The sequence below is a fragment of the Trinickia dabaoshanensis genome, assembly GCF_002879885.1.
GTDB lineage: Bacteria > Pseudomonadota > Gammaproteobacteria > Burkholderiales > Burkholderiaceae > Trinickia > Trinickia dabaoshanensis.
Window position 1 is genome coordinate 1 of the sequence record NZ_PNYA01000017.1, and the last position, 54,530, is coordinate 54,530.

A 54,530-nucleotide genomic window follows, 5' to 3' on the forward strand; every position below is an offset into this window, starting at 1 on the left:
GCCCAGTGCCCCGCCCACCACGCTCACGCCGAACAATACGGAAAACGGTAGCCGATTGGCTCCGCTAACCAGTCGCCGCCCGGCAATGCCCGACATGACCTGCCCGGGAAACAGCGCAACGGTCGAAGTGATATTGGCGGCCAGCGGCGTCATACCCGAAACGATCAACGCGGGCAGCGTGACGAACGAACCGCCGCCGGCGAGCGCGTTTTGCAGGCCCGCCCAGACGCCGGCCACGAGAACGAGGGTTAGCAGCATGAATCGAGCGAAAAAAGGGTAAAGGTGACCAAACGCTCGATACTACCTTGGTTCGCGAGCGTACAAAACCGGCGAGAGGGAGCGGCGAGCATTGACGAGCGTCAATGCGACGGCCACGGTCGAGCGTACCTTCGATGCGATGCATGATGCCCGGTCGCTGGGCAGGGAAACGCCGGGTGGATGGGAAAGGGGTAAATGATGAACGGAACGCTTCGAGGTGCCGCTGGATTGGTCACGCTGATGTCGGCCTTCTTGCTCGGGGGATGCGTTCTCGGGACACGAAACCCGACGCTGACCTATCCGCCATCGGCCGATTCATCCGCGGTATCGACCGCTCACGCCGCCGAGAAACCGCCGGCGAAAAACATTCAAATCGTCCTCGAACCGTTCGACGACGAGCGTTCCGACCAAAAGACCGTGGGCACCACGCGCAACGCCTTCGGCATGCGGATGGCCGACGTCGTACCCCGCAACAACGTGGCGGATTGGGTCACACGCGCCATGAAGACCGAGCTTGAAAACAACGGCTACACCGTGATCGATGGGAAGCCCGGAGCGAGCGCGTCGGGTGCGGGCATCGTCGTCTCGGGTTCGGTGTTGAATGTCTTTTGCGACATGTATATCAGCTACACGGGACAAGTCTCGCTGTTGGTACGCCTAAGCAAAGACGGCCAATCGCTGCTCGATCGCCACTATTCGGGCGAAGGTTCGGCGGGCCTTGCGATTGCGGCTACGAGCGAATCTTATTCGCGCTCGCTGGCCTTGGCCTTGTCGGCGGCGCTTCGAAGATTCGTATCGGATTTGAACAAAACCGTCGCGGCCGGGCAGTAGACCGGCGAATCGTTGCCACGGTTATCGCGGTTCGATCTTGCGCCGGGCGACCATGGCCGCGCTCAGTTTTTCGAGCTGCGACGCGTCGAGCCAGGCTTGGGCGGCCGGAAACACTTCCTGTTCCTCGAAGGCGATGTGTTCGCGATAGGCCTTGGCGAATGCTTCCACGAGCGCGGATTCGAGCGGCGTGGCCGTGCCCTCGGCGATGTCCGCCAAGACCGCGCGCAAACGTGCCCAGAGCGCATCGAGCGTTCGATGTTGCTCGGGCAGCGACGCGATGTGCTGCGCGAGCGGCGAGCCACGGTGCAGGCTGGCTTGGGCGAGCAGCGGCAAGAGATCTTGCTCCTCGTCGGCATGATGATGCGGCCCGGCAGTATCGAAGTAGCGCATGATGTTGCGCGCGGCCTGCTGCGCCTGCTCGTCGATACCGTTCGCGCGTAGATGGGCTTCGAGTTTTTCGAGCGTGGTGCACTGCGCTGCGATGCGTTCGTGACAGGCCTTCAGCATTTCGAGGGGCTCGTCGAACGAAGGCGCTGGCTTGGTCATGGGGTTGATGGGTTTCATACGGGGCTCATGGGGTGACGTTGAATTACATCGAGCAGGTTGAGCTGAACGCGCTGAAACGCGCGGTCGGCACGTTCGGCGCATTTGGCACGCTACGCGCTGCGCCGATTCATCTGCAACACGACTAGCGCGCCGGCACAAGCCAGGCACGCGGCGAGCGTTGCAAGCGAGCGCCCGGGGGCGATCGCGAATTGTCTCGTCATCACGCCGCGCATCAAGTCGATACCATACGCCGCCGGATCGTAAGCGGCGGCAAATCGGATCCAATCAGGCGCGAGATCGAGCGAATACAGTGCGCCCGATAAAAAGAACATGGGCAAGAGCAACGCGTTCGAGACCACCGGAAAGACGATCACGGATCGAAACGGTAGGGCGAGCGTCAGCCCAAGCGCGGAAAACGCGAGCGCGGCGAATGCCATGGCAGCGAGTAGCTCGGCCAGGTTCGCCGCGGTCAGCCCGATACCGATCGCGGGCGCAAACGGCAGCAGTAGCAGGCTCTGCACCCACGCCACCGCCGCACCGCCGACGATCTTGGCGCACGCGATCTCGAAGCGCGATACGGGCGAGACGAGCAAAGCCGCCAGCATGCCGGTTTGCCGGTCGTGCACGATGCCGACCGCTGCCGAAATGGCTGTAAACATCAACGACAGTCCGATCACGCCCGGAAAAATGTACGCCTGATAGCCGCCGATTTCCGCATACGTTCCGCCTCTAAGCGCCGCGCCGAGAACGAGCAGATAGAGCAACGGCTGCGCCATGCCGAAAACGAGCCGAAGCGGCGACGACCAAAATCGTTTGAAGTCGAACCGGACGATGGCGAGTACGTTGATCATGCCGCAACCCTTTCCGTTTTGCCGACTGCGCCTTTTCGGCGGCTATCGATCCAATTCGCGAGCGTCGCGCGCAGATCGGGCATCGCCACTTGCGCGACTTGCACCGCGTACGGTATTCGTTGCAAGAGCGCGGGCAGCATGGCCTGCGGATCGGTGCCGATGACGGAAACTACATCGCCGCACGCCTGCGCGCGATAGCCGTGCTCGAGCAACCATCGATGCGTCTCATCGATATACCGCGTATGCAGACGCACCGAGCCGGGCGTCGAGGCGCTGAGTGCTTGCCAGGGGCCACGCGCCAGCAGTTCGCCCTGGTCGAGGATGACGACGCTGTCGGCATCGCGTGCCTCATCGGTGTCATGGGTCGAACACAAGACGGTATGTCCCGCACCGGCCAGCGTTTTGATTTCGCTCCAAAACGCCTGGCGTGCGGCAGCATCGAGGCCGAGCGTGGGTTCGTCGAGCAAGAGTACCGGCGGCTTCGCCACTAATGCGCGGGCGAGTTCCACGCGCCGCCGCTGGCCGCCGGAGAGCGATCCCACGCGCGTTTGCGCGAGGGCGTCGAGACCGAGCGCTTCGAGTAACGCGTCCACTCGAAGGCCCGCCGCACGGCCGTTGAGTCCTTGGCATCGCGCAATGAACGATAGGTTCTCGTGCGTGCTCAGCCGCGGCTCCAACGCCGACTCTTGAAAAACCACGCCGATCGATGCGCGTACTTTGGCGGCGTCCCTTGCGGTGTCGATACCGTTCACGACCACGCGGCCCCGGCTCGGCACCGCGAGCGTCGACAAGAGCGAGATCAGTGTGGTTTTACCCGCGCCGTTGAGCCCGACCAGTGCTGTAAGTTCGCCGCGTCCGATCGTGAGGCTGACGTCGCGCAGCACGTCGCGGCCGTCCCGCATGAAGCCGACGTGTTGAAGTTCGATGCTGCATCGCCCGCGCATGGCCTTCATAGCGCAATCCCCTCATTCGAGCCGCGCCGGGCGCAACGCCGGATCGGTAAAGCGCACGCGCTCGGCCATCGGCGCGGAATCCCATACGCGCCCTTGCGCATCCACGAGCAGTAAGGAGTCGACGCCGATCCCGCTCGCCAACGACATCGCGAGCGCAGGGCCCGCGACGAACGGTGCCTTGCTCGCGCCGTCGGACAGCGCCCCCGCGTGCGGACCGGGCCTCACCAACACGGTGACCGATTCGCTTTGCGTAGCGGGAAACCCGCTGCGCGGATCGATGATGTGACAGTAGCGGACGCCGCCGGATCGATAAAAGCGCTCATAGTCGCCGCTGGTGCCGATCGCTTCGCCGTCGCGCAATTCGAGCGTCGCAAGCGTGCCCGCCTTGCGGGGATCTTGAATGCCGACCCGCCACGGTATTGCCCCCTTGGAGCCCAAAGCGAGCAGGTTGCCCCCCACATCCACCAACGCGTTTCTAACGCCGCGCTGCCGTAGGATCGCGGCCGCTTCATCGAGCGACCACCCCTTGGCATAGCCGCCGAGATCGAGTGCCACGGCGCGGTTCTCGCTCGTCACGACGCCCGAATCGGAGATCGTCAGGTCGGCGATGCTCGCATGCAGCGATTGCTCGCGCAGCACGCTATCGCGCGAGGGCGGCTTGGCATCGAACTGGTCCGCTTGGAAACCCCAAAGCCGAATGAGGCGGCCGATGCCGGGGTCGAACAGCCCTTGCGTTTGCAACGACAGCGCACGCGCCGCACGGATGATCGCCGCCAATTCCGGAGAAGCCTGAAAGGGCTCCCCCGCCGCGATGTGTTGGTTCAGCCGCGTGACCTCGGACGGTTGCCACGCGTGCAGTTCCCGGTGCATCGACCGGAAGTGGGCGAAGACGGCATCGGCATCTTGCTGCGCTCGCTCGAGCGGCACGCCATAGATCGCCAGTTGCACGCGTGTGCCGAAGACGTACGTCCCTTGAACGTACACCTCGGGCGTTCTCAGCGTCAGCCAGAGCGCCGCGGCCGCGACGATCGTGAGCAGCGCGGCAATAGGGATGAATTTGCGTGAGATCACCGATTCCCCGGCGCGTCGAAAGGTTTTACACGATGCGGACAAGCGATCGATGCGGGCATCGATTTTCCGGCGATTATGGTTTCGCGGGCCGCCGGCGCGATTGATCGATATCAAGCGCCGCGCCGCGCGATCCCGGCGCACCGGCCGGTTGCGCGGCATCTCGCCGCAAGGCCGCTTAAAAGATGTATTCAGTGTACTTCATTTGCGTTCGATCAAACATGACCGGCTTGCATGCAAGAGAAACTAGCGGGGCGATGCGGCTTCTCAGTTCCGTCATCGACACACCATCACCGCTACGTGGCGAAACCGAATTCAATAGTGAGAACGTGATGACTTTTACGAAGGGAAAATCCGAAGAGACTGTGGTCCAGCCCGACACGGGGCGTCGCAGATTCCTCACTTCCTCGGCCGTCGCTGGGCTGGCGGGGGCGAGCTTGTCGCTGGGCTTGGCCGCCTGCAACAAGAACGAGAGCGCGGCCTCGTCGGCCGCGGCGAGCGGTGCCGGCGGTGCGAGCGGTGGCGACGCCTCGGCCGCGATCAACTGGGACAAGTACGAGGTCCATCCGGGCAAGCTCGACACGTACTACGCGTTCTCGAGCGGCGGCCACTCGGGCGACCTACGGATTCATGGCTTGCCGTCCGGACGAGAGATTCGACGGGTCCCCGTATTCAATATCGACTGCATGTCCGGCTGGGGCATCACGAACGAATCGCGCAAGATCATCGGCACGCGGCCGAACGGGCAACTCAATTACATCAACGGCGACACGCACCACGTGCACATGTCGTACACCGACGGCGTCTACGACGGCAAGTACATCTTCGTGAACGACAAGATCAATGCGCGCGTGGCGCGCGTTCGCCTCGATACGATGGAGTGCGACGCAATCACGCAATTGCCGAACGTACAGGGCTTTCACGGGATCTTTCCGGACAAGCGCGATCCGCTCGACGAAAAAATCAATTACACGACCCGCGTGTTTTGCGGGGGAGAGTTTCATATTCCGCAGCCCAACGACGGGCGTGATTTGAACGATCCGAAAAAATACTTTTGTCTCTTCACGTGCGTCGATGCAAAGACGATGCAGCCACGCTGGCAGGTCAAGATCGACGGCAACTTGGACTTGGTCGCATCGTCGTACGACGGCAAGCTTGCGTGCTCGAATCAGTACAACACCGAGAACGGCGTCCACTATGAAGAGATGATGGCGGCGGAGCGCGATGCTTGCGTGTTTTTCAACGTCGCTCGCATCGAAGCGGCCGTGAAGAACGGCAAGTTCTTCCATATTGGCAATTCGACGGTGCCGGTCGTGGACGGCACGCACGAAGCCAACGCCGATCCGAAGACGGCGCTGACCTGTTACGTGCCGGTGCCCAAGAATCCGCACGGCGTGAACATTTCGCCCGACGGCAAGCACTACGCGTGCTCCGGCAAGCTGTCGCCGACCGCCACCGTGATCTCGCACGAGTTGGTGCTCAAGTGGTTCGACGGCGGACTCAAAGAGCCGAGGGACACCGTGGTCGCGGAACCCGAGATCGGCCTGGGACCGCTGCATACGGGCTTCGACGGCCGCGGCTTCGTCTATACGACGCTCTTTCTCGACAGCCAAATCGTGAAGTGGGATCTGGCGGCGGCGATCAAGGCCTACCAGGGCGACAAGAACGCGAAAGTCGTCGTCGATCGTATCGACGTGCACTATCAACCGGGCCACGGCTTTACCTCGATGGGGGAAACGCGGCAACCGGACGGTCAGTACTTCATCTCCGACAACAAGTTTTCGAAAGACCGCTATTTGCCCGTCGGACCGTTGCATCCGGACAGCTCGCAATTGATCGACATCAGCGGCGAAAAGATGGTGCTCGTGGGCGACCATCCGCTCTATCCGGAGCCGCATGACTCGATCATGGTTCGGCGCGACATCATCAAGACGCGGCAAATCTATGACCTCAACGAGTTTCCGCTCGCCGTGAAGACGCCGAAAGAGAACCGCGTCGAGCGTCAAGGCAAGAAAGTCACGGTCTTCCTGACGTCGCAAGCGCCGACCTTCGGGTTGCGCGAGTGGACCGTGAAGAAGGGCGACGAAGTGACGATCATTTTGACCAACCTCGACAAGGTTGAAGACTTGACGCACGGATTCGCCATTCCGTTTTACAACATCAGCTTCGTCGTGCATCCGCAGCAAACTCAATCGGTCACGTTTATCGCCGATAAGCCCGGTGTGTTCTGGTGCTACTGCACGAACTTCTGTCATGCGCTGCACCTCGAAATGCGCTCGCGCATGATCGTGCAGGCGTAGCGTAGGCGAATCGCTCACCATGCCCAAGTCTCTCTTTTGCGCGATGTCCGTGTTGGCGGCGGCGCTCATGCAGGCCGCCGCCGCGGGCGCGACGCTCGACGTGTACCCCGGCCAGCGTGTGGGCGCCGCGATCGATGCGGCGCGTGCGGGCGACACCGTGCTCATTCACGGCGGGCGCTACGTGGAGAACTTGAAGATCGCGAAGCCGTTGACGTTGCGCGGCGTGGGCCATCCGATGATCGACGGCGGCAATGCGGGGGATGTCATCCGCGTCGCCGCCCCCGACGTAACGATCAGCCGTGTCGCCGTGGTCAATAGCGGCGCCGATCTTACCGCTCAAAACGCCGGCATCTACATTCATCCCGGCGCCGACCGAGCCCGCGTGGACCATTGCGAACTCGTCTACAACCTGTTCGGATTGTGGATCGAGCATGCCTCCGATGTGCGCGTCACCGGCAACGTGATCGTCGGCAAGCGCGACTTCCTTTCGCCGCGGCGCGGCAACGGCATCCAGCTTTACAACACAACGGGCGCGCAGATCGCCGGCAATACGATCAGCTATACCCGAGACGGGATCTACGTGGACGTATCGCATCACGCGCTGTTCCGGAACAACGTGATTCATGACGTCCGCTACGGCACGCATTACATGAACTCCTACTACAACGTTTGGGACGGCAATCGCGTTTATCACAACCGCGGTGGGCTGGCGATCATGGAAGCGCGCAACCAGATCGTGAAGAACAACCGAGTCTGGGGAAACACCGATCAAGGAATCATGTTGCGCACGGTGCAAGACTCCGTCGTCGAAAACAACGTCGTGGCCGGGAATCAGCGCGGGTTCTTCATTTACGACGCCGAGTACAACACGATTCGCGGCAACGTCGTCGCCGACAACCTCGTCGGCGTGCATTTGTGGGGCGGATCGGTGCACAACGATGTGACCCGCAACGATTTCGTCGGAAACCGCGAACAGATTCGTTACGTCGCCGCGAGCGACGTCGCTTGGACCGGCAATTACTGGAGCAACTATTTCGGTTGGGACAAGCGCGCTCGCGGGATTGGCGATATCCCCTACACGGCGAACGATCTCGTCGATCGGCTCACCTGGCGCGTCCCCATGCTCGGCGTGTTGATGAACAGCCCGGCGCTGCAATCGCTTCGCCTTATCGCGCAGCAATTTCCGTTGATGGCGGTGCCGAGCGTCGTCGATCGGGCGCCGCTCATGCGGCCGCTGCATGCGTCTTGGGCGCGCCGGATGGAGCAATGAAATGATCGAACTGACGGGGGTGGGCAAGGCCTTCGGGAAAGTGCGTGCGATCGACGGCGTCGATTTGCGGATACGCGATGGCGAACTCTTTGGGCTTATCGGCCGAAACGGGGCCGGCAAGAGTACGTTGTTTCAGCTCATGCTCGGGCTCCTCTCGACCGATGCGGGCGAGGTCCGCATCCGCGGCGAAGCCGCGCGTTCGCGCGCGTTCTTATCGGTCAAGCGTAGCTTGGGTTATCTGCCGGAAAACGTCGTGCTTTACGACAACCTGACCGGTGCGGAGACCCTGCGCTTTTTCGCGAAGCTCAAGGGCGTTCCGCTCGATCGATGCGCGCCGCTTCTCGATGAAGTGGGCTTGGGCGGCGCGGCCTCGCGCAAAGTGCGTGAATACTCGAAAGGGATGAAGCAGCGCCTCGGGTTTGCGCAGGCGCTGCTTGGCGAGCCGCAGTTGCTCTTTCTCGATGAACCGACCAACGGCCTCGATCCGAAGGGCATTCGCGAGTTCTATCAAACGCTGAAAAGGCGGCAAGAAGCGGGCGCAACGATCGTCGTCACCTCGCACATTCTCGCGGAAATGCAACAACGCGTGGACCGTCTGGCAATTTTGCACGGTGGCCGTATTCAAGCGGTGGGCAGCGTTCAGGTACTGCGCGGCCAGACGACGCTTCCGCTCTCCATCGAGGTGCTCGCGCACAACGAGGATACCGGCACGCTCGAAGCGGCATTGCGCCGCGCGCCGTTTTTCAATTTGACGATGCGCGGACGGCACATCGGCTTCCAATGCCCTCGCGACGCGAAGATGGCGGCGATCGCGGCGCTCTCGTCGCTCGCCGATCGCATTGCCGACCTGCAGATCCACGAGCCCTCGCTCGAGGATGTCTTTCTCGGCTGCACGGAGACGAACGCATGAGCGCGACGCATTGTACGTATCGAACGCAAGTCGCCGTGATCGCCGGCAAGGAGTTTCACGATCGGTTGCGCAGTCGTTGGGTGCTCGCCGTGTCGCTCGTTTTCGCGGCGTTTGCAGTCGTGACGTCGTACTTCGGCGCGGCCGTCCAAGGCGTGGTGGGCTTTCAAGGCATCGAGCCGCTGATCGCCAGCCTCGTTAGCCTCACGATTTACCTGCTGCCGCTCATTGCACTGATTCTCGGTTTCGATGCGCTCGTTGGCGAGCGCGAACGCGGCACGCTCAATCTGATGCTGTCCTACCCGATCAGCCGCGTTCAATTGGTCGTCGGAAAGTACCTCGGTTTAGCCGCCGCGCTGACGTGCGCGACGCTCGCCGGTTTCGGTCTCGCGGGGGTCGTCATTGCGCTGCGGGCGCCGTCGGCCGATTGGTATCAGTACGCCGGTTTTGTCGTCAGCGCCGTGCTGCTCGGATGGGTGTTCTTAAGTCTTGCCGTCTCGGCTTCGGCCTTCTGCCATAGCCGCACCTCGGCGAGCGGGGTGGCCGTGGCGCTCTGGTTCTTCTTCGTGCTCGTCTACGACTTGCTCTTGCTGGGCGCGCTCGTTCTCTCGGGCGGCGCGGTCGTCGGCCCCCTGTTTCCCGCGCTGTTGATGCTCAATCCGGCGGACATTTTCCGCATCTTGAACATCTTCGGTCCCGGCGATTTACACACTATGTATGGACTCGTGAGCGTATTTCCCGCCGCGCTCGCGCAGCCCCTCGTGCTCGGCGTCGCGATGTTGGCGTGGATTGCCGCGCCACTGGGCGTTGCCGCTTGGAGATTCAATCGATGAATAAATCGCTATCCCTCCGCGCGATCGTCGCGTTCGCCGCCGCGCTGGTTCTCGCGCTTGCCGCCGGTTGCGGAACCGATGCGGGCACACCGCCGGCGCCGCACCAAATCACCGATACGACGGTCAGCGTGCTCGATGCAATGAGTTTGAACGACTACCCGGGGCCGAAGGCGCAGATCGTCTATGCGGATGGCCATGCGGACTTCTTCTGCGACACGCTTGGGCTGTTTTCCGTGTATTTGCGGCCCGAGCACGACCGCAAGATCGGCGCGCTGTACGTCCAAGACATGGGCAGCACCGATTGGCAACGTCCTGTCGAGCATTGGATCGATGCCAAGCGGGCGTTTTACGTCGTCGGTTCGAAGAAACTCGGGGCGATGGGGCAGACCTTCGCGTCGTTTTCGAAGGAAGACGATGCCCGGCGGTTCATGCGCGCAGAGGGCGGAAAACTCTATCGATTCGATGGTATTTCGATCGATATGGCTACGACCGATGGCGGGGTCGTTAAAGATCAAAACATGTAGGGGATGAGATGACCGATTTCTTTCAGCACGTGCCGTCGGAAGCGGCGCAACAGATCGATGCGCTGAGTCGCTTGCTGTACGACTTGCGCGAGGATCGCAAGCAAATTTTGGCCGCGTACGGCGTGGAGCAAGAGCAAGCGCTGATGGCGCGGATCGCCTCGGGCGAGATCGAGGCGCATCCGGCCTACGAACGGTATCTCGCCGCCAAGACCCTCGCGCAAACACGCGAGGCACTGCGCGCGCAGTTGCGCGAATTGCTGGCCACCGGAGTATGACGATGCTGCACCTGGAACTGAAGGAAAACATCGAGGCGACGTTCGGTGCCGCGCACGACGTATCGGTCACGTTGTGCCGCGATGCGATCGAGGTGAGTCTCCCGAATGGCGTCGCGTTACTCGTTCGGATCGCCGAGCGCGATGAATATGCCATGCATTGGCGTTGGGGAGAAGCCGAGATGAGCATCGATACCGCCCCCCTGCATCGAGGGCTCGGCACCTACCCGAATCACCTGCATACGCCCGATGGCCGGGTTCTCGCCGATCCGATCACCGAGATCGGCGCGCAGCCTTGGCAGAACGTCCGAACCTTGATCGAACGGTTGCTGACGCAACCGCTACTTGGATACGAATCCCGGTTTGTGTACGGGACGCTGGAAGCATCCCAACCCCAAACCTCCGCTTGTGCAAACGCTTGATAAGGAAAGACCATGAAAGGCCGCAACCTATTGATCGCAGCAGTTGGATTTTCACTCGTGTTCGGTTTGTCCGCTTGCGACAAGGGCGGCGCGGGCCCGCAAACGGCGGCGGCCGCCACCAAACCGATCGCACCGGTAGCATCCGTCTCCACGGCCGCCCCGGCCCAGCCGGCGCCGGAAACGGCGGCGGCTGCCGCGCCCAATCCGGCCGGCGAAAAAGTATTCAAGAGCGTGTGCTTCATGTGCCATCAAACGGGCGCGGCGGGAGCGCCGGTATTCGGCAATAAAGCCGACTGGGCGCCACGCATCGCCAAGGGCAAGCCTACGCTCTACAAGCACGCGCTCGAGGGCTTCACGGGCAACAACGGTACGATGCCGCCGCGCGGGGCCAACCCCGGGCTGAAGGACGACGAGGTCAAGGCGGCCGTCGATTACATGGTTGCGAAAGCGTCGTGATGTCCTCGTCCATGAAGCTGCCGTCTTGGCTTTTCGCGCTGCTGTTGCTGCTGGCGGCAGCGTGTCCGGCATCCGCTTCGATCTACGAGCAAGAGTTGCCCGATGCGCTGTTCAGCCAACCGGATATGTGTAAGTGGACGGATTGCGCGGGCGTGCTGCCGGGGGCGAACGCGTTCTCGGCGCGGGAAGGTAATCCGCCGTACGTGAAGGCCTATGCCGACGACGGGCATGCGCGCACGCTCAAAGGCTATGTGTTTTTGTCGACTGACATCGTCGATATACAAGGGTACTCCGGCAAGCCCATCGTGACGCTGATCGGTATGGATACGAAAGGCGTCGTCACGGGCGTTAAAGTACTGAAGCACAGCGAGCCGATCTTACTGGTCGGCATTCCCGAGTCCAAGCTTGTGACCTTCTTACGGCAATACGTCGGGAAGTTCGCCGGTGCGCGCTTCGAGATCGGGCGAGGGGAATCGGGCAGCGCGGGCTTGGATGCGATTTCGGGCGCGACCGTGACGGCGATAGCGGAGAACCAATTGATCTCGCGCTGCGCGATTGCGATCGCGAGCCAGGTTGGGGTCGTGAAGGAAGCGAGCCTGCCGCAGGCGAAGTTGTTGCCCGCCGATGCGCGCTATGGGTGGCAGGCGCTCGTCGACATGGGCGCGGTTCAGCATCTGAAGATCGAGGCCGCCGATGTAGGTGCGGCTAATACCTGGTCACCTTATCTCGATCTTTATTACGGGTATCTGAACGCGCCCGCGATCGGCAAGAGCATTCTCGGCGATTACGACTACGAGCAACTGATGGGGCGCTTGAAGGCGGGCGAGCATGCGATCGTCGTCGTCGCGAACGGCAGCGAGTCGTTCAAAGGCTCCGGCTTCGTGCGTGGCGGCATCTTCGACCGTATTCAGGTTAGGCAGGGGATCAATGCGTTCACCTTCAAAGATTCGGATTACCTGAACCTGTATTCGTTGCAGGCCGCCGGCGCGCCGGCGTTCAACGAGACGGGCATTTTCATTGTGCGAAGCCCGAAGTTCAGCGCGGCTTATCCTTGGAAGTTCGTCTTTCTCGGTCACAAGATCGATAAAGAGACCGGCGCGAAAAGCTTCTCCGCATTCGATTCGCCGTATTGGCTGCCGGGGCGTTTTCTCGTCGGCGGCCGCCCCGCTGTCGAGGAAAGCACTGCTCCCTGGCGTAGTGCCTGGCACGGCAAAGCGCTCGAAATCGGGCTCTTCGCGGCTTGGGCGGTTGCCGTCGTGTTTTTCTTCGTCACGCGCGATCGCTGGGTTCGCGTGGCCAAGCGCGGCGACAAGCGCTGGGTCTCCTGGCCGAAAACCGTCAGTTGGATGATCGCGGTGGGCTTCGCCGGAGGGTACGAGCTGGCTCAGCCTTCGGTCACGCAGGTGCTGACGCTCGTGCACGCGCTGTTCGGCGGCTGGAACCTCGGATTGTTTCTCTCCGATCCGTTCATTTTCTTGTTTTGGATCGTTATCGCCGTGACCGCGATTGTTTGGGGGCGAGGTCTTTTTTGCGGTTGGATGTGCCCGTTCGGGTCGATGTCGGAGATGCTTTACAAGATCGCGCGCGCCACGGGGCTCAAGAAACTTCAGCGCAAGGTGCCGATGCTCTGGCATAACCGGCTGCGCAAGCTGAAGTATGTCGTCTTCGCGATATTGCTCGCCGTGTCGTTCTTTTCGATGCCTTGGGCCGAAAAGCTCGCCGAAGTCGAACCGTTCAAGACGACCTTTCTCGTCGGCGTCTTGCATCGCTCCTGGCCGTTCGTGCTGTTTTGGACGCTCGTGGTCGGTGCTTCGATTTTCGTGGAGCGCCCGTTTTGCAAGTATCTATGCCCGCTCGGCGCCAGCCTCGCTTTGCCGGGGCGCTTTCGGCTGCTCAGGCTGCGTCGCAAGCCCGAATGCACGAGTTGCCATGCTTGCGCAGTCGGTTGCGGATCGCAAGCCATCGACGACGCGGGACGGATCGATCAGATGGAATGCATGCTCTGCCTCGATTGCATGGTGATGTATTACGACGAGCATGCTTGCCCGCCGTTGTCGAAAGAAAGGAAGCGGCGCGAGCGGGAAGGGCTGCCGCTCACGCCAGTCGACAAGGGCGGGCATTACATTCCGATCAAGAAGATTTAAGGCGCGAAAGCGCCTAGGCCAGCAAGCGCATGGCCTGCTCGAGCGAGAGTACGGTCGTGCGCGAGTCGAATGCGGTTGCGAACAAGTGTTCATGCACGACTTGATCGGGGTCGTAGCAACAGTCCTTGACCGTGTATAAGCGAAAGTCCGCATCGCTCGCATGCGCGACCGACGATAGGACAACGCCCGTCGAAGCAATGCCCACCATGATCAGCGTATCCACGCCTCGCGCGGAAAGCTGAACCGCGAGATCCGTCCCGAAGAAGACGCTGGCGCGGTGCGCTAGGACGAGCGGTTCATCGGCACGCCGGTCCAACTCGGGCGCGAGGTGGTCGTCGGTAAACAGGCCGAGGCCTTTGATGCCTTGGCCGTTTTTATTCAACGGACTCACTTCCGGATAGCCGGGGCTGAAGCGCAGGTTGGCGAAATAGACCCCGACGCCTTTGGCGCGCGCCGCCTCGCACAGCGTGCGCGTATTGGCGAGCAGCGTCGGCGCGACCAATGGAAAGAGTTCGAGAATGTCGGTTTGATAATGCATGACGACGAGCGCGGTGCGCGCGGGTGCGATCGCGGCAATTTGCGCAGGGTCGTGGTATGGAGCTGGGCTAACGCTCGCGTCGCGTGTGTTTTCATCCGGTTTCATTACGTCCGCCATCGTGCCTCCAGATCGAAAAGGGTGCGGTTGGAAGGTATGACGAAGTATGGCCCTTTACGCGGCTTGTTGCCGCGAGCGCACGCACCCATTACACTTTGCGGCGTTCACCTCGCAAACCGGCGCCGGCCTCCCGCTAGCGGACACCGCAACGCTGTCATTGGCGGGACTTGCGCGCAAATCCGCCGACTCTAGAAGGAAATCATGAGACGACTGTTCCTGGGTGCGCTCGCGGCGACCTGTTTCGCGGCGGGCGCTCATGCGCAAAGCGATGCGGCCGGACCGTTCGTCACCCCCGCGGGAAGCGTGCAATTCGAGCGCGCCGGCGGCGACTATGTCGCATCGCTCGACGGCAAGGCGTTCGACCGCTTCGGCGCGCACGCCCTGACGCATTTCGACGAGACAAACGAAGGCACCGAAGCCGTCGCCCGTTCGCTCGTCATGACCGATTCGGGCCCCGTCCTATACGACTTCCGCCGTCGTCCTCCGCTCGTGCAGCCCGCGGGCAAGCGCTTGAGCGTGCGACGTGTATTCTGGCAAGGCGAGGACGTCGTCATGCAAAGCCCGCAAGGGTGGTTCCGTTTGAAAGGTGGCGTCTTGACGAAGCTTCAATCCACCAAGGCGACGTACCGCTGATTGCATACCGCGCGCGGCTCACGGCTGTGCTCGGCTCGTTTATTTGAAGTAACGCTACGACATGACAAACAAACCGACGGCCATGCCGTTCAGCGAGCTTGCCCTCGCGCCAGCCACGCTCGCCAACCTCGATCGACTCGGCTACGCCGTAATGACGCCGATCCAAGCCGCCAGTCTGCCGATCGCGCTGGCGGGGCACGACCTGATCGCTCAGGCGAAGACCGGCAGCGGCAAGACGGCGGCGTTTTCGCTCGCGCTGCTCGCACGGCTCGACGCGCGCCGGTTCGACGTGCAAGCGATGGTGCTGTGCCCGACGCGAGAACTCGCCGACCAGGTCACGCAAGAGATCCGCCGCCTGGCGCGGGCCGAGGAAAACGTGAAGGTGTTGACGCTATGCGGCGGAACCCCGATGGCGCCGCAGACGGCGAGCCTCGGGCATGGCGCGCATATCGTCGTCGGCACGCCGGGGCGCATCATGGATCATTTGACGCGCGGCAGTCTCACGTTGAGCGCGCTGAATACGCTCGTGCTCGACGAAGCGGATCGAATGCTCGACATGGGTTTTTACGACGACATCGCAACGGTCGCGAGCCAATGTCCGAAGGAACGTCAAACGTTGCTGTTTTCCGCGACGTATCCGGAGGGAATCGCCAAACTGAGCCAACGGTTCTTGCGAAGCCCGAAAGAGGTGAGGCTCGAGGAGCGCCACGACGACAGCAAGATTCGCCAGCGTTTTTATGAGGTGACCGAGGACGAACGGCTGCATGCGGTCGGCATGTTGCTCAACCATTACCGTCCCGTGAGCACGATCGCGTTTTGCAACACCAAGCAGCAATGCCGCGACTTGCTCGACGTGCTGCGCGCGCAGGGGTTTCATGCGTTGGCGTTGCATGGCGAACTCGATCAACGCGACCGCGATCAAGTGTTGATTCAATTCGCGAATCGTAGTTGCTCGGTGCTGGTGGCTACCGACGTTGCCGCGCGCGGGCTCGACTTCACGCAACTCGAAGCCGTCATCAACGTCGATGTCACGCCCGATCCCGAAGTGCACGTGCATCGCATCGGCCGCACGGGCCGAGCGGATCAGGACGGTTGGGCACTGAGTCTCGCGAGCATGAACGAGATGGGGAGAGTGGGTGCGATCGAGCACGCGCAAAAACGCGAGGTCGAATGGCATCCGCTCGCCGAATTGACCGTGGCGGATAACAAGCCGCTCTTGCCGCCGATGGAAACGCTGCAAATTCTCGGCGGGCGCAAAGAAAAGATCCGCCCCGGCGACGTATTGGGTGCGTTGACGGGCGAAGCGGGTTTCAGCGGCGCACAGATCGGCAAGATCAACGTGACCGAGTATTCGACGTACGTCGCGGTGGAGCGCGGCATCGCGCGCGACGCGCTGCGCAAGCTCAGCGCAGGCAAGGTCAAAGGCAAGAAGGTCAAAGTTCGTTTGATGGACGAGTGACGCGGTACGGGGGGCGCTCGCTGTCGTAACGGGTTGGGCGGGCGCACGTTTCTCTCTTCGTTTTATTCGGATTCGCTTCAATGTCCCATTCCGATCGAGAAATCGACACAGAACGCCTCATGCTGCGGCTACCGAGCCGCGAGCACTTCGAACGCAGCGTCGCGATGTGGTCCGATGCCGAGGTGACGCGTTTTATCGGCGGCCGTTCGTTCACGCGCGAGGAAACGTGGGCACGGCTGCTGCGCTACGTCGGGCACTGGCAGATGCTCGATTACGGCTATTGGGTGGTACTCGAGCGCGAGACCGGCTCTTACATCGGCGAAGTGGGTTTCGCCGACTATCACCGCGATCTAGGTCCGACGTCCAGCGGCGCACCGGAGGCGGGCTGGGCGCTCGTGCCGCGCGTGCACGGCAAGGGGTATGCGACCGAAGCGGTGCGCGCCGCGACACGCTGGGCCGACCGCCGCTGGCCGAACGGCCGGACCATTTGCATGATCGATCCGCAGAACGCGCTATCGCTGCGTGTGGCCGAGAAGTGCGGTTATGCACCCGTGCGGCGCGCGACGTATCGCGGCGTTGAATCGACGATTTGCGAGCGGGTGGGTGGGGCGGTTTTGCGGTGAGGTAAAGGCGAAATCAATTGTCGTTTCTCGGCTCACTTACGACCCGTGAAACCGCGCGGCACTCAGAGTGCGAGATTCGGCAGCCGCCGGCCGGATAAAAGCGCAATGGCCGCAATATCGTCAAACGTGACCGCCACGCCGGCAATCGTGCCGGCCGCGTCGAGGTAGGGGTAGATCTTGCGCAAAAAGCACCGGTCGTGCTTGTCGTGAATGACTGCTTCTCGTGGCGCGCCGTCGTGAAGCACGCATTGGATGTGTTCGTAAAAGTCCCGGTCCCGGAATTTTGGAACGAGTTCGGCGATCTTTCGGCCGACGTCGGCGGGTATCAGAGGAAAGACGTCCTGCATCGACGGCGTGAACCATCGGAGCTTCAAATCGAGATCGAGAAAGACGGCCATCACCACGCCGCAGAGCAAGACGCGATTTTGCATCGCGAGCTGCGCGATGTTCTGCTGCAACTCGGCGTTCGCCCGGTTTAGGTCTTCGTTGCTGTCGTTGAGTTGCTCGTTGGACGCTTTCAGTTCTTCGTTGAGTGCTTGCAGTTCTTCGGGCGACGCATCGAGTTCCTCGCGCGACATCCTGGCTTCACCCTCCCAGTCGATGCCCGTGGCGAGGCCCAGATCGTCGTGAAGGAGAGAGGAGCCGTCCGGACCGAGCGCATCGGGCGCATCCATTTCCCGGATGAACGAAACCAACATACGATCCCACGCGCTGCTGCCGGACATTTGCAGCGGGGTGAGCCGCACGCTTACCGGGGCACCGCCGGAGTGGTCGAGCAGGTCGTTCACGGTCATCGGCTCGTGGGTCTCCCGCACGTGATCGATGCAATGCCGAAGCCGCGCCGTCCATTCCCGCGGCACGAGATCGATCAACTTGAGGGAAGGCTCGCCCGCCGGCAGACTGAGCAGGGTTCGAGCGGATAGGCCTCGCTTTTGCCGAGGAAAAGTAATCCGCCGTCGCGCAAGGCGCTATGCAGAAGGAACAGGATGTCTTTGACCGTCTCGTGCTCTAGGTAGATGAACAGATTGCGGCAGGTGATGAGATCCAAGCCGGAGAACGGCGGATCGCAGAGCAGGTCCTGCGGGACGAATACCAGCTTTTCGCCTGAATTTAGGATCGGACTGATAGATTGGCCTGAACCGTGATTTTCCTCCGCGCGGGAGAATCGTTGTACAGGGCGTAACGCGCTGTTCTTGACGTACTGCTGCTGAGCCGGGGCCGCTGTGGGCACGACCGTCGGGCAACGGCGCCGTCTGTCAGCATTGCCGCCACTCGCGCGCCGATGTCGTGTTCGACTCCCTAGTTGTCCTGGCCCGACACCGTTCCGGTCTCGGAACCGTCGACAGGTAGCGTTAACGCTTCGACGCGTCTCATAGGGGTTCTATTGATCATCAGGCGAGTAACGTCGGGGCGGGAATAATGCCCGGCGGGATCGGCGGCGTTCTTCGACACGACGATGGCCGCAAGATCGATGTCCGCGTACAGAATGCCCTCGCTGTCCTCCGGCAGCTTCGAGACGAGCGCGCTCCCGTCGGGCCCGTAAATAATCGCATGACCACCGCCCACGTGGTTGAATCCGTGCTTCTCCGGTGTGTCGCATAGGTCGTCGATCATCGCTTGTGTTACGACAGCGCAGGGTGCCAGTACGAAGCACGATCCCTCGACCGCGTAGATTTTGCTCGCGGCATTGTTGACTTCCCACCCGAGGGCGTGAGCGAACGGCTCATAGTTGGAAAAGCTCGGCCATGCCGCAACGTGCACTTGCTCGTTTTGCGCGTACATCGCGTATTTCGACAGCGGCTGCAGATGCTCCCAGCAGCACAACGCACCCACACGTCCGAGGCCTTCGATCTGATGCACCGACAGATCCGATCCATCGCCTTCGCCGAACACGGCACGCTCCACATGAGTGGGGCGCAGCTTGCGGCGAGCGGCGATGGTCTCGCCGTCGGCGCCGATGATCCATTGCCCCATGTAAAGACTGCCGCCGCTTCGCTCGGAAACGCCGATGACCGCTGTGATGCCGGCCTGCCTGACTGCGGCGCGCAGCCGTAGGGCCTCCGGGCTGTCGTAGCTTAGCGAATTGTCGAAGTATCGCTGAACGAAGCCACGGCTTACCTGCCAAGCATGCGCCCCCATCCAGATATGCCACGGATAGCCGGGCAGCCAGGTTTCCGGGAAGGCGACGAGCTTGGCGCCGTTCGCTGCAGCCTCGTTGATGAGCGCAATGGTCTTGTCGATGCCGGCTTCGAGGTCGAGCCAGATCGGGGCTGCCTGAACAACGGCGACTTTGTATCGTGGATGAATGAGCGGCACGGTGAATCCCTTGAAGGTCTCGATTCTTAGTCGGCAATCTGCATGAGCTTGCTCCTGGAACAGGCGCAACCGATCGCCTTCATTCCGTATCTGCGGCCGGGGCCAAGGACTTGCAGTGAGTGAGCGTGTCGGCGCACTTCCTCGGCGGCCAGCGGGCCTCCGTGGCCCATGTGGAAGCGTTGCATTCCCGCGTCGACCATGCCCATCAATTCCGCGCCGACAGCTTTCGGGTCGTCCTCGAAGGGAGGACGCATGGCGTGGGTCTTGCGCATGATTCCGCCAAGCAAGACGCCCGATGCGACCAAGTCGCCGACCAATGCGTCGCCACTGGTGAGTTCAACCGAGACCGAGCCTGCTGTGTGGCCGGGGGTGTGCCTTGCCCGGCCGTCGATTCCATAGCCGCTCAGATCGAAACTCGCGCTGTCCTGCAGCAGGATGTCGGGCGTGAAGGGCAGGTAGGGCTCACCAGGCACCCCGGAGCGCAAGAAGAGCGGTCCCCACCAATGGGCGACGCAGTACGTCATTTCCTTGCGCCGCTCGTAGTAGTCCAGATCTCCTGCATGGGCAAGGATCGGCGCGCCCGTGAGTTCACGTAGTCGGGCAGCCGATCCGGCATGGTCCGTATGGGCATGCGTGATGACGATCAAGGTGACGTCGCGAAAACCGCGGCCATTCTCTTTCAAGGCGCGCTCGATCTTCCCCTCGGACCCCGGCGTGCCGGTGTCGACGAGAACGCAGCCCGTTTCACCGATGACCAGGTGGCAATGGACCATGCCAAATGGCAGGATCGGGATCGTAACGATTGACGGGGTACTCAAGATGTTTTTCCTTTGAAGCTGTTGATGGCGCCGCGCCTCATGAGTCGTGTCGATATTAGACCCCCGTCACATATTTGATAATTGCGGCATCAGTAGCGACAGTCGATAATCGCGCTATCGAATTGGGAGAAGCAATGGATCGACTGACGAGTCTCGGGGTGTTCGTCGCCGCGGTGGAAGAAGGCAGCTTTGCTGCCGCGGCGCGGCGGTTCGGGCTATCGGCGGCGATGGCCGGCAAGCACGTGAGCGCAATCGAGTCCGAACTGAATGCGCGGTTGCTCCAACGAACCACGCGCCGTCTGAGTTTGACCGACACGGGCCAGACTTACTATGAGCGCTGCAAGCAAATCCTCGAGGCGTTCGACGAGGCGAACCGGGAAGCGAGCGATTCGCAAGGTACCGCGCGCGGCGTTTTGCGCGTCGCGGCGCCCGTCACGTTCGGCGCGATGCATTTGGGAGAAGTGCTTGCCCGCTATGTGGAGGACCATCCGCAAGTGAACGTGGAAGTGCTTCTCGGAGACCGCTATGTCGACCTCATCGAAGCGGGTGTCGACGTTGCGATCCGGATCGGGCGCCTTCAGGATCCAGCACTCGTGACACGCCGCCTTGCGCCGTGTCGAATGGTCGTGTGCGCCTCGCCCGCGTACCTCGAGCGGCATGGGGCGCCACGCAAGCCTGGCGACTTGCTGCGAGCGCCGCGACTCGCTTTCAGCGAGGCCGTGTCGGCCGGTGACTGGACGTTGTTCGACGCGAAAAACCGCGCGCATATCATCGACGGGCCTTGCAGGATCGCGGCCAACAACACGCAAATGCTTCTCGCCGCCGCGCTCGCCGGCGCCGGCATCGCGTACGGTCCAAGCTTCGTGTTCGGCGAGCACCTGCGTCGGGGCGAACTCGTGCCGCTGTTGCCGGCCTACCGTGCCACTGAGTTAGCGATCCAGGCGGTGTATCCGAGCGCGCGGCGCATACCGCTCAAAGTGCGCCGCTTTGTCGACTACCTCACGGAAGCGTTTGGCGATGAACCCCCTTGGGATCGAATGGCGAAGCTCCATCGCTAGCGCCTGCTAATTCAGCGCATCGGCGACCACGCATCAGGCAGGCAGATCGTCGAGGTCGCCTTCTCGATCTGCTGAGGGCCGCCGACAGGCGGCCATAACCCTGCTGCATAGTGATGCGCCCGTAACGCCATACGCTCCGCCAAGCTGGAAAATCCCCAGATGTGGGCAATGCGAGGTGGGCCGTCGAGTGCGTACATGTTTGCGACCAAATGCGAGGTGTAAGCCTTGGCCGGGCCGATGGCTTTCTCCCAGGCAGCGATGGTTGGCGCGATTCCACCGGATTTCAACCAGTAACGGCGAAACTCATAAAATTCGCCAAATTTCGTCGGTTCGACGTCTGGCAAAAATGGAAACAACCTATAGGTTTCCGTGTCTATCCGGACGTGCGGGTTGCCGGTATGAAATGGCCGCTCGTCCATATAAGTCCGCTCACGTTCATGCCGGAGTTCGTCCATGGTCTCGAACTTGCGCAGGACGATGATGCTCCCGAGCTCGCCGATTTCCGTTCGCCATGATCCAAGAAGGATACCCTTCGCGCTGGTATCCGACAGCCAGCGCCGGGCGCCATCGGATATGGCGTCCTGTTCGAGAAGTGAACACGAAAGCGTGGTTAGCTCATACAACATTTCAATCTCCTTGATCTGTCCGGTAAGTCGTTCCTGTTCGATCTCCCACAGCGCATAATCCATGCGAGCTGACAGGCCCAGGACGATCAGGCATCGGTTACTAGCAGATTATTGAACCGGAGCCACGAGATAAATAATTTCGGCCACGCATGCACCGGGGTGCCGGGCTGACCCATGCCCCAACCATGCCCGCCTGCCTGGAAAACGTGCAGTTCAGACGGGATGTCGTTCTTCCGCAAGGCATTGAACATCAGCAAACTGTTGTCGATCGGGGAGACGGGATCGTCTTTCGCTTGTGCAAGAAATATCGGGCAGGTGCTCGGACTGACGTGCTGGTCTACCGACAATTCTGCGCTTCGTTCAAGATCCGGATGTCGGCCGACGAGCTGACGTCGCGTTTCCGTCCTGTCAAACGGAGGCATCAGACTCAACACTGGATAGATGAGGCCGGCGAAATCCGGCGTCGGCGACGTCCTGTCCGTTTCATCGACCTTCGGATATCGTTCAGTTGCGCCCGACACGGCCGTCATGCCTGACAGGTGCCCTCCCGCGGAGAAGCCAATCAAACCGATGCGATTGGGATCGACGCCATAAGACGAAGCGGTCGATCGAAGAATGCGCATCGCGCGCTGGCCGTCTTGCAAAGGTGCCATTGGACTCCATCCATCGCGCGGCAATCGATAGACCAGTTCGAAAGCGACTATCCCCACCGACTGTAGCCAGAGACAAGCCGGCGTACTTTCTGCGCCGAGTTCGATGTGGGTATATCCGCCACCTGCAACGACCAGAACCGCGGTGCCGTTCGGGCGTTTCGGCACATAGACGTTTAGTCTCGGTCGGGACACGTTCGTTACTGCGCCCTTGCCATCGAGCCTTTCGGGACCACCGGGGCCCGGGCCACCCGGGATGCGATCCGTGGGCCACAGGTCAATTGCCCCAGCCGTGCCCGCCGCGGATATCGGCTCGAAGTGTTTCGTACCCGCCAAGGCAAGCGATGCAGCACTTGACAGGCCTGCGCCAAGTAACCGCCGGCGGCTTTTGTCCATTTCTCAACCTCACGGTTTTGCGCATCGGAACCGCGTTATGCGGCGTTTGAAAGAACTGAAGGCTATGTCGCAAATGCGCTCCCGCTGCTTCGGGCATCGTACGACGCCTGGGCGACAGCGATGCGCCCGAGGTTCTCGAAAGCCCACTCACCCAGGACCTTGACCGGTTCCGCCAGGGATCTACCGACGTCCGTCAGTTCGTAATCGACCCGAGGCGGGATGGAGGGCGTGACAGTTCGCGTGACGAGGCCGTCACGTTCCATGTTTCGCAGCGTGAGCGTGAGCATTCGTTGGGAAATACCGTCAATCTCGCGCTTGAGCTCGTTGAACCGGTGTCCGCGCTTGCGCAGCACGATGATGACCATCACGGTCCATTTGTCGCCGATGCGGCCGATGATCTGCGAGACCTTGAGGCAGGCACCAGCCTGGCGAGGAACGGGCGCGTCTTCGAGAGCTTTATCAGTCACATTCATGTGCCTTAGGTATCAAATCTGTGCGTTCTTGCGGGGCGATCGGGGCAGGCAGATACTTTAGCCTGATTATCAACAGGAGCCAGGAACCCGTGAACCTTCTGCCTATCGACAGCAGCAGGCCCACCAGTCCGATACGCTCGTCCGCGAAGTGACCCAGATGCACCATCGACTACCGACATACTTCCTCTCCCATGGTGGCGGGCCTTGGCCATGGATGAAAGATTTTCGGCCCGGCGTGTATGACCAGCTTGAAAAATCGCTCCACGATGTCCGCAAGGAACTCGGTGAACTGCCGCGCGCTGTCTTGATGATCTCCGGACATTGGGAGGCGGACCGGTTTTGGCTGTCTTCTGCCAGCCATCCATCGATGCACTACGATTATGTCGGGTTTCCCGAACACACCTACCGCATCCGTTACGATGCGCCCGGCGAGCCGGAACTGGCAGAGACGGTACGTGCCATTCTCGAACGCGGTGGCATGCCGTCCGGGCTCGACCCCAGGCGCGGCTATGATCACGGCACGTTCTCGCTGATGCACGTCTTATATCCCGAGGCTCAGGTGCCTTTGGTGCAGCTCTCGATGAAAGCGGACTTCGATCCGGCTGAGCACATCCGGGTCGGTGAACTGATTGCTCCATTGCGCGACCAGGGTGTGCTGATCGTCGGTAGCGGTTTTAGCTTTCACGACACCCGGAGCATTCTCAGCGGGGCTGGGGTGGTTGCTTCCGCAACGTTCGATCAATGGCTTGATGAGACGCTGGTCCATTCAAAGCCGCCGGAACGCAGGCGTCGTTTGATGGACTGGTCGAACGCGCCGGCGGCGCGTGCCGCCCATCCTCGCGAAGACCATTTGATCCCGCTTATGGTCGCGGTCGGCGCCGCTGGCGACGATGCCGGCACCCGGGTCTATCACGAGCGCGCCTTCATGGGCGCCATAACTGCTTCGAGCTACCGCTTCGGCGAGGCTCCGGTCGCAGTGTCAATTAGCTGACACTGCGCAGGCACCTTGCTTCCTGGGCGTAATAATGAAAAAAGGCCAGCTAAAGCTGACTTTTTTAAAATACTTGGTGCCCAGGAGAGGACTCGGTCACACTCGCGCGACCCCGGCTGCGCTTGCAAGCGCAGCCTTTCGAGTCCCCACGCAAAGTGCGCAGGCACTTTGCTTCCTGGGCTGAAAAATGAAAAAAGGCCAGCTAAAGCTGACCTTTTTAAAATACTTGGTGCCAGGAGAGGACTCGAACATGTTTGGGAACGGCCTATCTGTAAGGGGTTCGTACGCCTGGACAATAAGTTATACGTATGGCTATACGCAAAAAATGGGGATCGCCAATTGCATGGAACTATCGTAAGGGGCGCGAGCAGAGGTTGCTCGCGATGCCCGACGTATGTGCCGCCGTCCCGTCCTGCGCCGTTCTGGCGCGTCTATGGGGCATCTGCGAGACGGTCGCCGCCGCATCATGCATACAATCAAACGACGACCGCTTTATGCCGCTTGAGACGGCTACCGATATTCGTCAATTTCAACCGTCCCGCCGAGCGACTCGATGAGCGCCCGGATGTCGTCCGGTACGTCAGGTACCCGCTCCCCCGTTTCGTTGTCCCAGTAGCAGAAGAAGCGCATGCGAGCGCTCGTGCGCTCGATGATTGCCCGCAAGTCTGGGCGAGGAAGCGCCAAGCGTTCAACGAGATAGCGAAGATGCGGTTCCAAGGAATCGCTGCGAATGGCTGTCTGACTCTTGATCCCCCACACGCCAACCCTTGCTGGAAAATCGCTGATCTTGCCAGACGGAGTGACTCTGCGCTCCCCCTTTACGGCTGAAATATCCGGCTTGACGCCGAAATATGCCGTCCAGAATTCGGGTGGTTCAACATCCTGATAGATCGCGAACGTTGCGTGTGCGCGTTGGTGCTTCGATGACATTTCGTTTCCTCAAGGCGCCCAGCCATGCATGTTGTCGATGATTTGACCGTTGAATTCGACGTCGCCATTGTCATGCCAGATGACATTGTCGTCTCCCCGCAGCTCGTTGTAATCCTTCATTGCGTGGAGCATGTTCCCGAAGGTGTTGCGGTCGTAGCCGAGCATTTTCGCCGCGTAGTTCGGGTTGTTGGTCGATGCCGCTAACTCTTCAACGTCACCACCCGGAAAGTCTTCCGCGTACTCGAATGGTTGCGCGTCTCCGAGAGGCGTCGACGGTTCAGCGCCGGAAGCAACGGCCTCGCCCGGCGTCCCGCTGACCACGCTCTGGATGTAGTTGATCAGATCGTTGGCGCTAACGTCGTTGTAGCTTTGCATCCACGAGTAGGACTTGGGGGCAGAAGCCGCATCGCTCAACATCGCGGACGTGCCGCCTGCGCCCGTAGCCATTTCAGCGAATGACTGACGGGAAGACCCAATCGCGCCGCTCCCGCGCGTCGGCTGAGGCGAACCAATGGCCCCTCCAAATCGCTTTGTCGCGCGTTCGATTGCGACGGTGACTCTGCCGGTTTCCACTGCCGACCGAAGCAAGGCGCTCGTATCGCTGGAATTCACGCCGGGCGGGTTGTATCCCGCGTGAAGTCGGAGTTGCCGGAGGTAATCTCGCTCCTGATGGACCGAGCGTGTCCGCGGCCAGCGCCGCAAGAATTCCTCGGCGTCCCGCTGGTGCCTTGCCGTCACGATGCCCGAGGCGGCTCGTTCGGAGAGAATTGCTTGTTCACCAGAACCCAAGTCGATTTTGACCGAGGCCATCGATCGATTTTCTCCGCGTGTTAGGGAATGGGCCGCAATCGTAGCATCCCCCACGAGAGACAAATCTGTATATGCGACACCAGTCCCCAAAGTAGCGTGAACGCGGCGCGGTCGCGACCTTGCCGCTTTATGACGTGAGCGCACAGCGCACCGATGCACTTGGCCCGCCGAGCCTCTGGCGCTTCACCAGGCGTTCCCTTGTGCTAGTCGCCGGAACCGAGTTCCATGATCGCCGTTTCGATCGATTCCCAGACGCCATTGAGGCTTGCGTCGTCGGGGTTCTTCGCCAATGCCTCTATCACATGCGTTTGCGCGATGCGCAGCTTCACGATCGCAAGCTGAATCTGTCTCTCATCGATGACGTTCGCGTTCATAGCGTCTCATTGCGTGAAAATGCCCGGCTCGCAGCTTCTACGGGCCGGGCGCTACAACATGACTGCGGCTCTGCTTACATGTCGGCCAATACCTCGGCCACACCTTCGATAAAGCCTCGAATTTCATCCGGGTGTGGATCGACGTGATCGAAGAGACGTTCCGCCAACTCGTCAATGTCCCGGCCACTCACGCAGTCGCCCTCGATAGCCTCGGCCAACTGCTGCATGTCAACGTCCTCGCGTTGCTCGAGCGCTTCGCCAAGCTTCGCGACGCGCCGCAAATCACCGTACTCACCGCGCTTCCTCGCCCAGTACATGCCCGCTGCGCGGCCTGACAGACACGACGCCTCGGAGAATTGCTTATGGGAAGCACGCAAGCGAGCAAGGTCCGTTTGGTACTCGTTATCGGGATGGTCCTTCGGTACAGATTGCATCATGAGGCTCTCCTTTTGGAGGGGGTAAAAATTCCAAAAGGATGGGGAGATCGGTATGTCCCGGAGCCCCATCGCCCACACCCGATGCAGCCGTTGATCTGGCTGCTCGTACCATGCCTCACCTCACCGCGATCGGTTCGCCCCAAAAGACGAACAGCCGGAACACGAGTAAACCGTAGCAGCCAGAATCAAAATTTCAAGAACGCGCAAAAACACAAGGCACGGGGCGGGGCCTAGAATTCTTTGAACGCCACTGCGCACCTTGAGGCGCGAAGTAGTGCGACACCACGCGGATGCGGTCGCTCGCCAGAAGGGAGAACGTTATGCAGCAAGACATCGCTGAAGTTCTATCCGGCCCGTGGGCCATCCTGCCCGATCGTCTGCCGTTTGTACGGGCGGCGCTGCTCGATGTCCGCAGCGGCGGCCAACGTGCGATACCCCAGGCACAGACCTATGCAGCGGCCAACGACGCCATCGCCGTTCTACCGTTCTACGGCATCGCCGTTCAGCGCACCGATGCAATGAGTGAGTTGCTCGGCCTAGTGAGCGTTCAACGGTTCACGCAAGCGTTGCGCGCCACACTCGCGGATCAAGCCGTGCGCGGCATTGTCATCGATATGGATTCGCCGGGCGGCAGCGTGTACGGCATCGGCGAACTGGCCGAGGAGATTTACCGCTGGCGCACTCGGAAGCCGATCTTCGCTATCGCGAATAGTCTTGCCGCAAGCGGTGCCTACTGGATCGCGAGCGCGGCCACCGAGTGCTATGTCACGCCGGGCGGCGAAGTCGGGGGGATCGGCGTGATTGCCGCGCACCAGGATTTGTCGCAAGCGCTCGACAAGGCCGGCATCCAAACAACACTGATTGCGGCGGGCAAGTACAAAACCGAAGGCAATCCTTTCCAACCGCTCGGCGCCGATGCACGCGCCGCCATGCAGATGCGCGTCGATGGCTACTACCGGTCGTTCGTCCAAGCGGTCGCGAAGCATCGCAACGTGCCGGAGTCGGCGGTTCGCAACGGTATGGGACAAGGGCGCCTACTTGATGCGGAGCGAGCCGACCGCGAGAGCATGGTGGACGGAATCGCGACGCTCGATGACGTTGTCGGCAAATTGGCACGACGCATCGGCCAGCGCAAGCCGGTCCGCCCACCTACTCGCGCCGAACACTTAGAGGCACGGCAGCGCTTCATTGCAGCATCAAAACCGACGCCACCGGGTAATGTGTCACGTGCGCCGGAGCTTGCGGCCGCACGTCGGCGCGAAATCGAATTACTGGAACTCTAGGCGGACGATGAGCGCATGGTTCCATGCGCTCATCTGGCGGCCTGCACAGGCATAAAACATTTTTTTCGATGGAATCCGATCAACTCGAAAGAGCATCGTCTGCGAGACGACTATCTGCGACCCGAAAAGTGGTTTCCAGAGCATTTGGTCAAAGCATCCCGTTTGCACGGGACAGAAATAGTGCGGCCCGCACGAACCAGTAGAGCGTCATCATTGCGCCGATTAACATGATCACTTGTATGGCGTAGAGCACGGATCTGGGCAGTTGCGGATATATCTGGAACGGCACGTTCCTACCAGGCCCATCTTTCGATCGAACGGTTACGAGTGATGGAGCGCGTGCATAACTTAAAACCTGCATCTGGATCACTTCTCTGCGTGCAAGCGTTTCTATCATTACTACGTGCGTGCCATCAGGTGCGGTCGTTTCGCTGTAGTTCCGCTGCGGAAATAGCTGAAAGTGATCGGGTTTTTGCTGGTGGATGATTTCGACGTTTTCCGCAACCTTTCGCCCCAAATTCTGAACAGTTAGCGTACTCGTTCGTATCGTGATGCCTTGGCCCACTATTGCAGGAGCTTGTGCAATGGCTGCGGGTGCCGGCTGATCTCTTGGTATTGCTGCTGGCGGCTGAGGTTGAGCTTCGCGGGGCAGTGCTTGCTGTTGGGGTAGTTGCGGCGGTTGGGGCGGCGGCACCAAAAAGACGAAGTCATGCGGTATCCAGAAGCGAATCTTTGCACCCGGAGTTAGGACCCGCTGAATTAACCAGACGATCACTGCGACCACTACTGACCCAATCCAGCCGATCAGTTTGTCGGAAAACGGTTCGCCGCCGATTGCCATATATCCTCACAAGCGCATTGAAGATGGAAAAATCATACGGTAGATAAAAGCCACGCCGGACACGCTCTTTTGACGTTGCGGATCGCCGTGCACTGGCACTTCCCCGACGCCTCAGTTCGACCACGAACCGCCGTTCGCATCTGCCCGGACATAGACGGACCAACGAGAGCGCGTAGATCACCGCGCGACACTAAACTTTTCATTCGAACGACTGTCGCCCCATGATCTTCGCCAGCTTGCAACTCATGTAATACCCCAAGTCGCTATTAAGCGTTAGGGCACCACTGTAAAGCCGGGTCCACTGTTCCGACGTGAGCATTCGGTCGGTGGGCATCAGGTTTTGTCTCGTCAACAAGTCTTGCATGTGGAGAGCGTAGTCAGTCACAGGGAGGAGCGCCCGTGTGGCGCGTTCCAGCTTTTCCGCATCCTGATTTTTTCGGTATGACCGTGGCGGGCCGCCCTGTTCAAGAATCCCTGCAATCGCCTGTTTTGCTTTCACAATGTCTTTGCGAACGACCCAGACGACGTAAAGCGGCCGCGCTTCAAGTGCCGCATACCTCATGTTTCCTTGTCCCTGTAGAGGTGCTTTCCAGTTGTTCTGCTCCAACTCCTCATCGTAAATCTTCTTGGCGGCGGCACTTTCTGCCGTCAGGTATCGGCCTTCTTCGGGTGGGATGTTCGGCAGCACTAGCTCAGCATAATCGAGCTGGCCGATGAATTTCTTTAGGCCGGCGTCATCAAAGCCAGCGCATCGCGTTTCAGCGGGGTCATAGTCCTTAGGGAGGCCGGCACTAGGCACTGGCGACGCGAGGCCCAGCAGCGTCACAAAGAGGATTGCGTGCGTGAATGTCATGAGACCCCCGGCCGTTGTTCTTGCATGCTGCGATTGCCCAATCAATGCGGCCGCCGCGCGCGCCGATCCCTTACGCAACCGGATGAGTCGGGGGGCGTTTCCGCAAAGCATGTTATATTGGAATGCAGGTCCGCTTGCGGACCCGCATCGCCAGCTTATCGATGGATAAAAGCCATCAGGGCATATGTGACCGCCATCACGGCATAAAGCCATGAAGCGGCTACAAGGTGATTCCCCATTCGAGCCTCCTTTGTGAGGTTTGAAAAACGCGGCCCGCCATCCGGTCGCCAAACTGTCCGGCGGGCCGCTCCCATATCGAGTTACGCAGCGTAAACTGCACCACTCGAATCAATCGCGGTCGATTATAAGCCCCCCCAATACGAGCCCCGAGCACGCGAAAAACACGGCGTTTTGCCTGACCGATTTCAGAATGCCGCCGACCGCATCGTCCAAGGCGGAGTCCATGGGCTGGCGTCGCGCTATAGACGCCGCCGCACCCTCTCTCGTGCCGAGCACGCTGTTCGAGACGATCGAAGACCGCAACGTTTCGCGCAAGTCGGTGATCGGAATCGCCGCGACAGACGAGATGGTATGCGGAACCGCGGCCGGCAACAATTGGCCGATCAAGTTAAGCGCGATGGCTCCGCGCAGCGCTAGCTTCATCTTCCCTCTCTCGTCGGCGGAGATGATCGCGCGAACGCCGCGATTGCTCACATTCTTTCACCCGAAACGTCGCTTATCGGTATGACGTTCATGACGCACACGGCAATGTCGCTTGCACGATAGGCATAGCCGAAGGCATCCAAGTATCACCATGCGTTGCGCGTTTCCGCTCGCCCAGTTCGTTGGCTGCACCACATTCGTTCTACCCCAATGTCGCTAGACTGAGGAATGGGATATGTAGGCATCGACAGCGACGCCGCTGAGCTTTCGACCTCGATGCCGTACCGAAATAGACAACAGCCGGCAAGCAGTTGGATTTCGCACGATTGGCTCGGATCGCAGCCGTTGCTGTGGTCGCAGAAAAGGGGGACCAAGATGTCGCTGATCAAATGCAGGGAGTGCGGGGCGCAGGTAAGCGAAGAGGCCAAGAAATGCCCAAATTGCGGTGCTGTACCGCAAAAGAAGATGGGGCTTGGAATGAAAGTACTGCTCGGCTTCGGGGCGATTCTGGTGATCGGGACGATGGCGGGCCATTCCAGTGGCGGAGCGACCAGCGCAGCCCAAGATGGCGGCGGAACTGCGCCGGCTACCCAGGCAGAGGTGGCGTCTCTCCAGGCTGCGGCCCTGGCAGACGGCCCGCTGTGGTCATATGAGGACGGGGCCGACAAGATGCGCGGGACACACTGGGCATCCGCAACGGTTGACGCGACCGAGAAGCTTCACTTCTCATTTCCGTATAACGGAGGCAGCACGCCGAGTCTTGAGGTGCGCCAGAAGGGCAAGCAAGTGGACGTAATCCTCTTTGTGTCGAAAGGCCAATTCCTCTGTCACATTGATGGATGCTCCGTCGAGGTGAAATTTGACGACGGGGCGGTCTCCCCATATTTCGCAGGGGAGGCGGACGACGGGGAAACCAACCTGCTCTTTATCGAGGGCGCTGCGCGATTCATTGCCAAGCTCAGGAAGGCCAAGACAGTCACGATTGAAGCGGAATTTTTTCAGGAGGGGAATCGACAGATGACCTTTCCGGTAAAAGGGCTGCGGTGGCCGCTCGCATAGCCGACGTCTGACGATGCCGCTCATATCGGTAGGTGTTTTCGAAAACTACGGATCGCCGACTGATACCGCGCCTATCATTTATTCCTGACGAAGCGCGCGTACGGGCTCGGGTCGTCCGGCTTCGTCACCGTGCAACGCGACCGGCTCGATGGCGTCATACCGAACTCGGTGAGCAGCTTTGCCATCTGCTCGTGCGCCTTGTTCGCGATCGCCAAATAAGGCGATTGGATAGGGTAGCCGTTCGGAGACTTAACGACGGTGCCGTACTTCACGATCCGCGCGTTCGCGTCCTTCCAGCGCGCAAACGCTTCGCAGTACAGCCCGAGCGCCGTCACATCGATCGCAGTGAGCAGTCCGGCGTCGTGCAATTGCTTCGCGACGGCGGGCCAGTGCTTGGCCGCATCAGGCGACAGCCAATCTGGCATCCTCGCATCGAGCGAAGGGCGCGCTTCGTTCTTCGGCAATGCTCGTTTGCCTGGGTTGCCGCGCACCAGCTTGAGCGCGGTCGGCGTTGGTCGTGGTCCTGGCATGTTGCGCTTCTCCTTTGACGACTCCCCCTCCCTTAACCTGCGGAGCAGAAACTCCGCCCATGGTCGCGGTCGCGGCGGGCAAGCCCCTAGGGATTTCATCCCCCCCAACCCCCGGGCAGGCCACTCCGGCGCGCCGAATCAGGCGCGGGGCGTTTCGTGGGTCGTACTCGCATCGTACGCCACGACACAGACCGCGACTGCGTCTCATCGTACTTTGTCAACGGCCCATCCGGGCATTACGGGGGACAACATGCTCAAATACACTATCGTCGCCCTAGCGTGGGCTGGCACCATTGCGAGTCACTCGGCTATCGCGCAGGTCTACGATCCGCAGACGGGCCAGTACTACGGCAACGTGTACACGCCGCCTCCACCTCCTCCGATGCCTCAAGGCGCGATCGACGTAACGACCGGACAGTATTTGCCGCCTGCAACCGGCGGCGTGGTCAATCCACAGAGCGGAGCGTTCTATCCATCGGTGGCAGGTGGGTACATCGATACGCAGACCGGCGCGTTCATGCCATCGCAGTGATCGACCAATCCAAACATGCCTGCCGATGGGAGCCGCCGATCGTCGATCGACGGCTCCCCTGAAAACGCGATTTGCAACCACTCGTAAGCTCAAGCGTCTGAAAACGGCGTGCGTTCGTGCTGTTTTGACGTTCGTCGATTCTTCGACACGCTGGAGCCAGATGCGTCACCAACCTCGACGCGCCCCCTGATGGATTAGGCTGCCTTCTTGACGCCGAACAAGCGCTCACGTTCGCGACGAAAGATGTCTTCGGCTGGACTGCCTTGAAAGACCGGAATTGCGATCTGCTCGGCCTTGCGCAACAGGTCATCCGCTTCCCGGCGCTGCTTTGGCGGATCGAGATCGGCGCGGTGCATCGACAGACGCAGAGCATCGCGGATCGCTTCCAGCTCTTGCCGGACGGCCGCGATCTCATCGTTGTTATAGATGTCGACGAAACGCTCACGTCCCCAGCTATCGCGTTCAGTGCGCTCATGCGTCGCGCGGCAAGCGTGCCGCAACGTTTCGAGCATCAACGCCACCTGCTCGTCAACGTTGTGCAAGTACACCAAGACGGTCGGCATGTTCTTATCCGGATCTTGGTCAGGAACGATCGGATGCTGATGACCTTCCAGCAGCCACGTGAGTTGCGCTTCGCGACCGTCGAGCGCGCTCTGCGCCATCATCGAGCGCAGCATTGCGACTTGCGAGGCTTCACGCGCTTTCGTCGCCGCGTCCCACGCTTCTAGTTCGGCGCACCGGGCTTTCTCCGCGGCTACGGCGAGCGCTGGCAATTCCTTCTTGCGCCGCGCCGAGATGCCGGCCAACTCGGCCGCCCATGCGCGACGCTGCTCGATCTTGGAGGATTCCGTGTCGAGCTTGTCTTCCTCCTGCTGGAGCAGTCCGGACTTCGCAATACGGCCGAGCAGTTCGGCGCTCTTGGTGACGATCGATTGCATGATCCTGTTCTCCTTCAACGAAATTGAAAGGCCGCGTGCTGTCACGACGCGCGCGCGAGGTTCGCCGTCATTCGCCGAGCGCAAATCCCACCACGCAGTTGTACAGAGGCAGACCGCTTGCAGCATCGATCCACCATGCGTTGCCGCCGCCATCAAGGGCGAAACGGGCTTGCCGATATTTCGGCCCTTGGCCGTAATGCGGGCTGGCCGGGTCACACTTGACCAGCACGTTGTTGATACCGTTGTCGACGATGAGCGGCGCAAGCAATGTCACGGCCGTGCTCGGGTCGTTCCAGACGATCGGGGTTGAGGCTGACATATCGATCCTCCATCAGCGATTGAAGGCGGCGGACCTACTCGGCAAGACGAAAACCGATGACGCCATACAAGGGGCGTTGTGTTGCTGCGTCGATCCACCAACCGACTCCGCCCACGAGCGTGTACCGGGCAAGCCGATACCGCTGCCCGCGCAATGGGTAACGTCGATCCAGAGCGAGTCGAACAATCACGTTCTCGACAACACCGTCGCTGCGATCGAGCAGGGGCTTCAAAGCGATCGGCGCCTCGCAAGGGGCACGCCATTGCAACGGCTGAAGAGAAGGCATGAGCCCTTCGGTTTCCATGCGCGAATTATGCGCGGCTGGCCTGCATATGCAAGCGCCGAGACGTTCAGTTGGGCTAGAAATCCAGATCGTCGTCCGCCAGGGAAGTGCTCGACGAATCACCGTGGAACGCGCGCGTCCCGTTCCGCTTTCCGGTAGCAAACGGTCGCTCTTCACCGCCCGACTTCGGACTAGACGGCTGCGCCAATGCGTCACGCTTGCGCTTTACGTGGTAGGCCGTCAGCACGGCGTGCGCGGTCATGTCGAGGGCCGGTTTCACCTCGCCGTTCTTATCGGTCCATACCTTCGGCGTCAGGGTCCCGCTGAGTGACACCGAATCGCCGTCATCGAGGGTCAACAATGCAGCCTTGGCCGAGTCGGAAAACACGATTGCGTTCACGAACAACGACTCGCCGTCGACAGTGGCGACGCGGATCTTCGCAACGACGAACGCCTTGTCGCTTTGCCCTCTGCGTTCGGTAGGCTTGCCGTAAAGCCGTCCTGCGATCAAGCCGTCAATCATGGTTCCCTCTTGCCGCCAACTCCTCGAACGTCACACCGAACGCGCGCCGCATCGCGGCATCTACGCCAGGCTTCGCCTCGTCCGTCGTTATCACGTCGAGCATCACGAAGCTGACTGCCCAATACAACGGTGCGCGGTCGAAGTCGTTACTTTCATCACCGCGGCGCATGGCCGACGATTCGAGACTGTGCGCCCAAAGCAAATACAGCATCGAATCGCGTCCCGCTTCGACTTCCCGCGCATCCGCCGGGTTCGCGCCAATCAGCATCAGGCGCTGCTCCAGCGTCGTGCAGGCGTCGATTTCGGTAAAGGCCGCTATCAGTCGTTCGCCGACTAAGCCGAGCCGATAACCCATGTTTGGCCCGCCCTGGGCAATGATTCGCCGGGCATCGCGCCGGCTTCTCGCGATCGGATTGCCAAAGCGGCTAAGGCCGGTTGCATGCTTATCGATCACGGTTCTCTCCCTTGCGTCACGATTTCACTGGCTGTCATTGCTTCGTCCTTCCCCACCTCATGCGCACTAGCATCCCCAGGCGTCCGGTGTCCCTCGCGCGCGGGGGAGGGCAGAGGTGTGGCGGTCTTCGAAGTTCGCCACGTCATTTTCGGGCTGTAACCCACGTGGTTGCTGGGGCTGCCAAAGACCGCCACTTGATCAAAAAGTGTTGGCGGTCTTCAAGCGTGTGGCGGTCTTCGAAGGCCGCCAAGACCGCCAAGACCGCCACGTGTTTTTGTCTCGAAAGCTGACGGTCTTCGAAGGCCGCCAATGGGTCAGTCATCGTGGCGGTCTTCGGTCGGTTCGACGGAGCTAACGGAATCGACGGCCGGAAGCACCCAGTACCACGTCGAGCCGCGCTTCTCAGCCTCTATGCCGAGGTCGCGCTTAGCGCGTTCAATCGTGCGCCATGCATGTCCGGCTCCATCCGCTTCTTTGCGCACGACTTTCGTTGCAACCGGGCCGTCGGCGAGCAGATCGGCAAGGAATGCGGCCGCCTCTTCACGCTCGCTGCGCTCGTTCTCGTCGCACGGTTCGACCGCGCCGAGAATGTCGCGAGCAGGGCCGCGTACCTGCTCGCGCCAACGCACCACGCTCGTGGTGATACGGCCATCGCAGACAGACGATTCTTCGAGCGTATAGGCGAAGCCACCACTACCCGGTCCGAGGTTCGTCTTGGCACGCGCCAATACGCCTCGGCGTGCGGCTTCGTCATACGCGGCGACCAGTACCACGCGCGCGACGGCGCCGAATGCCTGCGATCCGATCACGCGGTCCAAGGGCAACGTGCCGTGCGAGTCCTTCCGAAAATGCGTCACGCCGAGCACGGCACAGCCGTGGTCGCGAGCTAGGTCGGCAAGCGGTTGCAGGTTGCGCCGCACGTCATTTGCTTTATGCGAGTCTCCAGCAACCGCGCTTACGATCGGGTCGACGATCAGGAGGCGCGCGCCGCCGATCGCTGACAGCTTTGCCGAAAGCAGTTGGACATCGCGGGCGGGGTCGAAGAAGGAAAGTTCGCCGGTTTCATCAGCCACTCTGTCTACGAAGCGAATGTTGTTCAGATCAGCCCCGGCGGCCATTAATCGCGGAACCAGGGTGTCGTGGTAATCATCCTCGGAAGACCAGAGCAACACGGTGCCCGGAACTGTGCAGCGGCTTCCATCTGGCCAGAGGCCGCCAGCCGAGACGGTTGCTGCGATCGACAATGCCTGCGTCGTCTTGCCAGCGCCTGGTTGACCCGCGAGGATGATGATCTTGCCGCGCGGCAACCAATGCAGCCAAAGCCAATCGATTGGCTTTGGCATGATTTCGGCGGCGCTCGTGAGGATAACCGTCGGCCCTGGTGCGTGCTGCAACGCGCCAGCGCGATTGGACGCCGGGTGCCAGACCGGCGCGTTATCGGCCAAGTCGCGCGCGTTCTTTTCGCCTGCGGTTCCGTTAGGCATGACGTTCCTCGCGAAGAATGTCGTTCATGTCCTGGCCGGCTTCCGGCGGGCAGACAATACGAACCAGGCGACCAACGTCGGACCAACGAGACGCGCACGCCTCGGCGGCGCGCAGTCCTGGCGGGTCGTGGTCCGCGAAAATTGTGATTGCTTCGACGCCGGGCAGCATAGGGAGTTGGCCGAGGTTGCCCGCATCGAGGCAACACCACATCGGTTTGAAAACTCGCGCTGCGCTCAGGGCGGACTCGACTCCCTCCGCGACGCCGACTGCCACGGTCACCGCTTCGTCCGGCCACAGCCGAATAACGCCGCCCGCCTTTCGATGTCGTCGCAAGAGCATTCGCGGCGTCTGAAGGTGCGCCTTGATGCCGTTGGCCTGTATCCAGGTCCGGTGCAGTGTGCGTGCGATGCGCGCGTCGGTAGCGTCCGTCACAAGCCCAACGATCGCCGGCCCGACATAGCCGCTGGGATGACGGGCCATCGGATCAAAGCGCAGATCGCCATCCAGCGGCGGGATCGCGCAGCCGCGAGCGTTCAGATACGCAAGGCCGTCGTCGCGCAGGACACCGAGGCGGTTCCAATAGGAGGCCCAGCGAGGCGCTAGCGTGTCGAATTGCTTATGTTCGGGGCGGCGCACGAACGAGTTGCCGATGTAGTGAGAAATCTGGCGATCCGCGCGCGCGCCGGCAACGCCACAACGAAAGCAATGCCAGACCGCACCACCATCGACGTCAAGCGTCACCCCCATCGTCCTGTCGTTAGGCCCACGCCCGCAGGCCGGGCACGAAATACGGTGTTGGGTTTTCGTCCCGTCCAACGTCTCGAGCGCGGCCAACGCGTCCGGCCGCTTCACGACGACACCTTGTTAGGGCTGAACCACAGCCAAGCGCGCTTGCGAGCGCGTTGCCGGAGTTCGTGTGACGTGGATTGCTTCTGAGGGGAATTCGACTGGGACGGGACGCACTCCTTCGGACGCGCTGCCGACGTCGTGCTGATTTGGGTGGTCGAGGCCATTGGATTGCTCCGATTCGGTGCACGGAAAGGCAATCCCTGTGTTACCCTTGGCTCGCCTTAACGCGTTGTTGCCTGCTAGCTCAGCTCGTTCATGCGCCCCAGGCCGACCATCTTCACCAGTGGTCGGCTTTTCTTTTTGTGAATTCCGCCCCCCGCTCTGCGGGCCGATATTCAGCTGCGTTTGCGTCGGCCAACGCAGGGGAGGAATCGATCTGACCTCTGGGATTACACCGTCAACGCCAACGCGCGGCGTACCTCGCCGACATTCCAGCGTGTCGACGATCCATATTTCTTCGGCGCGGGGATCAAGCCTTTGGCGGCGTCGCGCCACGTGGACGCGACGGATCGGCCACGAAGCGCAGCTAGACAATAGACATCGATGACGGCGCTATCGGGCAGAGCGTCAAACGTTGCGAGCGTCGCGGGCGGCGGCCGCGAGTGGCCCTTCGTCTTATTTCCGTCTGCTGTTGCCGATTGGTCCGTGCTGCCATCGAGTTGCGCGCGCAACGCACGCACTTCCGCTTGCGAGGCGGCGAGTTCGCGGATCAGCAACGTAAGTACTTCCTCCCGCGGTGCATCGATCTCGGCCATCGGCGACGGACGCGTCGGAAGCGTCTCACCTCTTTCGGTTGCCATCGCATTCACCAGTTTGAGTTGCGATGACGCGAGAATAGAGTTACGACAAGGCCAACGTCACGGCAGAAATTCGTTTATTTTTTGCCGCCCACAGGTCCAAGGGTCCGCTTCGCCATCCGGTAATACAGCTTCACGGCACTGCCGCTAAGTTTCTTGACGCCGGTCTCGCATTTGATTTGTTCGGCGATGCGCTCGAATAGAAGATCATCGATAGGCGGTGGAGCGTCGGATTTTTGCGATTCGAGAATTGCCAGCCACACCGTGAACACCAAGTCGCGTTCTTTGCGGAACGCCGCAGGCTGCCTCCCTTTCGGGAAGGGGTGCCCGAGCGCATCATCCCAGGTATTGGCGTCGCCGTTTTGCACGTCGTCGTAGGCCCGAAGATAGGCTGTCGCCACCCACTCCGGTGGTTCAAGGCGGTGCTGCATGATGAGCGCTATTGCGAGCATAAGCGCCTGGGTGTCGCCGGCCACGAAGTGCGATTCGAGGCGCTTGATGTTCCTAAGCTGCACCCATTGCGCCTGGCACGTGCTGAGCGATGGCGGTTTCACCAAGCCGTGAAGTGCCGCCTCTACTTCAGCCTTATCGTATTCGCGTCGAAACTCATCAAATGTCCAATCCGGATCGATGTGCATGCGACAGCCCTTTAACACGCCCCGTGTGAAGGCCATGCCGCCGCACGGGGACGGTTAGTTGCAAGCGTTCGAAGGTAGCAAAGGCATTATGCGGCAGACAGGCGCAATTCGTCTCAGGTTGACGCATCCAAGCGACTATGCCGCAGGCGGGTGCAACTCGATGACGTTCTTCGTGCCCGCGCGCATCCGGTCAATGTAGTCGGCCCATGCCTGCATAACCCGGCGTCGATCGTCGTCGAACGTGGTTCTGTCGTACGCCTTTTGAACGTCGCCGCGCTTTGCATGCGCGAGTTGAGCTTCGAGCACATCGAGGTCCATGCCCAGGCGCTCGCGGCCGACCGTGCGCAACATGCCGCGAAAGCCATGCGCGGCATGCTTGCCCTGAAAGCCCATCTCTCGAAGCGCTTTGCTCAAGGCATCACGATGCAGGTGCGGCGTTTTCTGCCGGGCAGGGGAGGGAAACACATAGTCGCTGCTGCCGGTCAAGGGACGCAGATTCGCAAGGATCGCCACCGCCTGCATGGGTAGGGGCACGATGTGGTCGTGCTTCATCTTCATGCGCGCCGCCGGCACATGCCACTCGGCGGCGTCAAGATCGATCTCGGCCCAGGGCGCGCCCGCGACCACTCCGGGCCGTAGCCCGGTCAACATGGTTAGTTCCAACGCGGCGCGCGTGATGGGTGAGTTATAGGCATCGATCGCGCGCACCAATGGCCCAATGTCTGAAGGGCGCGTAATGGCGGGAATATGGCCTTTATCGTACTTCGGAACGACGCCACGCAACGCCAACAACTTGCCGTCCTCACGCAAACCACTCTGAATCGCGAACGTGACAATGCCGTTGATGTACTGACGCGCTTTGATCGCGAGAGTCGGCGTGTTATGAGCAATGGATTCGAGTACGGGTTTCACTTCGGCGGTCGCGAGCGTGGCGATCGGACGGTCCTTCAACTCCGGAATCAGGTAATTGTCGATGACGTGTTCGGCCTTACGATGCGTCTCCGATGCCCATTCTTTCTGCTTGAACCCGAGCCACGCGCGCGCGACGATGTGAAATGCTCCCTTGGCGGCTCGTCGAGTTGCCGCCTTGTCGGCTCGGCGTTGCGCTACCGGGTCAATGCCGTCGCGCACCTTGGTGCGTGCCATGGCGGCACGCTCGCGCGCCTCGTTCGGTGTCAGGTCGGCGTAGGGGCCGAGACTGATGAGATTGTCCCGGCCGGTGGCGGGTCGCCGATAACGGAACAACCAGAGCTTCGAGCCGTTGGGTTGAACGAGCAAGGACAGGCCGCCGCCATCGGCGATCTGGTAAGGCTTTTCCCGTGGCTTGGCGCGGCGGAACACTACATCCGATTTCCTCGTGGCGAGCTTCGGCATGTCCGGCTCCCTAAGACTGCGTTATACGCACTGCTATACGCAAAAATCTTAGATTCCATGATACGCCTTTGCCACGGCATGCGACGCCATGAAACAAAAAACCCCGCAGGCATAAGGCTTTGCGGGGTGTTTTGCGTTGGCTTGATTCTCAATGAATCGTGCCTTTGGTGCCCAGGAGAGGACTCGAACCTCCACGATGTTGCCACCGCTAGGACCTGAACCTAGTGCGTCTACCAATTCCGCCACCTGGGCAGGTGTGCGTCTTGCAACAAAGATCGCCATTATAGCGTGCTAGGCTGTGCTGTCAAGCAATTTGCGTCATGCCCCTAAAGCCACTCCCTTAGCGCCCCATTTCGGGCGTCTCGGGCGAGCGCACGTGCGAAAGGGCGTGCAAGGCCCGAGAGGCCGTCGCGCGGCCTTGCGCGGGTGATAGAATGGCGCGAATTGCCGTGTCCTAACATTATCGAGCCAGAACAATCATCGACAAGCGCCCCTTGAGCAAATATCCGTACCCGATCCCCAGCCGCGAGGAAATCCTCGGCGTGCTGCGCACGAGCGAAACGCCGCTCGCCGCCAACGACATTGCCGAGACCCTGTCGATCAAGCGCCAGGAGCGCGAAGGATTCTTCAAGCGCCTCGGTGCCATGGAGCGCGACGGCCAGATCCGGCTCGATAAGCGCGGCTACTATCAGCTCGCCCATCCGTCCAATTTCGTCGCCGGCCGCGTGCAAGGCCATCGCGACGGTTACGGCTTCATCATCCGCGACGACGGCCAAGACGATCTGTTCCTGCCGAACGCGGAAATGCAAAAGGTCATGCACGGCGATCGCGTCCTTGCGCGTATCGTCGGCTACGATCGCCGTGGCCGCCCCGAAGGCCACATCGTCGAGGTCACCGACCGCGCCAACAAGCGCGTGATCGGGCGCCTGCTCAACGAAAACGGCGCCCTGATCGTCGCGCCCGAAGACAAACGTATCAACCACGACATCCTGGTCACGCAAAACACGAAGAAGGCCAAAGTCGGTCAAATCGTCGTCGTCGAGCTGACCGATTTCCCGAGCCGGCATTCGCAGCCGCTCGGCCGAGTGGTTGAAGTGCTCGGCGATATCGACGATCCCGGCATGGAAATCGAAATCGCCGTGCGCAAGTACGGCGTGCCGCACGAATTTTCCGACGCCGCGATCGCGCAAGCCGCCGGGTTGCCCGATGAAGTGCGCCCGGTCGATATTCGCCATCGCGTCGATCTGCGCGATGTGCCGCTCGTCACGATCGACGGCGAAGACGCCCGCGATTTCGACGACGCCGTCTACTGCGAGCCCACGACGGTCGGGCGCGGCGAGGGCTTCCGGCTCATCGTGGCGATCGCCGACGTCTCGCATTACGTCAGGCCCGATAGCGCGCTCGATACCGATGCGGTCGAGCGCAGCACCTCCGTTTATTTCCCGCGCCGCGTCATCCCGATGCTGCCGGAGAAACTCTCGAACGGCCTGTGCTCGCTCAATCCCGAGGTCGATCGATGCGTGCTCGTCTGCGACATGCTGATCACGGCGCGCGGCGAAATCAAGGCATATCAGTTCTATCCGGGCGTGATGCATTCGGCCGCGCGGCTCACGTACACGGAAGTGGCCGCTGTCCTCTCGAATACGAAGGGCCCGGAAGCGGCACGGCGCGCGGCGCTTGTCCCGCAGTTGCAAAATCTGTACGGCGTTTTCAAGGCATTGTTCGCCGCACGTCAAAAGCGCGGCGCGATCGACTTCGATACGACCGAAACCTATATCGTCTGCAACGCGCAAGGCAAGATCGAACAGATCCTGCCGCGCCAGCGCAACGATGCGCACAAGCTCATCGAAGAATGCATGCTCGCGGCGAACGTCTGCGCGGCGGACTTCATGAAGCGCAACAAGCATCCGGGGCTTTACCGCATTCACGCGGGGCCCACCGCCGAAAAGCTCGAAAACTTGCGCACGTTCCTGCGCGGTATGGGCCTTAGCCTCGGCGGCGGCGAAACGCCTCACGCAAGCGATTACGCGGCGCTGATGGCGCAAATCCGTGACCGGCCCGATGCGCAAATGCTGCAAACGATGTTGTTGCGTTCGATGCAGCAAGCGGTCTACAGCCCCGATAACATCGGCCACTTCGGTCTCGCTTACGATGCGTACGCGCATTTCACGAGCCCGATTCGGCGATACCCCGATCTGCTGACGCATCGGGCGATCTACGCGATCTTGTCCGGCACGAAGTATCGGCCCGAAGCACCGAACGGCGTCGCGCTGAACACGGCACTGTCGCCGCGCGCTCGCGCGATGCAGCAGGCCGACGAGCAAACGCGTCCGCGCTCGCGGGAAAACACCGCGATCTGGGAAGAACTGGGCTTGCATTGTTCGGCCAACGAGCGGCGCGCCGACGAAGCGTCGCGCGACGTCGAAACGTGGCTCAAGTGCTACTTCATGCGCGATAAGCTCGGCGAGGAATACGGCGGGATGGTCAGCGGCGTGACCTCGTTCGGCATCTTCGTCCAACTCGATTCGCTGTTCATCGAGGGGCTCGTGCACGTCACCGAACTCGGCTCGGATTATTTCCAGTACGACGAGATCAAAAACGAGTTGCGCGGCGAACGCACGGGTATTCGCTATCGCTTGTCCGATCGCGTGCGCGTGCAGGTGAGCCGCGTCGATCTCGATGCGCGCAAGATCGACTTCCGGCTCGTGCGCGACACGCCCGTGAAAGCGGCCGGCAGCACGCGCGCCGCACCGGTTCGCCCCGTCGGGGAGCCCGAGACGTCGGGGCGCGGGCCCCGCGTGCGTGCGCTGCCGCAAGCGGAGGACGTCCGGCGTAAGAAGGCGGCGCCGGCCAAGTCGCCGGCCGTCGTCGAAGCGCGCGCCGCTCGAGCACAAGCGGCCAAGAAGCGCGGCGCGGCCACGAAGGGAGCACCGAAAGCGCGCGTGCGGAAGAAGGGCTGACCGCCGGTGTTCGACTCGCGGCGCCGCTCGGTGGCGCCGCGACGTTTTTTTCTGGGCACAGCGAGCGCATCGCGCCGCTGTGCTTTCGCCTTTTTAGGCTCGATGTTATACCGATTCGATTTTGCTATGGCACGTCTCAAGGTTTTGTACGGCTTTCATGCGGTGACCGCGCGCTTGCGGCACGATGCGTCCACGGTCGAGGAAGTGTTTTACGACGCTACGCGGCGCGATCGTCGTATGCAGGAGTTTCTGCAAACGGCCAAGGAAGCCGGCGTGCGTTTGATCGCGGCCGACGAAACGCGGCTATGGGGGCTCGCACATACGGAGCGCCACCAAGGCGTCGTTGCGCGCGCAACGGATCTGCCGCTTGCGCAAAATCTCGCGGAACTGCTCGACGGCATCGACGGCCCGGCACTGTTGCTCGTGCTCGACGGCGTGACCGATCCGCACAATCTCGGCGCGTGCCTACGCGTGGCGGACGGCGCGGGAGCGCATGCGGTCATCGCTCCGCGCGATAAGGCGGTGGGCTTGAACGCCACCGCTGCCAAGGTGGCCAGCGGCGCGGCCGATACGGTGCCTTACATCACGGTCACGAATCTGGCGCGCGCGCTGCGCGAACTGAAGGACGCCGGCGTGTGGATCGTCGGTACCGCCGGAGACGCGCAAGCCACCGTTTATGAAACGAAGCTCGACGGCCCCGTCGCGATCGTCATGGGCGCGGAAGGCGAGGGCATGCGCCGCTTGACGCGCGATACCTGCGACGAAGTGATGCGCATCCCGATGGCCGGCACGGTAGAAAGCTTGAACGTCTCGGTGGCGAGCGGGGTGTGCTTGTTCGAAGCGGTGCGCCAGCGCACGATCAAGGCCTGAGCGACGATCCCGGCGCGTTGCACGCGCCGGCCGTCTTGCCTCGTAGATTCGTAGGCGCTTATCGCTCGATTTGCTGATTCCAGCGGGTATCCCACTGCGCGCGATGCGCGTTGATCGCGTTCCAATCGACTACCGTCACCTTGTGAACGAGGTCGTCGATATTGCCGAGGCTTTGCTGCATCGACGCCGGCATTTTGGCGAGACGATTCGTCGGGATTTGCTTGCCGGCTTCAGCGGCTTTCTCTTGCGCCGGGGCCGATAGCAAGAACTGCGCGAGCTTTTGCGCGAGCTGATCGTCGGGGTTGTTCTTGACGACGCACACGTCGACGAGCAGCAGCACCGGACCTTCCTTCGGGTTCACATACGCGACGGGCAAGCCCTTGTCCTGCAAGTCGGCGACGCCGGTCGGCGTAAGCGGGAACAGCGCCGCTTCTCCCGTTTGCACCATCTCCGAGATCTTGGCCGAATTCGGAATGTATTCGACCACGTTCGGGCCCACGGTGCTCGGCCACTTCGTGAACGCGGGCTCGACGTTTTGTTCGCTGCCGCCCCAGATGCGATTCAGCGCAAGCAGTCCGTGCAGGCCGAACGTGCTGCTCGAGGCCGATTGGAAGACGACCTTGCCTTTGTATTTCGGATCGGCGAAGTCGAGCCAGGACGTAGGCGATGCCCAGCCTTTCTCGGCGAATAGCTTTTTGTTGTAGGCGATGCCCGTCATGCCGAGCTGCACGCCCGCACCGACGTCGTCCTTCATCCGCGCGAACGGATAAAGCTCCTTGAGCACCGGCGAATCTTCGAGCTTCTCGCACACGCCGAGACTGACGGCACGTGCCATCACCCCGTCGTCGAGGAAGGCGACATGCACTTGCGGGTGGGCGCGGTTGGCGAGCAGCTTCGCCAAGATATCCGACGAAGTGCCGGGTACCACGGTCACTTGCACGTTGTTCGCCTTTTCGAACGCCGGCAGGACTTGGCTCGTATAGGCCTTCTCCATTGGCCCGCCATTCATGCCGATGTAGATCGTTTTCGATTGCGCCCAGGCTGCGGGGGCGGCCAGCGTCATACCGGCCACTATGGCAGCGGCCGAGAGAGTGCGGAAAACTTTCATTCAGGTCTCCTAATGATTGAACAGCGAAGCGTCATGCGGGCACGGCCGAGAAGCGGTTGACGTCGAACGCGTCGAGCGGCGTCTCGGTGGCGCCGTCGAACACGAGATCGGCGAGTACCTCGCCGACGCCGGGTGCGAGCAAAAACCCGCCGCCGGAAAAACCGAATGCATGCAATAAGCGCGGCACCGCGCGGCTCGGTCCGATGACGGGATTGTGGTCGGGCGTGCAGCCCTCCACACCGCTCCAGGTCCGGATGAGCAGGGCGTCGCGTAGGGCGGGCAGCAGGGCGCACGCGTCGCGCATGACCGCTCGCGTCGTGTCCGATGACGGTTGCGCGAACTCGCCGTCGCCGTGACCGCGTCCGCCGCCGATCACACAGTTGCCGCGCTCCACTTGCCGCGCATAGATGCCGCCGCCGAAGACGCCGAGGTTATGGTCGAGAAAATGCGGCAACGGCTCGGTGACCCACATGTTCGGGTAGATGGGCTTCATGGGCACGGCGTCGCCGAAGCGCTCCGCGAGCGCGAGGCCCCACGCGCCGGCCGCATTGATGAGCCAGTCGCTTTCGAACGTCGCGTCGGCCGTGCGCAGCGAGAAGCGCTTGCCGTCGAAATGCGCGTGCGTCAACGCGCTGTGCTCGAGCACGAGCGCGCCGGCTTGCCGGGCTGCGCGCGCGAACGCGGGCGAGACGAGCCGCGGATTCGCATGGCCATCGCTCGCGCACAGCGAGCCGCCGAGCGCGGCCGCGCCGAGCCACGGGTAGCGTTGCCTAAACGCCGTGCCCGACATCAACCGCAGCGCCAAGCCATGCTGCGCGGCCATCTGCGCATAGGCTTCGAGGCCCGCGAGATCGGCCTCGCTGCGCGCCAGGCGTAAATGCCCCGAAACGATGAATTCGCCATCGGTGCCGATGTGCCGAGGCAGGTCGTCCCAGATTCGTCTTGCGCGCATCGCCAGCGGCAACTGCTCGGCGGGGCGGCCTTGGCAGCGAACGCCGCCGTAGTTCACGCCGCTCGCTTGCGCGCCGCAGTAATGCCGCTCGAGCAGCAGCACGCGCATGCCTTTGCGCGACAGCGCGAGCGCGCTCGAGGCGCCGACGAGTCCACCGCCGACGATCGCCACATCGAAGTGCCGTGCCGTTTCATTCATCGCGCGCGTCCTCGGGCACGGCTGCCACGCGCTCGTCGCAAAGCGCGGCCGCGAGCGGGATGGGTTTGATCGGCGCCTGGGCGCGCAGGCGTCCGAGCGCCTCGGGCGGCAGACGCGTTTCGTGGGCGAGCAGCGCGGCTGCCGCATCGCCGCACATGCGCCCCTGGCAGCGTCCCATGCCGACACGGGTCAGCGCTTTGAGTCGATTGATTTCCTGCGCCGCGCCGGAACGAATGCATTGGCGAATCGAGCCCGCATCGATTTCCTCGCAGCGGCATACCGTCATCGCATCGGGCCACGCGCCCGCGCATTCGACGGGGGTGCGAAACGCCGATTCGAGCCCGGCGCGAAACGTGGCCGTGCGTTGCTGCGCGCGTCGCACAGACCCCGCTGCGTCGACGCGCGGCATGCGGCGTTCGCGCGTTGCCTCGCGGTCCATATCATCGAGCACCGCGAGAGCGGCAAGACGTCCCGTGCGCTGCGCGGCATCGGCCCCCGCGATGGCGGCTCCGTCGCCGGCGACGTAGATCCCGCGCACCGAGGTGCGGCCGGCTTCATCGCGCTCGGGAAGCCAGCACCGGTTGATCGCGTCGTAGTAAAACCGGCATCCCGCGATATCGGCGAGCTGGGTCTCCGGACGCAGACCGAAGCCGTAACCGACGGCATCGCACTCGAGCGTATGCAGGCGGTCATCGTTCGTCGCGCGCGGGCTTGCGCCGCTACGCCAAGCGATACCGGTGGTCTGCCCTTCGCCGAGCACGCCTTCGAGCGACACACCGCGCTCGATCCGGACGCCGTGCGCGCGCAGCCAGCCGACGTAATAGAGGCCCTTGGCCAGTATCGACGGCTGCGCCATGAGCTTGGGCAACGCAGCGGCTTGCGCCTCGATGGGGCTCGTATCGAGCACGGCGAGCACGCGGGCGCCGGCCTTCGCGTATTGATAGGCGACGAGGTACAGCAAGGGCCCGGTACCGGCAAAGACGACCCGTCTGCCGATCGCACAGCCTTGCGCCTTCAACGCGGTTTGCGCGGCACCCAGCGTATAAACGCCGGGCAGCGTCCAACCGGGCATCGGCAATATACGATCCGTCGCGCCGCTTGCGACGATCAAGTGCGTGAACGGCACGTTCTGTTCGCGCGTGGCCCGCAGCGTCGCCAAATGGCCCACGAGCGCGCTCGAGCGGCCCGGCCTTTGCTCGGCGTGCGCATAGACTTCGCACGCCCAGGCGAGCGTGTGAGGCCGGTAGTCCAGGTGCGGCAATAAGCTGGCCATGGCGGCATGCAGCGCCGTGGCTTTGCGGGCTTCGAAGCCGTACAGTTCGCGCGGCTCGCGCCGAAAACCGGCCCCGTCGGGCGGCTGACGATAGATCTGACCGCCCCAGCGCGCATTCTCGTCGAGCACGATCGGATGCACGCCTTCGGCGACGAGCGCCTCGGCCGCCCGTATGCCCGCGGGGCCGGCGCCGACGATCACCACTTTCGCTTCATTCGTCATCGAGCGTGCTCTGCATCGGTGCTGCTCGTGCCGGGCACGCGCGTGAGCAAACGCATGCCGGCTTCGATACCGGTCGTGCACGCGCGCAATCGTTGGCCGTCCTCGGTGCGAATCCAGCAGTCCTGGCACGCGCCGATCAAACAAAATCCGGCGCGCGGCTCGCCTGTGAAGTCGGACGCGCGCAGCGCCCCGCGTACGGTGAGAATGGCGGTCAACACCGTGTCGCCTTCGAGCGCGCGGGCGGGCGTGCCGTCGAGCGAGAAGAAGACGGGGGCGCGGTCGATTTCGGCTAAGCGCACCCACTGTCCTTCGTCATGGCGCATGGTTCGGTGTCCTAAATGCGAAGGGGAGCGTCGGGATCAATGCTGGCCGATCAGAATGCGGTTTAATCCGTAGATGCGATCGAGCAGCAGCATGGCGCCGGCCGTGATGAAGATGACGAGCGTCGATACGGACGCCATCATGGGATCGATCGATTCGGTCGCGTACATATACATGCGCACCGGCAGCGTGACCGTTTGCGGCGAGGTGACGAAGATCGACATCGTCAGTTCGTCGAAGCTATTGATGAACGCGAGCAGCCAGCCGCCCGTGATGCCGGGCACGATCATGGGCAGCGTCACGCGCCGAAAGCTCGTCCAGGCGTCGGCCCCCAACGATTGCGCGGCATGTTCCACACTGCGGTCCAAGCCGGTCGCGGCGGCCAGCACGAGCCGCAGCACGAACGGGGTGACGATGACGGTATGGGCGAGCGCGAGCCAGGCGAACGAGCCGGTCGCGCCAATCAGCGCGAAAAATCGCAATAGCGCGATGCCCAGCACGAGCCCCGGAATGACGAGCGGCGAAAGCAACAACGCGTTCAAAAAATCGCGGCCCGGAAAGCGCGCTCGCGCGATCGCCAAGCCGGCCGGCAAGGCGATGGCGAGCGAGAGCGTGGCCGAGGTGAACGCAAGCTTCAGACTCGTGAAGAAGGCCGAAATGAAGTCGGGGTACTGCAAGATGGCGCGGAACCATCGCAGCGATAAGCCGTGCGTGGGCAGCGTCAATGTTTCGTCGGGCGTGAACGCGACGAGCACGACGATGATGAGCGGAGCCAGCACGAACGCGATGACGAGCGTGTGGAAGGCGAGAGCGAAAGGGCCGTTGCGTCGCATGAGGATATCCTTCGCTCAACCCATCGCCCGGCCGTAACGGCGCTCGAGCACTCGGTAATAGGTGAGCATGATGACGAGGTTGGCGGCCAGCAGCAGCAAGGCGATCGTGGCGCCGAGAGGCCAATTGAGCGAGCCGAGAAACTCGTCGTAGACCGCGGTGGCAGCCACTTTCAAACGCCTTCCGCCGAGCAGGCCCGGGATCGCGAACGCGCTTGCCGAGAGCCCGAACACCATCAAACTGCCCGAGAGCACGCCGGGCATGATTTGCGGCAGGACGATGCGGCGCAGCGTCGTGGCGGGCGACGCCATCAACGAAAGGGCGGCTTGCTCGGTTTGCGGGTCGAGCTTTTGCAGCGACGTCCAGACCGGAATGACCATGAACGGCAGCATGACGTGCACGAGCGCGATGACGATCGCGAAATTCGTGTATTCGAGCTTGTAAGGCCCGAGGCCGAAGAGGGCGAACGCTTGATTGACGACGCCGGCCGTGCCGAGCAACATGCTCCAGCCGAACGCACGGACGACGACGGACACGAGCAGCGGCGCGAGGATCACCAGCAAGAATGCCGAGCGCCACGGGTCGCGCATCTTCGATAGCACGTAGGCCTCGGGCGCGCCGATGGCCGCGCATAAAACGGTCGTGATGGCCGCGATCCCGAACGTGCGCAAAAAGATCGTTTGGTAGTAGGGCGAACTCAGGACGTTCAGGTAGTTGCCGAATTGGAATGCGGCGATCGGCCCGACCGAGGGATCGAACCGGTAGAACGTCAAGACGAACGTCATGGCGAGCGGCACGAGCACGAGCGCGGCGAATAGCGCGAGCGCCGGCGCGCACAGTAGCCACATCGGGGCATAGGCTCGCCACATCGAGCGGCGAGCGGTATTCGCGGCTTGCCGTCGCGATGCTCGCGGCGCACCTGCTTCTAGCGTTGCGTTAGGCATGGTGGACATCCCTTCCCACTAAGCGCACGGCTTCCCGTTTCCAATCGATGCCGACGGTCTCGCCTTCCGCGATGGGCTCGTCGCCTTCGTTCTGACAGCACACGAGTACTTCGCCGAGGCGGCAGTCCACGCGGTACAGCCATTGGCTGCCGAGGAAGAATCGGCTCGTGACCGTCGCGGACACCCGGCCGTTTCCGGACACATCGAGGCGTACTTTTTCGGGGCGAATGCAAACCGTCACGGCGTCGCCGATCGCGACGCTCTCGCCGTGCGGGTGCAATGGCCGTCCGACCTCGATGCGATCGGCCCCGATCGTCACGTGCAGGTTCGCATCGTCGTGCGCGACGACGGTGCCCGAAAACAGATTGGCCTTGCCGATGAATTCGGAGACGAAGCGATTTTCCGGGCGCTCGTAAGCGCGGTAAGGCGTGTCGACTTGAGTGATGCGGCCCGCCTCCATCACGACGACGCGATCACTGATGGACAGCGCCTCCGACTGGTCGTGCGTGACCATGATCGTCGTCGTGCCGACACGCCGTTGAATGGCTCGGAGCTCGAATTGCATCTCCTCGCGCAGCTTGGCATCGAGGTTCGACATGGGTTCGTCGAGCAGCAGGACCGGCGGCGCGATGACGATGGCGCGCGCGATGGCGACGCGTTGACGCTGCCCCCCCGAAAGCTCGCGCGGAAAGCGATCGGCCAGCGCGTCGAGGCGCACGAGAGAGAGCGCTTCGCGCACGCGCGTTTCGCTTTCGGCCTTGCCGACGCGGCGCATGTCGAGCCCGAAGCGCACGTTTTGCGCGACGGTCATGTGCGGAAACAGCGCGTAGCTTTGAAAGACGATGCCGAGGCCGCGCTGATTCGGCTTCATGTCGGTGATGTCGCGCCCGTCCAGCACGATGCGTCCGGTGCTCGCCTGGACGAAGCCCGCGATCATCTGCAACGTGGTGGTTTTTCCGCAGCCCGACGGACCGAGCAACGACACGAATTCGCCTTTTTCCACCGAGAGATTGAGATCGGCGACGGCATGCAGGTTGCCGAACGACTTCGAAACGTCGGCAAGCGTGAGAAACGACATGGTTCGGCTCCCGTGCCTGATAGGTGCGCCTTCGCGATGCGCAGGGGCATCGGGGCATCAGGCTGAGGCGATTCTGTCCAGCCATATAGACCGAGTCAATTTAGAATTCCGGTCAACGATAGGAAAATCCAAAAAATTCCGGTCAATGGAATGACCGTGCGTCGATATCGCACATACCTTTCATCGTGTGCATTGAGGGTTATCCCTCGGCATGTGCGCGTCGTGGGCGCTCCGCTAGGAAAGCTGAGATACTGCGCGGGCAATCGATGGAGTCGAAGATATTCCACTGATTAGAACCTGAGGATGGAGGATGGTCGAATGAGCGGGGCAACAACGCAAGAAGACGAGATCAAGAGCGGCGACGAGCAGGGGGATGCCCCCGGCGCGGGAATGCTGCCGCGGGCGTTCGCGCTGGTGCGCGCGCTGGCGTCGCATCAAGCGAGCGGCGCGCGGGTCACGCAACTGGCGAAGATGGTCGGGCTCACGCAGGGCACGACGCACCGCATCTTGCGCGCGCTGATCGTCGAGGGCGTGGTCGAACAGGACGAACGCTCCAAGCTGTATCGGCTCGGCGTCGATTTTTTCGCGCTGGCGGCGCAGGCGGGAAACCCCGGCGGCATGCGAATGTTGTGCCGTCCCGCATTGCTTAGGCTTTGCGCGAGTTTGGGAGAAACCATCTTTTTGCTCGCGAAAAGCGGCTTCGACGCGGTATGTCTCGATCTGTGCGAAGGCCCGTTCCCCATTCGCTCGTTTACGAACGACGTGGGTGGCCGCATCGCCCTGGGGGTGGGACAGGGCAGTCTGGCAATTCTCGCGTTCCTCCCCGAGGCAGAGCGCGAAGAGATCATTCGCTTCAACGTGCCGCGTATTCGTGGTCATGGCGTGCTCGACGAGGTCTATCTGCGCACGGAGATCGAACGCGTGCGGCAGCTCGGTTACGCCGCGCGCAACAGCGGGGTGCTCGAAGGCATGGCCGGGGTCGCCGTGCCGATCCTCGACCGCACCGGAACGGCGGTGGCGGCATTGAGCGTCGGCACGCTTTCGTCTCGCCTCGGCGACGACCGGTTGCCGATGGTCGTGGAGCTGCTGAAGCGTCAAGCGGATTCGATCGGTCCGCTGACCAATCCATTCGACGTGGCGCTCAAACGGCGTCCGGCGCCTGGGCTCGGTGCTGCGCTCGGCGCATAGGCGATTCGCGTCACCATTATTGGTAGGGCTGAATATTTATTATCGATTTATATATGGAGTTAAATGCGGATCGCAAAAATAAAGCGATCGCCGGAATTGAGATGATTTTGAAAGGCGGGTGTTAATCGCGATAAGGTAAAGACCAGTCGGTACCTGCCGGGGAAATCTCAAATTTCTGGAGGTCACTCATGAAGCGAATCATATTGAAAGCGCTGCTTGGCGCTTGCGCATTGACCGTGTACGCCAACGTCGCGGGCGCCGCCGCAACGGCGGCTCCGACGCTCATAACCGAACCCGACCAAGGCTTGGCGCCTGTTTATACGCTGATGCAGTCGGCGACGAGCACGCTCGACATGACCATGTACGAACTCGTCGATACACAGGCCGAGGATATTCTCGTCCAGCTTGCGGCCAAGGGCGTGGCGGTGCGGGTGATCCTCGATCAGAACCTCGAATCGCGCAACAACCAAAGCGCGTACGACTATCTGAGCCAAAACGGTGTGAACGTCGTCTGGGCGAACCCCGCTTATTCGGCGACCCATGAAAAAGCGATCGTCGTCGACGGTCAAACGGCCGCCGTCATGACGCTCAACCTCACGAGCCGCTATTACGCCACCTCGCGCGATTTCGCCGTCATCGATCACGATGCGAACGATGTCGCCGCCATCGAGACGACGTTCAACGCCGACTTCGCGAACGATGCCGTCACGCCGCCGACCGGGGACGATTTGGTTTGGAGTCCTACCAATTCGACGGCGGCGCTCCTCTCGGTCATCCATTCCGCCACGAGTACGCTGCAGATCGAAAACGAGGAGATGGGCAACTCGATGATCGTGACGGCGCTCGTCAACGCCGCCCATCGCGGCGTGCAGGTGCAGGTGACGATGACCTACAACTCGAAATACGTCAGCAACTACGACAAGCTCAGCGCCGCGGGCGTACTCATCGCCACTTACGATCCGAACGCCTCGCTGTATATCCATGCGAAAGCGATCGTCGCCGACTACGGTACGTCGAGCGCCGAAGCCTTCGTCGGCTCGGAAAACTTTTCGGTGGCTTCGCTTACGCGCAATCGCGAACTGGGGCTCGTGACCCAAGACCCGTCGGTCATAGCATCGCTCGCTTCGGTGTTGCAATCGGACTTCCGCGGCGGCACGCTTTACGGTAGCGGTGCCGGCTCGACGCAATCGCCGTTCCTCTGATGCCGGCATTGGAGCGTCGTTGATACGCTGGAGCAGGGCGCTCGCCCACGCATGAATGACCGAATTGCGATGCGCGGGCGCGACTCCGGTAAACTCACGCCTTTCGCCCGCATTTTTTCCTCGCGCCATGACTCAAGACGAACTCAAGCGATTGGTCGGCCAAGCCGCCGCCGATTATGTCAATGCCAACGTGGCCGAAGGTGCCGTCATCGGCGTCGGAACCGGCTCCACCGCGAATTGTTTCATCGATGCGCTCGCGGCCCAAAAGCACCGCTACCGCGGCGCCGTATCGAGCTCGGTCGCCACGACGGCACGGCTCGAGCAGCACGGCATCAAGGTGTTCGATCTGAACGAAGTCGAATCGCTGCCTGTTTATGTGGACGGCGCCGACGAAATCGATCCGAAAGGCGCCATGATCAAGGGCGGCGGCGGAGCGCTCACGCGTGAGAAGATCGTCGCCTCGGTGGCCGAGGTGTTCGTTTGCATCGCCGATGCGTCCAAACGCGTGCCTGTGCTGGGCGGGTTTCCCCTACCCGTCGAGGTTCTTCCGATGGCGCGCACGGCCATCGGCCGCCGGCTGACGGCGTTGGGCGGCGTGCCCGTGTTGCGCGTGAACGCGCAAGGCGCGCCCTATATCACCGACAACGGCAATGAAATTTTGGACGTCAAACATCTGGCGATCCACGATCCGTGCGCGCTCGAAGCCCAAATCAATGCCTGGCCCGGTGTCGTCACCGTGGGCCTGTTCGCGAGCCGCGGCGCGGACTTTTGCTTGCTCGGATCGGACGAGGGCGTGCAAACGCTCGACTATCGCTCGAACGCCTAAAGGGTGGATCGTTTTTTGCCATAGTACCCGGTATCCGGTAGATAGGCTGCCGAGCGACGCAGGGTACGGCGGCGCACCACACGTTTGAGGATTGATCCAATCATGCAACGCGAACTGAGGCAGGCCCTCGATACGGCCTATTCGCGGTTGAAAGACGGCCGGGCGGAGCCGGCCGCGTTCGCGAGCAACTACGCGCTGGGGCTCGGCATCGTCGTGGGCGGACAAGCCTGCGGCGCAATGACGGAGCAGGAA

The 54,530-nt window shown here is 61.8% G+C and carries 61 protein-coding genes, 1 tRNA gene and 1 pseudogene (1 of these 63 running past the window's edge); 25 read left to right on the forward strand and 38 right to left on the reverse strand.

Translation table 11 applies throughout. The annotated features are described in order from the left end of the window. Positions 1-258 (reverse strand): annotated as a pseudogene (locus C0Z18_RS18320) (sulfite exporter TauE/SafE family protein); the annotation flags it as partial. Between the two features lie 195 nt (positions 259-453). Here C0Z18_RS18320 and C0Z18_RS18325 point away from each other — a divergent pair. Then, a complete protein-coding gene (locus C0Z18_RS18325; protein ID WP_146014041.1) occupies positions 454-1,089 on the forward strand; it encodes a YajG family lipoprotein in 636 nt (211 codons plus the stop codon). Between the two features lie 21 nt (positions 1,090-1,110). On the opposite strand, the gene C0Z18_RS18330 is transcribed toward C0Z18_RS18325, so the two are convergent. The 4 genes from C0Z18_RS18330 to C0Z18_RS18345 form a co-directional block, all read right to left on the reverse strand. Next, entirely contained in the window at positions 1,111-1,653 is a 543-nt protein-coding gene (locus C0Z18_RS18330; protein ID WP_233217377.1) for a hemerythrin domain-containing protein, read from the reverse strand. A gap of 92 nt (positions 1,654-1,745) precedes the next feature. After that, on the reverse strand, positions 1,746-2,486 hold the full coding sequence (locus C0Z18_RS18335; protein ID WP_102646854.1) for an ABC transporter permease: 741 nt from the start codon (positions 2,484-2,486) through the stop codon (positions 1,746-1,748). Continuing rightward, positions 2,483-3,439 carry an ABC transporter ATP-binding protein gene (locus C0Z18_RS18340; protein WP_199189491.1) on the reverse strand — a complete coding sequence of 319 codons (957 nt, stop codon included), beginning with the start codon at positions 3,437-3,439 and terminating at the stop codon, positions 2,483-2,485. The genes C0Z18_RS18335 and C0Z18_RS18340 overlap by 4 nt, the downstream gene beginning before the upstream one ends. Positions 3,440-3,451: 12 nt before the next feature. After that, entirely contained in the window at positions 3,452-4,507 is a 1,056-nt protein-coding gene (locus tag C0Z18_RS18345) for an FAD:protein FMN transferase (RefSeq protein WP_408647064.1), read from the reverse strand. 332 nt (positions 4,508-4,839) lie between these two features. Here C0Z18_RS18345 and nosZ point away from each other — a divergent pair, with 332 nt between their 5' ends. The 9 genes from nosZ to C0Z18_RS18390 are packed head-to-tail and all read left to right on the forward strand — an operon-like array spanning position 4,840 to position 13,635. Beyond that, entirely contained in the window at positions 4,840-6,807 is a 1,968-nt protein-coding gene (gene nosZ / locus C0Z18_RS18350; protein WP_102646855.1) for a TAT-dependent nitrous-oxide reductase, read from the forward strand. 19 nt (positions 6,808-6,826) lie between these two features. Further along, entirely contained in the window at positions 6,827-8,077 is a 1,251-nt protein-coding gene (locus tag C0Z18_RS18355) for a nitrous oxide reductase family maturation protein NosD (RefSeq protein WP_199189492.1), read from the forward strand. A 1-nt stretch (position 8,078) separates the two neighbouring features. Next, entirely contained in the window at positions 8,079-8,987 is a 909-nt protein-coding gene (locus C0Z18_RS18360) for an ABC transporter ATP-binding protein (protein WP_102646857.1), read from the forward strand. Continuing rightward, a complete protein-coding gene (locus C0Z18_RS18365; protein WP_102646858.1) occupies positions 8,984-9,817 on the forward strand; it encodes an ABC transporter permease in 834 nt (277 codons plus the stop codon). Before C0Z18_RS18360 ends, C0Z18_RS18365 begins: the two co-directional genes overlap by 4 nt. Continuing rightward, the gene (locus C0Z18_RS18370) at positions 9,814-10,341 is read left to right on the forward strand and encodes a nitrous oxide reductase accessory protein NosL (RefSeq protein WP_102646859.1); all 528 of its coding nucleotides are present in this window, start codon (positions 9,814-9,816) and stop codon (positions 10,339-10,341) included. The genes C0Z18_RS18365 and C0Z18_RS18370 overlap by 4 nt, the downstream gene beginning before the upstream one ends. Positions 10,342-10,349: 8 nt before the next feature. Further along, positions 10,350-10,616: a hypothetical protein gene (locus C0Z18_RS18375; protein WP_102646860.1), complete on the forward strand. Its 267-nt coding sequence runs from the start codon at positions 10,350-10,352 to the stop codon at positions 10,614-10,616. 2 nt (positions 10,617-10,618) lie between these two features. Beyond that, on the forward strand, positions 10,619-11,035 hold the full coding sequence (locus tag C0Z18_RS18380) for a hypothetical protein (protein ID WP_102646990.1): 417 nt from the start codon (positions 10,619-10,621) through the stop codon (positions 11,033-11,035). Between the two features lie 12 nt (positions 11,036-11,047). Then, positions 11,048-11,491, forward strand: a complete 444-nt coding sequence (locus tag C0Z18_RS18385) for a c-type cytochrome (RefSeq protein WP_102646861.1) — start codon at positions 11,048-11,050, stop codon at positions 11,489-11,491. A gap of 11 nt (positions 11,492-11,502) precedes the next feature. Beyond that, complete coding sequence (locus tag C0Z18_RS18390; protein ID WP_102646991.1) at positions 11,503-13,635, forward strand: 4Fe-4S binding protein; 2,133 nt, start codon at positions 11,503-11,505, stop codon at positions 13,633-13,635. A gap of 13 nt (positions 13,636-13,648) precedes the next feature. On the opposite strand, the gene C0Z18_RS18395 is transcribed toward C0Z18_RS18390, so the two are convergent. After that, positions 13,649-14,278: an isochorismatase family cysteine hydrolase gene (locus C0Z18_RS18395; RefSeq protein WP_102646992.1), complete on the reverse strand. Its 630-nt coding sequence runs from the start codon at positions 14,276-14,278 to the stop codon at positions 13,649-13,651. 213 nt (positions 14,279-14,491) lie between these two features. On the opposite strand from C0Z18_RS18395, the gene C0Z18_RS18400 reads away from it, so the two are divergent. The 3 genes from C0Z18_RS18400 to C0Z18_RS18410 all read left to right on the forward strand — a co-directional run bounded on the left by C0Z18_RS18400 (position 14,492) and on the right by C0Z18_RS18410 (position 17,005). Continuing rightward, complete coding sequence (locus C0Z18_RS18400; RefSeq protein WP_102646862.1) at positions 14,492-14,923, forward strand: hypothetical protein; 432 nt, start codon at positions 14,492-14,494, stop codon at positions 14,921-14,923. A gap of 61 nt (positions 14,924-14,984) precedes the next feature. Beyond that, complete coding sequence (gene dbpA, locus C0Z18_RS18405; protein WP_102646863.1) at positions 14,985-16,382, forward strand: ATP-dependent RNA helicase DbpA; 1,398 nt, start codon at positions 14,985-14,987, stop codon at positions 16,380-16,382. An 80-nt stretch (positions 16,383-16,462) separates the two neighbouring features. Continuing rightward, positions 16,463-17,005 carry a GNAT family N-acetyltransferase gene (locus C0Z18_RS18410; protein WP_102646864.1) on the forward strand — a complete coding sequence of 181 codons (543 nt, stop codon included), beginning with the start codon at positions 16,463-16,465 and terminating at the stop codon, positions 17,003-17,005. A 62-nt stretch (positions 17,006-17,067) separates the two neighbouring features. Here the strand turns inward: C0Z18_RS18410 and C0Z18_RS33530 are convergent, their stop codons facing one another. The 4 genes from C0Z18_RS33530 to C0Z18_RS18425 all read right to left on the reverse strand — a co-directional run bounded on the left by C0Z18_RS33530 (position 17,068) and on the right by C0Z18_RS18425 (position 20,139). Continuing rightward, complete coding sequence (locus C0Z18_RS33530) at positions 17,068-17,799, reverse strand: PAS domain-containing protein (RefSeq protein ID WP_233217378.1); 732 nt, start codon at positions 17,797-17,799, stop codon at positions 17,068-17,070. Between the two features lie 74 nt (positions 17,800-17,873). Next, complete coding sequence (locus C0Z18_RS33535) at positions 17,874-18,236, reverse strand: CheR family methyltransferase (RefSeq protein WP_233217379.1); 363 nt, start codon at positions 18,234-18,236, stop codon at positions 17,874-17,876. A gap of 68 nt (positions 18,237-18,304) precedes the next feature. Then, complete coding sequence (locus C0Z18_RS18420) at positions 18,305-19,321, reverse strand: carbon-nitrogen hydrolase family protein (RefSeq protein ID WP_102646865.1); 1,017 nt, start codon at positions 19,319-19,321, stop codon at positions 18,305-18,307. A gap of 26 nt (positions 19,322-19,347) precedes the next feature. Further along, positions 19,348-20,139, reverse strand: a complete 792-nt coding sequence (locus C0Z18_RS18425; RefSeq protein ID WP_102646866.1) for an MBL fold metallo-hydrolase — start codon at positions 20,137-20,139, stop codon at positions 19,348-19,350. A 134-nt stretch (positions 20,140-20,273) separates the two neighbouring features. Here C0Z18_RS18425 and C0Z18_RS18430 point away from each other — a divergent pair, with 134 nt between their 5' ends. Then, the gene (locus tag C0Z18_RS18430) at positions 20,274-21,197 is read left to right on the forward strand and encodes a LysR family transcriptional regulator (protein ID WP_102646867.1); all 924 of its coding nucleotides are present in this window, start codon (positions 20,274-20,276) and stop codon (positions 21,195-21,197) included. A gap of 11 nt (positions 21,198-21,208) precedes the next feature. Here C0Z18_RS18430 and C0Z18_RS18435 read toward each other — a convergent pair whose 3' ends face one another. The 3 genes from C0Z18_RS18435 to C0Z18_RS18445 all read right to left on the reverse strand — a co-directional run bounded on the left by C0Z18_RS18435 (position 21,209) and on the right by C0Z18_RS18445 (position 23,342). Beyond that, a complete protein-coding gene (locus tag C0Z18_RS18435; RefSeq protein WP_233217380.1) occupies positions 21,209-21,886 on the reverse strand; it encodes an NIPSNAP family protein in 678 nt (225 codons plus the stop codon). Between the two features lie 23 nt (positions 21,887-21,909). Then, positions 21,910-22,869, reverse strand: a complete 960-nt coding sequence (locus C0Z18_RS18440) for an alpha/beta hydrolase (RefSeq protein ID WP_102646868.1) — start codon at positions 22,867-22,869, stop codon at positions 21,910-21,912. A gap of 62 nt (positions 22,870-22,931) precedes the next feature. Continuing rightward, a complete protein-coding gene (locus C0Z18_RS18445) occupies positions 22,932-23,342 on the reverse strand; it encodes a winged helix-turn-helix transcriptional regulator (RefSeq protein ID WP_102646869.1) in 411 nt (136 codons plus the stop codon). 214 nt (positions 23,343-23,556) lie between these two features. Here C0Z18_RS18445 and C0Z18_RS18450 point away from each other — a divergent pair, with 214 nt between their 5' ends. Next, the gene (locus C0Z18_RS18450; RefSeq protein ID WP_233217381.1) at positions 23,557-24,333 is read left to right on the forward strand and encodes a DODA-type extradiol aromatic ring-opening family dioxygenase; all 777 of its coding nucleotides are present in this window, start codon (positions 23,557-23,559) and stop codon (positions 24,331-24,333) included. A 510-nt stretch (positions 24,334-24,843) separates the two neighbouring features. Here the strand turns inward: C0Z18_RS18450 and C0Z18_RS18455 are convergent. From C0Z18_RS18455 to C0Z18_RS18465, 4 genes are all read right to left on the reverse strand, one after another. Then, a complete protein-coding gene (locus tag C0Z18_RS18455; protein WP_102646871.1) occupies positions 24,844-25,263 on the reverse strand; it encodes a DUF4279 domain-containing protein in 420 nt (139 codons plus the stop codon). A gap of 9 nt (positions 25,264-25,272) precedes the next feature. Next, positions 25,273-26,073, reverse strand: a complete 801-nt coding sequence (locus tag C0Z18_RS18460; protein ID WP_102646872.1) for a hypothetical protein — start codon at positions 26,071-26,073, stop codon at positions 25,273-25,275. A gap of 203 nt (positions 26,074-26,276) precedes the next feature. Further along, a complete protein-coding gene (locus C0Z18_RS32980) occupies positions 26,277-26,447 on the reverse strand; it encodes a hypothetical protein (protein ID WP_158244261.1) in 171 nt (56 codons plus the stop codon). Between the two features lie 74 nt (positions 26,448-26,521). Further along, the gene (locus tag C0Z18_RS18465) at positions 26,522-26,884 is read right to left on the reverse strand and encodes a hypothetical protein (protein WP_146014042.1); all 363 of its coding nucleotides are present in this window, start codon (positions 26,882-26,884) and stop codon (positions 26,522-26,524) included. 320 nt (positions 26,885-27,204) lie between these two features. Between C0Z18_RS18465 and C0Z18_RS18470 the strand changes: the two genes are divergently transcribed. After that, the gene (locus tag C0Z18_RS18470) at positions 27,205-28,167 is read left to right on the forward strand and encodes a S49 family peptidase (RefSeq protein ID WP_102646874.1); all 963 of its coding nucleotides are present in this window, start codon (positions 27,205-27,207) and stop codon (positions 28,165-28,167) included. Positions 28,168-28,315: 148 nt separating this feature from the next. On the opposite strand, the gene C0Z18_RS32725 is transcribed toward C0Z18_RS18470, so the two are convergent. Together C0Z18_RS32725 and C0Z18_RS18480 are read right to left on the reverse strand one after the other, a co-directional pair. Further along, on the reverse strand, positions 28,316-29,008 hold the full coding sequence (locus C0Z18_RS32725; protein WP_146014043.1) for a hypothetical protein: 693 nt from the start codon (positions 29,006-29,008) through the stop codon (positions 28,316-28,318). Positions 29,009-29,207: 199 nt separating this feature from the next. Further along, a complete protein-coding gene (locus tag C0Z18_RS18480; protein WP_102646876.1) occupies positions 29,208-29,861 on the reverse strand; it encodes a hypothetical protein in 654 nt (217 codons plus the stop codon). Positions 29,862-30,120: 259 nt separating this feature from the next. Here C0Z18_RS18480 and C0Z18_RS32730 point away from each other — a divergent pair, with 259 nt between their 5' ends. Then, positions 30,121-30,609 (forward strand): hypothetical protein, encoded by a 489-nt coding sequence (locus C0Z18_RS32730; RefSeq protein WP_146014044.1) that lies wholly within the window; start codon positions 30,121-30,123, stop codon positions 30,607-30,609. 290 nt (positions 30,610-30,899) lie between these two features. Beyond that, positions 30,900-31,583, forward strand: coding sequence for a zinc ribbon domain-containing protein (locus C0Z18_RS18490; protein WP_158244262.1), 684 nt, complete (start codon positions 30,900-30,902; stop codon positions 31,581-31,583). A gap of 74 nt (positions 31,584-31,657) precedes the next feature. On the opposite strand, the gene C0Z18_RS18495 is transcribed toward C0Z18_RS18490, so the two are convergent. Further along, positions 31,658-32,113: a phage terminase small subunit P27 family gene (locus tag C0Z18_RS18495; protein ID WP_102646879.1), complete on the reverse strand. Its 456-nt coding sequence runs from the start codon at positions 32,111-32,113 to the stop codon at positions 31,658-31,660. 250 nt (positions 32,114-32,363) lie between these two features. Here C0Z18_RS18495 and C0Z18_RS18500 point away from each other — a divergent pair, with 250 nt between their 5' ends. After that, entirely contained in the window at positions 32,364-32,645 is a 282-nt protein-coding gene (locus tag C0Z18_RS18500; protein ID WP_102646880.1) for a hypothetical protein, read from the forward strand. Positions 32,646-32,839: 194 nt separating this feature from the next. On the opposite strand, the gene C0Z18_RS18505 is transcribed toward C0Z18_RS18500, so the two are convergent. The 11 genes from C0Z18_RS18505 to C0Z18_RS18555 all read right to left on the reverse strand — a co-directional run bounded on the left by C0Z18_RS18505 (position 32,840) and on the right by C0Z18_RS18555 (position 40,557). Next, positions 32,840-33,583 carry a hypothetical protein gene (locus C0Z18_RS18505; protein WP_102646881.1) on the reverse strand — a complete coding sequence of 248 codons (744 nt, stop codon included), beginning with the start codon at positions 33,581-33,583 and terminating at the stop codon, positions 32,840-32,842. Between the two features lie 67 nt (positions 33,584-33,650). Further along, on the reverse strand, positions 33,651-33,902 hold the full coding sequence (locus tag C0Z18_RS18510) for a hypothetical protein (protein WP_102646882.1): 252 nt from the start codon (positions 33,900-33,902) through the stop codon (positions 33,651-33,653). A 34-nt stretch (positions 33,903-33,936) separates the two neighbouring features. Continuing rightward, a complete protein-coding gene (locus tag C0Z18_RS18515) occupies positions 33,937-34,188 on the reverse strand; it encodes a hypothetical protein (protein ID WP_146014045.1) in 252 nt (83 codons plus the stop codon). Between the two features lie 73 nt (positions 34,189-34,261). Continuing rightward, a complete protein-coding gene (locus C0Z18_RS18520; RefSeq protein WP_102646884.1) occupies positions 34,262-34,708 on the reverse strand; it encodes a single-stranded DNA-binding protein in 447 nt (148 codons plus the stop codon). Further along, positions 34,701-35,162 (reverse strand): hypothetical protein, encoded by a 462-nt coding sequence (locus C0Z18_RS18525; RefSeq protein WP_146014046.1) that lies wholly within the window; start codon positions 35,160-35,162, stop codon positions 34,701-34,703. Before C0Z18_RS18525 ends, C0Z18_RS18520 begins: the two co-directional genes overlap by 8 nt. Positions 35,163-35,476: 314 nt before the next feature. Further along, the gene (locus C0Z18_RS18530) at positions 35,477-36,607 is read right to left on the reverse strand and encodes an AAA family ATPase (RefSeq protein ID WP_233217382.1); all 1,131 of its coding nucleotides are present in this window, start codon (positions 36,605-36,607) and stop codon (positions 35,477-35,479) included. Between the two features lie 31 nt (positions 36,608-36,638). Beyond that, a complete protein-coding gene (locus C0Z18_RS18535; protein WP_102646887.1) occupies positions 36,639-37,394 on the reverse strand; it encodes a toprim domain-containing protein in 756 nt (251 codons plus the stop codon). Between the two features lie 491 nt (positions 37,395-37,885). Beyond that, the gene (locus tag C0Z18_RS33540; protein WP_233217383.1) at positions 37,886-38,296 is read right to left on the reverse strand and encodes a hypothetical protein; all 411 of its coding nucleotides are present in this window, start codon (positions 38,294-38,296) and stop codon (positions 37,886-37,888) included. Positions 38,297-38,370: 74 nt separating this feature from the next. Beyond that, positions 38,371-38,931, reverse strand: a complete 561-nt coding sequence (locus tag C0Z18_RS18545; protein WP_146014047.1) for a hypothetical protein — start codon at positions 38,929-38,931, stop codon at positions 38,371-38,373. Positions 38,932-39,066: 135 nt separating this feature from the next. After that, positions 39,067-40,305, reverse strand: coding sequence for a tyrosine-type recombinase/integrase (locus tag C0Z18_RS18550; protein ID WP_102646889.1), 1,239 nt, complete (start codon positions 40,303-40,305; stop codon positions 39,067-39,069). Positions 40,306-40,470: 165 nt separating this feature from the next. Next, positions 40,471-40,557 (reverse strand) — tRNA-Leu (locus C0Z18_RS18555). A 242-nt stretch (positions 40,558-40,799) separates the two neighbouring features. On the opposite strand from C0Z18_RS18555, the gene rnr reads away from it, so the two are divergent. Continuing rightward, positions 40,800-43,265, forward strand: coding sequence for a ribonuclease R (gene rnr / locus C0Z18_RS18560; RefSeq protein WP_102646890.1), 2,466 nt, complete (start codon positions 40,800-40,802; stop codon positions 43,263-43,265). Positions 43,266-43,391: 126 nt separating this feature from the next. Beyond that, positions 43,392-44,135: a 23S rRNA (guanosine(2251)-2'-O)-methyltransferase RlmB gene (gene rlmB, locus C0Z18_RS18565; RefSeq protein ID WP_102646891.1), complete on the forward strand. Its 744-nt coding sequence runs from the start codon at positions 43,392-43,394 to the stop codon at positions 44,133-44,135. 58 nt (positions 44,136-44,193) lie between these two features. Here the strand turns inward: rlmB and C0Z18_RS18570 are convergent, their stop codons facing one another. From C0Z18_RS18570 to C0Z18_RS18600, 7 genes are read right to left on the reverse strand one after another with little or no spacing between them, the layout of a single operon-like run. Continuing rightward, positions 44,194-45,243 (reverse strand): ABC transporter substrate-binding protein, encoded by a 1,050-nt coding sequence (locus C0Z18_RS18570; RefSeq protein ID WP_102646892.1) that lies wholly within the window; start codon positions 45,241-45,243, stop codon positions 44,194-44,196. Between the two features lie 31 nt (positions 45,244-45,274). Then, the gene (locus tag C0Z18_RS18575; RefSeq protein ID WP_102646893.1) at positions 45,275-46,393 is read right to left on the reverse strand and encodes an NAD(P)/FAD-dependent oxidoreductase; all 1,119 of its coding nucleotides are present in this window, start codon (positions 46,391-46,393) and stop codon (positions 45,275-45,277) included. Further along, a complete protein-coding gene (locus tag C0Z18_RS18580; RefSeq protein WP_102646894.1) occupies positions 46,386-47,888 on the reverse strand; it encodes an FAD/NAD(P)-dependent oxidoreductase in 1,503 nt (500 codons plus the stop codon). Before C0Z18_RS18580 ends, C0Z18_RS18575 begins: the two co-directional genes overlap by 8 nt. Continuing rightward, positions 47,885-48,211, reverse strand: coding sequence for a (2Fe-2S)-binding protein (locus tag C0Z18_RS18585; protein ID WP_102646895.1), 327 nt, complete (start codon positions 48,209-48,211; stop codon positions 47,885-47,887). The genes C0Z18_RS18580 and C0Z18_RS18585 overlap by 4 nt, the downstream gene beginning before the upstream one ends. A gap of 36 nt (positions 48,212-48,247) precedes the next feature. Further along, a complete protein-coding gene (locus C0Z18_RS18590) occupies positions 48,248-49,042 on the reverse strand; it encodes an ABC transporter permease (RefSeq protein ID WP_102646896.1) in 795 nt (264 codons plus the stop codon). A 15-nt stretch (positions 49,043-49,057) separates the two neighbouring features. Then, positions 49,058-49,984: an ABC transporter permease gene (locus C0Z18_RS18595; RefSeq protein ID WP_408647055.1), complete on the reverse strand. Its 927-nt coding sequence runs from the start codon at positions 49,982-49,984 to the stop codon at positions 49,058-49,060. Then, positions 49,977-51,062, reverse strand: coding sequence for an ABC transporter ATP-binding protein (locus C0Z18_RS18600; RefSeq protein WP_102646898.1), 1,086 nt, complete (start codon positions 51,060-51,062; stop codon positions 49,977-49,979). Before C0Z18_RS18600 ends, C0Z18_RS18595 begins: the two co-directional genes overlap by 8 nt. A 318-nt stretch (positions 51,063-51,380) precedes the next feature. Between C0Z18_RS18600 and C0Z18_RS18605 the strand changes: the two genes are divergently transcribed. From C0Z18_RS18605 to C0Z18_RS18620, 4 genes are all read left to right on the forward strand, one after another. Further along, positions 51,381-52,250, forward strand: coding sequence for an IclR family transcriptional regulator (locus C0Z18_RS18605; protein ID WP_102646899.1), 870 nt, complete (start codon positions 51,381-51,383; stop codon positions 52,248-52,250). A 188-nt stretch (positions 52,251-52,438) separates the two neighbouring features. Next, entirely contained in the window at positions 52,439-53,452 is a 1,014-nt protein-coding gene (locus C0Z18_RS18610) for a phospholipase D-like domain-containing protein (RefSeq protein ID WP_102646900.1), read from the forward strand. Positions 53,453-53,579: 127 nt separating this feature from the next. Beyond that, entirely contained in the window at positions 53,580-54,278 is a 699-nt protein-coding gene (gene rpiA, locus C0Z18_RS18615) for a ribose-5-phosphate isomerase RpiA (RefSeq protein WP_102646901.1), read from the forward strand. Between the two features lie 102 nt (positions 54,279-54,380). Continuing rightward, positions 54,381-54,530: the 5' portion of a hypothetical protein gene (locus C0Z18_RS18620; RefSeq protein ID WP_102646902.1), read on the forward strand. The gene runs 87 nt beyond the window's last position; the window shows 150 of its 237 coding nt (coding positions 1-150); its start codon is at positions 54,381-54,383; the stop codon falls past the right edge of the window.

Bases quoted from the DNA above. Each gene is read 5' to 3' on its own strand.
- C0Z18_RS18325 (WP_146014041.1), top strand. From the start codon at position 454: ATGATGAACGGAACGCTTCGAGGTGCCGCTGGATTGGTCACGCTGATG.
- C0Z18_RS18330 (WP_233217377.1), bottom strand. From the start codon at position 1,653: ATGAAACCCATCAACCCCATGACCAAGCCAGCGCCTTCGTTCGACGAG.
- C0Z18_RS18335 (WP_102646854.1), bottom strand. From the start codon at position 2,486: ATGATCAACGTACTCGCCATCGTCCGGTTCGACTTCAAACGATTTTGG.
- C0Z18_RS18340 (WP_199189491.1), bottom strand. From the start codon at position 3,439: ATGAAGGCCATGCGCGGGCGATGCAGCATCGAACTTCAACACGTCGGC.
- nosZ (WP_102646855.1), top strand. From the start codon at position 4,840: ATGACTTTTACGAAGGGAAAATCCGAAGAGACTGTGGTCCAGCCCGAC.
- C0Z18_RS18355 (WP_199189492.1), top strand. From the start codon at position 6,827: ATGCCCAAGTCTCTCTTTTGCGCGATGTCCGTGTTGGCGGCGGCGCTC.
- C0Z18_RS18360 (WP_102646857.1), top strand. From the start codon at position 8,079: ATGATCGAACTGACGGGGGTGGGCAAGGCCTTCGGGAAAGTGCGTGCG.
- C0Z18_RS18365 (WP_102646858.1), top strand. From the start codon at position 8,984: ATGAGCGCGACGCATTGTACGTATCGAACGCAAGTCGCCGTGATCGCC.
- C0Z18_RS18370 (WP_102646859.1), top strand. From the start codon at position 9,814: ATGAATAAATCGCTATCCCTCCGCGCGATCGTCGCGTTCGCCGCCGCG.
- C0Z18_RS18375 (WP_102646860.1), top strand. From the start codon at position 10,350: ATGACCGATTTCTTTCAGCACGTGCCGTCGGAAGCGGCGCAACAGATC.
- C0Z18_RS18380 (WP_102646990.1), top strand. From the start codon at position 10,619: ATGCTGCACCTGGAACTGAAGGAAAACATCGAGGCGACGTTCGGTGCC.
- C0Z18_RS18385 (WP_102646861.1), top strand. From the start codon at position 11,048: ATGAAAGGCCGCAACCTATTGATCGCAGCAGTTGGATTTTCACTCGTG.
- C0Z18_RS18390 (WP_102646991.1), top strand. From the start codon at position 11,503: ATGAAGCTGCCGTCTTGGCTTTTCGCGCTGCTGTTGCTGCTGGCGGCA.
- C0Z18_RS18395 (WP_102646992.1), bottom strand. From the start codon at position 14,278: ATGAAACCGGATGAAAACACACGCGACGCGAGCGTTAGCCCAGCTCCA.
- C0Z18_RS18400 (WP_102646862.1), top strand. From the start codon at position 14,492: ATGAGACGACTGTTCCTGGGTGCGCTCGCGGCGACCTGTTTCGCGGCG.
- dbpA (WP_102646863.1), top strand. From the start codon at position 14,985: ATGACAAACAAACCGACGGCCATGCCGTTCAGCGAGCTTGCCCTCGCG.
- C0Z18_RS18410 (WP_102646864.1), top strand. From the start codon at position 16,463: ATGTCCCATTCCGATCGAGAAATCGACACAGAACGCCTCATGCTGCGG.
- C0Z18_RS33530 (WP_233217378.1), bottom strand. From the start codon at position 17,799: ATGACCGTGAACGACCTGCTCGACCACTCCGGCGGTGCCCCGGTAAGC.
- C0Z18_RS18430 (WP_102646867.1), top strand. From the start codon at position 20,274: ATGGATCGACTGACGAGTCTCGGGGTGTTCGTCGCCGCGGTGGAAGAA.
- C0Z18_RS18435 (WP_233217380.1), bottom strand. From the start codon at position 21,886: ATGGATTATGCGCTGTGGGAGATCGAACAGGAACGACTTACCGGACAG.
- C0Z18_RS18440 (WP_102646868.1), bottom strand. From the start codon at position 22,869: ATGGACAAAAGCCGCCGGCGGTTACTTGGCGCAGGCCTGTCAAGTGCT.
- C0Z18_RS18445 (WP_102646869.1), bottom strand. From the start codon at position 23,342: ATGAATGTGACTGATAAAGCTCTCGAAGACGCGCCCGTTCCTCGCCAG.
- C0Z18_RS18450 (WP_233217381.1), top strand. From the start codon at position 23,557: ATGAAAGATTTTCGGCCCGGCGTGTATGACCAGCTTGAAAAATCGCTC.
- C0Z18_RS18455 (WP_102646871.1), bottom strand. From the start codon at position 25,263: ATGTCATCGAAGCACCAACGCGCACACGCAACGTTCGCGATCTATCAG.
- C0Z18_RS18460 (WP_102646872.1), bottom strand. From the start codon at position 26,073: ATGGCCTCGGTCAAAATCGACTTGGGTTCTGGTGAACAAGCAATTCTC.
- C0Z18_RS32980 (WP_158244261.1), bottom strand. From the start codon at position 26,447: ATGAACGCGAACGTCATCGATGAGAGACAGATTCAGCTTGCGATCGTG.
- C0Z18_RS18465 (WP_146014042.1), bottom strand. From the start codon at position 26,884: ATGATGCAATCTGTACCGAAGGACCATCCCGATAACGAGTACCAAACG.
- C0Z18_RS18470 (WP_102646874.1), top strand. From the start codon at position 27,205: ATGCAGCAAGACATCGCTGAAGTTCTATCCGGCCCGTGGGCCATCCTG.
- C0Z18_RS32725 (WP_146014043.1), bottom strand. From the start codon at position 29,008: ATGGCAATCGGCGGCGAACCGTTTTCCGACAAACTGATCGGCTGGATT.
- C0Z18_RS18480 (WP_102646876.1), bottom strand. From the start codon at position 29,861: ATGACATTCACGCACGCAATCCTCTTTGTGACGCTGCTGGGCCTCGCG.
- C0Z18_RS18490 (WP_158244262.1), top strand. From the start codon at position 30,900: ATGTCGCTGATCAAATGCAGGGAGTGCGGGGCGCAGGTAAGCGAAGAG.
- C0Z18_RS18495 (WP_102646879.1), bottom strand. From the start codon at position 32,113: ATGCCAGGACCACGACCAACGCCGACCGCGCTCAAGCTGGTGCGCGGC.
- C0Z18_RS18500 (WP_102646880.1), top strand. From the start codon at position 32,364: ATGCTCAAATACACTATCGTCGCCCTAGCGTGGGCTGGCACCATTGCG.
- C0Z18_RS18505 (WP_102646881.1), bottom strand. From the start codon at position 33,583: ATGCAATCGATCGTCACCAAGAGCGCCGAACTGCTCGGCCGTATTGCG.
- C0Z18_RS18510 (WP_102646882.1), bottom strand. From the start codon at position 33,902: ATGTCAGCCTCAACCCCGATCGTCTGGAACGACCCGAGCACGGCCGTG.
- C0Z18_RS18515 (WP_146014045.1), bottom strand. From the start codon at position 34,188: ATGCCTTCTCTTCAGCCGTTGCAATGGCGTGCCCCTTGCGAGGCGCCG.
- C0Z18_RS18520 (WP_102646884.1), bottom strand. From the start codon at position 34,708: ATGATTGACGGCTTGATCGCAGGACGGCTTTACGGCAAGCCTACCGAA.
- C0Z18_RS18535 (WP_102646887.1), bottom strand. From the start codon at position 37,394: ATGGGGGTGACGCTTGACGTCGATGGTGGTGCGGTCTGGCATTGCTTT.
- C0Z18_RS33540 (WP_233217383.1), bottom strand. From the start codon at position 38,296: ATGGCAACCGAAAGAGGTGAGACGCTTCCGACGCGTCCGTCGCCGATG.
- C0Z18_RS18545 (WP_146014047.1), bottom strand. From the start codon at position 38,931: ATGCACATCGATCCGGATTGGACATTTGATGAGTTTCGACGCGAATAC.
- C0Z18_RS18550 (WP_102646889.1), bottom strand. From the start codon at position 40,305: ATGCCGAAGCTCGCCACGAGGAAATCGGATGTAGTGTTCCGCCGCGCC.
- rlmB (WP_102646891.1), top strand. From the start codon at position 43,392: ATGGCACGTCTCAAGGTTTTGTACGGCTTTCATGCGGTGACCGCGCGC.
- C0Z18_RS18570 (WP_102646892.1), bottom strand. From the start codon at position 45,243: ATGAAAGTTTTCCGCACTCTCTCGGCCGCTGCCATAGTGGCCGGTATG.
- C0Z18_RS18575 (WP_102646893.1), bottom strand. From the start codon at position 46,393: ATGAATGAAACGGCACGGCACTTCGATGTGGCGATCGTCGGCGGTGGA.
- C0Z18_RS18580 (WP_102646894.1), bottom strand. From the start codon at position 47,888: ATGACGAATGAAGCGAAAGTGGTGATCGTCGGCGCCGGCCCCGCGGGC.
- C0Z18_RS18585 (WP_102646895.1), bottom strand. From the start codon at position 48,211: ATGCGCCATGACGAAGGACAGTGGGTGCGCTTAGCCGAAATCGACCGC.
- C0Z18_RS18590 (WP_102646896.1), bottom strand. From the start codon at position 49,042: ATGCGACGCAACGGCCCTTTCGCTCTCGCCTTCCACACGCTCGTCATC.
- C0Z18_RS18595 (WP_408647055.1), bottom strand. From the start codon at position 49,984: ATGCCTAACGCAACGCTAGAAGCAGGTGCGCCGCGAGCATCGCGACGG.
- C0Z18_RS18600 (WP_102646898.1), bottom strand. From the start codon at position 51,062: ATGTCGTTTCTCACGCTTGCCGACGTTTCGAAGTCGTTCGGCAACCTG.
- C0Z18_RS18605 (WP_102646899.1), top strand. From the start codon at position 51,381: ATGAGCGGGGCAACAACGCAAGAAGACGAGATCAAGAGCGGCGACGAG.
- C0Z18_RS18610 (WP_102646900.1), top strand. From the start codon at position 52,439: ATGAAGCGAATCATATTGAAAGCGCTGCTTGGCGCTTGCGCATTGACC.
- rpiA (WP_102646901.1), top strand. From the start codon at position 53,580: ATGACTCAAGACGAACTCAAGCGATTGGTCGGCCAAGCCGCCGCCGAT.